Here is a 56,454-nt window from a genome sequence, read left to right as displayed (position 1 = left end):
CGCCATCAGGTTGAGCTTGGCGGCGTGGTTGCGAACACCGTCCCAGGGCGTGCCCTTGGCACCGGCCGCGACCTGCTGGTCCCAGCTCCAGACGTCGGGTTCGGACTTGATCAGCCAATGGCGCATGGCAGGACCTCCTCTGCGATGCGTCAGACCGAGGCCGGCGGCTTCACGCCCCAGCGCCAGCGGCGGATCGAGGTGGAGGCGAACAGCCCGGCCTTGGCGTAGGGATCGTTCTGCGCAAAGGTGCGCGCCTCGGCCTCGGAGGGGAAGTCGACGATCAGGAGCGAACCGACCATCTGGTCCTGTTCGTCGAGGAAGGGGCCGGCCCCGAGGACATGGGCATCCTGGGACTTGAGATAATCCATATGCGCCGGCCGGGTCGCCATACGCAGTTCCAGGCCGTTGGGGATGTCTTCACACTGGATCACGAACTGCACGAACCTCTCCCTGAAACGATTTTGATGAAAAACGAAGCCGCAATCGGGTAGCGGGAAGCGGCCCGTTTGTCGAGAGGGCGGAGGTCGCGTTCAGCTCGATGCGGGAGACTCCGCGCACTCCCGCCTGCTTGCTACTGGAGCCGGATGCCGAGCGAGTCCCGCACGGCTGCGACGAGCTCCGGCGGGCTCGGGAACTTGCCGATCCCCTCATAACCGTCTGCGATGCATTCGATATGGGTCCAGCGCACGACGCCGTCCCGGTCGATCAGGAACTGCCCTTTGAGCTGCGGCCACTGCTGCTGGACATCGCTGCGATCCCTGTCCGTTTCCACATATCCGTCGCGCTTCGACATCGCCTCCGCGGCCTGCATGACCGGCATCGGCTCGGGAAACTCGCCGAAGGGATCGATGCGCACCGATGCAAGCGCCCCCATGAGTTCCGGCGTCGCTTCCGGCTTGGGCACGCCATAGGCGCGGTGGGTGAAAAGCTCCGGGTCGGTGGCTATGCGGAGCCGACTCGGCCGGAACCTGAAATAGAGGCGGGCATTTTCAAGCTCGGTAGCGACGATGCCGAGACTCTCCACACCCAGCGCCTCCAGCTCGGCGCTGGCCGATGCCATCTGCGCGATGGCGCGCCGGCAGAACGGGCACCATAGCCCGACGAACAGGGCCAGGAACAGCGAACTCCTGCCGCGATAGTCGGCCAGGGAAGCGGTTCCGCTGCCGTCGAGGGCCGGCAGCATGAACTCCGGCGCACGTTCGCCGGGAGAAATCGGTGAAAGCAAAGGCGACATGCTCATGCGAACCCCTCCGAACTGGACAAGGTCCGAGCTGTCTTCCGGAAAGGGCCTTCGAGCCTCGGCCGAAGCTCCCAATATCGACCCGCCGCTCGCTGGAGTAAAGCACGTTTGGGTAGAAACGCCGCTTTTCTCCAGGTCTTTGTTTTTCGACGCGTCTTTGCGTTTTGCCGATTCCGTCAAAACACAAAACGCTCTAGCACAGGAACGGCAGGACCATCAGGGCATCCGGCTCCAGGCCCGCCTTCTGGCAGACCGCATCGGACTTCGCCAAGTATAGCGCCGCGAAGGCCCGGTTCCCAGCGTCGAGGTGAAGCGTGCCCAGGCCGTCGTAGCAGGGGAAAAGGAATTGCGGTTCCTCGGTCCGTTCCGCAAGGCCGAGAGCCTCCTCGTAGCAGGCCAGTGCCTCGGCCTGTTCGCCACGACATTGGTGGATCTGGCCCAGAATGATGAGCGGGGCGGCGAGATGGTCGACCAGACCCAGCCGTCGATCGAGTTCCACCGCCATCCGCGCCGCCTTGATGCCGTCGGCCTCGCAGCGATCGGTCAGGGCGCAGTAGGAGACCGCGAGATTGGCATAGAGGTGCGACTGGAAGCCGAGATCTCCCACCTTGCGGGCCGTCTCGAGCCCGCGCAGGCAGGTACCGATGCTGAGTTGCGGGTTCAGCGAACTGTAGAGCACGCCGAGATTGGTGTATCCCCGGCAGGCCACGTGGAGCAGATCGTGTTTCTCGGCCAGCCTGACGCTTTCCTCGATGTGGCCGACCGCTTCGCCTGGCCTTCCCGCGCGGGCAAGGGCGACGCCGATGGTGTTGTAGGCATGCGCCCGCGTCGCCGCGAGTTCGCGAAGGCGCTCGGGATCCGCTTCCGCGTCCTTTTCCCGATCCGCCTCGACCAGTGCCCGCTGGGCCCACGCGATCGCCACCGCATTGTCGCCACCGCGAAAGGCGAGCCTGCCGGTCTCCTGCAGAAGCTGGGCGCGCTCGAGCGAATAGCCCTCATCCCCGAGAAGAAGCAGTCCGCGTCCGAGGCAGGCTCTCGCCTGTTCACGTTCGCCCGACTCCCAGTAGAGCCCGCCCCGCTTGCGATGGAGGCGGGCGGCGCCTGCAAGGTCCCCGCCGGCCTCGAATTCCTCGCGGACGGCATCGTAATGCGCCGCCGCCTCGGTGCGCCGTTCGGTCAGTGCCAGGAGATCGGCAAGCCGCTCGCGCGCAGCCCGGACCGCGGCCTCGCTGCCGGGACAGCCTTCGAGGGTGCGCAACGCCCGCTCGTAGTGCCGGATGGCGTCGTCGTTGGCGTAGACGGCGCGTGCCCAATCCCCGGCTGCCACCAGGTAGCTTGCGCCCCTCGCCTTGTCGGCGCTCAGGCTCCAGTGGCGCCCCAACGCCTCCAGGTCTGCCAGCCTCTCGGGCCTCGTCCCCACGGCGCTCTCGAGCGCGCGGCCGGCTCTTTCATGCAGCTCGGTCCGGCGAGCGAGAAGAAGATTCTGATAGACGGCCTCCTGCACGAGCGCATGGACGAAGCGGATGGAGTCGCCCGTTTCGTCGCGGCAGAGAAGATCGGCTGCAACCAGCCGCTGGATCACGGCATCGATCCCGCGTGCCTCCGTGGCGACGGCTGCCAGGAGTGCTTGCGGAACGATCATGCCGAGCACCGCCGCCTCCTGGAGCAGGCGCCGGGCCTCGACAGGCAGCCTGTCCACGCGGGATAGCAGGAGGCCCTGGAGGGTGGAGGGTATTTCCGTCGCATCGAGCGGGGCAGCCCGCGCCCAGCGCTGCCCATGGCGCACCAGAACCCCGCGGCTCACCAGGCTGCGCACGATTTCCTCGACGAAGAGGGGGTTGCCGCCCGAGCGTGCGGCGACGAAGCTCCGGATGCTGTCGTCCCGATCACCCTCCACCGCGCCGAACAGGCCGGCCACCAGGGCTCCCGTGTCATCCTGCGAGAGCGATGCAAGGCGGATCGCCGAAGACGAGACACCGGGGTGCGGCGGCACCGACACATCGGGCCGGTGCGTGAGAACGAGCAGGAGCCGGCGGTCGGAGAGTTTGCCGGCGACATCGCACAGGAGCGTCAGGGAGGCCGCGTCCGCCCAGTGGAGATCCTCGACGACGATGATGAGATGGCCCTGGTCGAGGCGCTGCTCGATCAGGAGGCGAGCCGCCAGCGTAATCTGGCGCTTCAGCTGTTCCGGCGCCAGCTGGCTCGCCTCGTCGGTCTCCATTCCCAGGATGAAGCCCAGCATCGGCGCTATGGCTTCCGCCATGCCCGACTCCGCCCCCAGCGTCGCCAACCCGCCCATGAGCTTGCCGCGTGCCGAGGCGAGCGTATCGTCGGCCCGAAGCCGATAGCCTTCCCGGAACAGGGCGCCAAACACGCCATAGGTCGGCTCGCCGCGGGACGAGCAGGCGATGTGGCGCACAGCCCCGCCGGCCAGCTTGCCCTTCGCTTCCAGCGCGCCGAGGAACTCGGCGACAAGGCGGGACTTGCCCGCGCCCGGTTCGCCGCACAGATCGACGATCTCGCAATGCCCTGCCTGCACGCGTTCGAAGGCAGCGAGCAATTGCGCCAGTTCACCGTCACGGCCGACCATCGGGCTGGCGAGGCCGTAGGCGGCCAGCCCACGGCCGCTGTCCGGCGCCGCAAGCAGGCCGACCAGGCGATAGGTCAGCACCGGCATGGCCTTCCCGCGCAGCGCTAGTTCAAGCCCCTGCTCGAAGGCGAAGCGGTGATGCGTCAACGCATGGGTCGCCTCCGATACCAGGATGGCACCCGAAGCCGCGGCCAGCAGGCGCGCCGTGGTGTTGACGGTGTCGCCCGTCACCGCATAGGCGGCATCGGGGGACCGGCCGAGATGGCCGGCGACGACGGGTCCGGTATGGACGCCGATATGAAGGCTGACCGGCTGGCCGAGCCGCCCGACCCATCCTTCGTTCGACCGCGCCAGCGCCTCCACCATGTCCAACGCCGCGTGGAGAGCCCGCTCCGGGTCGTCCTCATGCGCCACGGGTGCGCCGAAGACCGCCAGCACGGCATCGCCCACGAATTTCTCGAGAAAGCCGTCATGGCGGGCGATGACCGCGGCCAGTACATCGAGCAGTTCGTCCTGGAAGGCCCTGACCTCCTCGGGATCGAGGCGCTCCGCCATCGTGGTGAAGCCGGTGACGTCGGCAAAGAGGACGGTCACCTGCCGCCGATCAACCTCGGGCGCAAGGCGCGGCGGCGCGGGCACGGCCTCGGCAGCCGAAACGCCCTTTCCGCAACGCGGACAGAAGGCGAAGCCCGGACTGAGTTCAAAACCGCAACCCGCGCACACCATGGGACGATCCGCCGCTGCGATGCGGACGCGATTCTACCGGGCTGGACGGGGGGCGGCAAGCGTTGCGACGGGTCCACCGGCCCGCAGCGCGGGCCGAAGACGATCCCGGCTCCGCGAAGCGTCACTACCTGCCGCCTCGCGCCCCGGATTGCCTCATTTCACCCGCGCTTCGGCGGCCACCACCGTATTGTGCAGCAGGCAAGCCACCGTCATCTTGCCGACGCCACCGGGCACGGGCGTGATGTAGGAGGCCTTGCCCAACGCTTCCTTGGTGGCGACGTCGCCGACGATGCGGCCCTTGCCGTCCTCGGTCGGCACCCGATTGATGCCGACATCGATGACCACGGCGCCGTCCTTGATCCAGTCTCCCCTGACCATCTCGGCCCGGCCCACGGCGGCGACCAGGATGTCCGCCTCGCGGCAGACGGCGGGCAGGTCCCTGGTGCGCGAATGGGCGATGGTCACCGTGCAGTCATTGGCGAGCAGGAGCTGGGCCATGGGCTTGCCGACGATGTTGGAGCGCCCGACCACCACGGCGTTCTTGCCGGAGAGGCCGGCCTTGCCCACGGTGTCGAGCAGCATCATCAGCGACCCCAGCGGCGTGCAGGGGATCAACATCTGCTCCGGGTCGATCTTCGCGGCGGTGAAGAGCTTGCCGACGTTCATCGGGTGGAAACCGTCCACATCCTTGGCGGGATGGATGGCGTCGATCATCATCTGGCCATCGAGATGGCCCGGAAGGGGCAGCTGCACCAGGATGCCGTCGATGCCGGGATCGGCGTTGAGGTCGGCGATGACCTTGAGCAGTTCTTCCTTGCCGATGGTCTCCGGCAGCTCGATCAGGTGCCCGTCGATCGCCGTCTCATGCGCCATCTTGGTCTTGGTGTTGACGTAGGCCCGGCTGGCGGGATGGTTACCGACGATCACCACGTCGAGGCGCGGCTTGCGGCCATGGGCGGCGGCAAAGGCCTCCGCGCGAACCTTGGTGCGGGCGCGGACATTCGCAGCGTGGACATTGCCGTCGATCAGTTCGGTCATGGCGCAACTCTCATTCTCACGAAACAGCGCGCGTCTTATAGCGTGCCGGCCGGCAAATGCAGCCATCTTGTGCCGCCATGTTCTGTCCTGATTTGTACGGCGCCTCGACCCCGCGCACGCGAGGGAACTTCATGGGTCCTCCGCGACTTTTCTTCCCATCATCGCCGGGAGACAGACATGCGCCTGATCGCGTTCGCCGCCAGCCTCGTCCTGCTGCCGCTTGCCGGCCCCGCCCTCGCCGCCGGGCTGGACATGGGCGGCATCAACGCCGCGACCTTCTCGGCCGTCGAGAGCCACGGCAAAGCCCGCGGCGCCTCGGCCCTTCTGGTCAAGGCCCAGATCCTGCTCGACCGCGCGGGCTATTCGCCGGGGGAAATCGATGGCCGCCATGGCGACAACTTCGTCAAGGCCCTCGCCGCCTACCAGGCGGACCACGGCCTGCCGTCGACCGGCGAACTCGACCAGCCAAGCTGGGACAGTCTGGCGGCGACCTCGTCCGAACCGGTGGTGACGGAATACGAGATCAGCCGCGGTGACCTCCGCGGCCCGTTCACCAGGCGTATTCCGGCGAAATTCGAGGCCATGGCCCGGCTGCGGCGCCTCAATTACCACAATGCCCACGAGGAACTCGCCGAACGCTTTCACATCAGTCCGGAGCTTCTCAGGGCAATGAATCCACGCGAGCGCTTCAGGAAGCCGGGCGATACCATCGCCGTGGCGGCCGTATCGCAGCCCGACCTCGCACTGGTCAAGGCCAATCGGGCGGCGCCGCAGCCGGGCTCCGCCGTCCGGCTGGAAGTGGACAAGGACAAGCTCACGCTCAGGGCCTTCGACGCCACCGGCAGGCTGATCCGCTTCTTCCCGGCCTCCGTCGGCAGCGAGGACAAGCCCGCCCCCTCGGGGACGCTCGAGATCGAGCGGGTGAATCTGCGGCCCGACTATACCTACAATCCGAAATATGCCTTCAAGGGCGTGAAGGCCAGGCACCCCTTCACCATCGCCCCCGGCCCCAACAATCCGGTCGGGCTGGTGTGGATCGACCTCAACGAGGAGGGCTACGGCATCCATGGCACGCCCGATCCGGGTCGCATCTCCAAGCGCTATTCCCACGGCTGCATCCGCCTGACCAACTGGGACGCGCTGGCCCTCGCGACGCTCGTGCGCCAGGGGGTCTCCGTGACCTTCGTCGGCAACGGGCCGTAGCGGGGATCGCCGCTCCGTGGGATGCGCACCCTCATCCGGCGCGGCGGCCAGCGCTTTCCCACGATGCCAATTGACAGCAAGGCGATTTCCGAACGGAGTGTGCGCCGAACGGGGCATGACCATGCCGGCGCGATTCGAAGGTGCCGGCGCGAAGGAGGAAGCCATGGCCGACGGCGCCAAGCGTCAATTCAGCATCCCGCGCGAAGCGGACATCGGGCTGCGGTCGATAGGCAACGCTGCAGGTCTGACCGTCAGCTTTTCCGCCAACGGCACCGTCTTTGCCATCGAGCACCGCGATCCCAAGGCGTCGGTGACCATCAACCAGGTGCTCGGCTCGCCCATCCACGGCGGCATCGGCCGGATCTATCTGCGCGCAGGCGGCCGGAAGCCTTTCGTCACCGAGTTGGTCGGGCCGGGAGCCAGGACGGATTTCGCCATCGGAAGCAGCAGCGCGAGCTGGACGGGCCAGGCCGGCGGCATCGATTTCCGCGTGGCGCTTTGCCTGCATCCCAGCGAGCTGGCCTGGTTCTGGGACATCACCCTGGCGGGCCATGGAGACGCGCCCTGCGACGTGGTGTTCGTGCAGGACATCGGCCTCGGCCCACGTGGCTTCCTGATGAACAGCGAGGCCTATGTCTCGCAATATCTCGACCATCACATCGGTGATCACCCGCAATTCGGCCCTGTTATAATGAGCCGGCAAAACTTGTCGCAGGCCGGTCAATTCCCCTGGGTGGCCCATGGCTGCCTGCAGGGAGCCCGGAGCTTTGCCACCGATGCCCTGCAGATTTTCGGCCCCGGCTTCCGCTTTTCCGGGCAGCTCCTCCAGGAATTCGGCACGGACCTGCCGAATGTCCGCCAGCAGCATGAGGTCGGCTGTGCCGCCATTCAATCACTGCCGGTGACGCTGTCGGGGTCCGGCAGCGCCGAGCTCATCTTCTTCGGCCGGTTCGAACCGAACCATCCGGACGCATCGAGCGGTGCCGACCTAAGCCGGCTAAGCAATATCGCCTCACTACGGCAGGATATCGGCCCTGTCGCCCAGTCGGCCGCTGCGGCGCCGCCGCGCAGCCTCCTGCAGGACGCCACGCCGCTTCCGGTACAGGCCCTCGACACGGCCATTCTCGATCGCCTCTATCCGGACCGCAGGGCCGAGGAATGGCAGGACGGCGCGCTGCTGTCCTTCTTCGTGCCCGAGGGCCAGCAGAATCGCCATATCGTGCTCGCCGCCAAGGAACGGCAGGTGCCGCGCCGCCACGGCGCCCTGCTGCGCAGCGGTCAGAGCATGAAGCTCGACGATTCCACGCTCTGCTCGACGGCCTGGATGCACGGCGTCTTCGCCGCACAGCTCACCATCGGCAATACCTCCTTCCACAAGCTGTTCTCGGTTTCGCGCGATCCCTACAATCTCACCCAGGGCAGCGGGCTTCGTATCCTGGCGGACCTCGGGGAGGGCTGGCGACTCCTCACCGTGCCTTCCGCCTTCGACATCGGCCTCAGCGATGCGCGGTGGATCTATCGTCTCGGCGATCGCACCATCACGGTCCATGCCATCGCGGCGGGCGACGCGCCGGCCATGCAGTGGCGCGTGAGCGTCGAAGGTCCGGCCTGCCGCTTCCTCGTCATCGGCCATGTCGTGATGGGCGAGCGCGACTATGAGCAGACAGGCACGATTGACGTTGACGTAAACGAGAGACGCATTTCGCTGCGCCCCGGCGCGGACTGGCTCTGGGGGCAGACCTATCCCGAGGCCGCCTACCATCTCGTCACAGCCACGCCGGGCTCGGTGGAAGCCATCGGCGGCGACGAGCTCATCTATCAGGACGGCGAGGGCCGCGGGGGCGCTTATGTGGCCCTCCGCTCGACGCCGACCGCCGAACTCGTCTTCGCCGTCGCCGGCTCCATGACCAGCGCGGCGGAAGGCGAGACCCTTGCACGCCGTTTCTCTTCCGGCGCCGACACCGAAGGCCTTCTCGCCCCGGCGCGCAGCTTCTGGAGCCACGTTACCCGCGACCTGCGGCTGCAAGGCTCCGGCAGCGACGTCGAGGCGCAGGACCTCATGATCCCATGGCTTGCCCATGACGCCCTGATGCACCTCACCGTGCCGCACGGGCTGGAGCAATATACCGGCGCGGCCTGGGGTACGCGCGACGTCTGCCAGGGTCCGATCGAGCTGATGCTGGCGCTGGAACACGATGCCGAGGTCAGGGATATCCTGCTCACCCTGTTCGGCGAACAGTCACGGGCCAGGGGCGACTGGCCACAATGGTTCATGCTCGAGCCCTACCCGTACATCCGCGCCGGCGACAGCCATGGCGACGTCATCGTCTGGCCGCTCAAGGCCCTCTGCGACTATGTCGAAGCGACGGGCGACCTCACCATCCTGGATGAGAAGACCCCCTGGCGCGACGAGAAGAATGCGCACACTGCCGATACGGCAACTCTCGCCGAGCATATCGAGAAGCTGCTCGCCACCGTGCAGGCGAGCTTCATTCCCGATACGAGCCTGGTGCGCTACGGCGAGGGCGACTGGAACGACTCCCTGCAGCCCGCCGATCCTCACCTGCGCGACTGGATGGTCTCGAGCTGGACTGTTGCCCTGCTCTACGAACAGATCGTCCGCTATTCAGCCATCCTCAAGCGCCGGGGCGAGACGGGGCACGGCGCCGAACTCTCCGACCTCGCCGGCAAGATGCGCGGCGACTTCAACCGCCACCTCATCCGTGACGGCGTGGTCGCGGGTTACGGCCTGTTCGATCCGGCGCATGACGGCGTCGAGCTGCTGCTGCATCCGTCCGACACCCGCACGGGCCTCTCCTATTCGCTGATCCCGATGACGCAGGCGATCATCGGCGGTCTCTTTACCCACGAGCAGGCCCGCGACCACCTCTCGGTGATCCGCGAGCACCTGCTGCTGCCGGACGGCGCCCATCTGATGGACCGGCCGGTGGCCTACAATGGCGGCCCCGAGAGGCTGTTCCGCCGCGCGGAGTCCGCTTCCTATTTCGGCCGCGAGATCGGCCTGATGTATGTGCATGCGCATCTGCGCTACTGCGAAGCGCTGGCCAAGCACGCAGACGCGCCGGGGGTCTGGGAGCAGCTTGCCCTGGTCAATCCGATTGCCGTGACGGGGCACCTCGCCAATGCCTCGCTGCGTCAGCGCAACACCTATTTCTCGTCCTCGGACGCCGCCTTCCTCGATCGCTACGCCGCAAGCGCGGAGTGGGGCCGGGTACGCGCGAAGACGATCGCCGTGGAAGGGGGCTGGCGCATCTATTCCAGCGGCCCGGGGCTCTTCACGCGCGCCATCGTCGAGCTGGTACTCGGCAGGCGCCGCCAGTTCGGACAGAGGGTGAGCCAGCCGCTGATAGCGGAGGCGCTGACGGGAAGCACCTCGAGCCTGGGGTGACCCGCTGGTACGCCAGCATCCGAGGGGAGGCTCCGGCCTGGGCTATTCCTCTTCCTTCTTGATCTGGCGCTTCTTGTCCCGGCGCCGCTGCTTGCGCAGCTCCGTGCTTTCATGGACGCCGTAGGTCGAAGGCGGCTTCCTCTTCCGGGAGGCTGCCTTCTTCTCGGCCCGCGCCCTGTCCTTCAGGAGGGCATCCGCCGCCGCGAGCTGCTCCTCGGTGAAATAGAGGTCTCGTCCAACCGCCGTGAAGAAGCCGTGCTGGCGGGCGACATTACCGAGATGCCGGGCTTCGACGTCGAGGCGCCGCGCAGCCTGGGCGAGGGAGATCAAGGGGGGAGCGGGAGCTTCAGGCACGGTCTCTTCCATATACGGCAGCTTTTCAATAATGCGGCGGGGGCGGCTCGGGCAAGCCGGCAAGATCGGCGCGCTGCTCGCCGACGGCCACGCGGTCCTCGAGCCGGGAGAGCTGGCGCGTCAGCGCATCGATCTGCTTCCATTGCGCGACGACGGCCTTGTTGAGATCCTCGATGGTCTGGTCCTGGAAGGTCAGGCGCATCTCCAGTGCGTCGATGCGGGCGCTCAGGCTCTCGATGTCGGTCATGGCGGGCTCCCAGCTTCTGCCTGCACCTCTTGGCAACAATTTCAGACTAAAACCAGCCCATGCTTCGGGGATTCGGCATATTTCGCCCATCGACATGGGCCAGCCTGACGAAATACGCGATCGTGTTCATCGTCGCGATGAATCTCGCACGTCTGGAGCGCCTCACCAGCCGGGCCGCCGCCATTGCCGCCGTCGCCCTGGCACTGGTGATCCTGCTGACCTGGCTCGGCATCCTGCCGCTTGGCGGCGACCGGCCCGAATGGCGCCGCCTCCTCCGCCGCCACAGCACGGCCCTCACCAGGCGCTATCGCCAGCTCGTGCGCGTCAACGCCTACGGCGCCGAGGAATTCGACAAATGGCATGACGAGCTGGCACGCTTCCGCGAAGCCGTGAAGCTCAGCCTGGAGGAGAAGGCTATACTGCGCTTCGATGCCCTCGCCACCCGCATGGTGCGGGCCTGGGCCGCCGCGGAACCCGACGCTCGCATTCCCGAGGCGATGGAGGAGATCACGCCCGAGGACTACGAGCATCTGTGCGCCGACCTCCTGCGCAAGGCCGGCTGGGAGGCCGACGTCACCGGGCAGTCGGGCGACCAGGGCGTCGACATCCTGGCGCGGCAGGGCGAACTGGTGGTCGCGCTGCAATGCAAGCTTTATTTCGGCAATCCGGTCGGCAACAAGGCCGTGCAGGAAGCCCACGCCGCTGCGGGCTACAGCGACGCCGACTATGCCGTGGTTGTCTCCAACCGCGATTTCACCAATGCCGCCGAGCAGCTCGCCAGGAAACTCGGCGTACTGCTGCTGCACCACAGCGAGTTGGCGGATCTGGCGGAGATACTGGAGCGGTAACGCGATTGCGGCGGAACCGTCGCCAATCGAAAAATACTCGCAATTTCAGTATATTAAGGTAGGCTAGCGGTTCGATCCGACCGCATTTTGCTCAAGACCGCCCCTCACCGCACCCGGCGATTGTCCCGTCACCCGCTTGAAGGCGCGGCTGAAGGCGGCCTGCGAGCCATAGCCCAGGCGTTCGGCGGCGATCTCGATCGACACGCGCTCCCGGCCGATCCATTCGGCGGCGAGGCGCATGCGCAGTTCGGTGACGTAGCGAAGTGGCGTCTGGCCTGTCACGGCCAGGAAGCGCTCGGCGAAGGCGGAGCGGGAGCTGCCGGTCTCGCTCGCAAGTTCCTCCACCGTCCAGTTGCGGCCCGGGTCGCGATGCAGCGCGCCGATGGCCCGGCTGAGGCGGGGATCGCGCAGCGCTTCGAGCCATCCGCTGACGTCCCCGCAGCCGCATTCCACCCAACCGCGTACGATGGAGGCGGAAACGACATCGGCAAGCCGCGCCAGGATGCCGGCCGAGCCCGCGCGCTCGGTGCGCACCTCACGCTCCATGGCCTGGAGCATCGGTACGATTTCAGGCTGGCGGTCGAGGAGCGTGCCCACCAGCATCACCTCCGGCATCAGCCCGACGAGCGGGTGCATGCCGCCGAGGTCGAACTCCATGCAGCCGCTGAAAACCAGCGCATCCCTGGTGGGGCAGCTCGCCTCCGGGCAGGCCGAGATGGCGCAGACGCACTGGCACAGCTCCGTGGTCTCGAAGCTGCCGACATCGCGGCTCGGCAGGTCGGCCGCCGAAACGAGATCATGCTCGCCGCCACGCGGCAGCAGCACCGCATCCCCCGCCTCGAGCCGATGCACGACCTCGCCGGGGCCGCGCAGGAAGACGGTGCCGGCAGCGATGAAATGAAACTGTGCCCGCCCCGGCACCGTACCGAAGCGCACGCCGAAGGGAGGCGCCAGCTCCATGCGGCGATACTGGACGCCTGTGAGGCGCATCCCGAGCAGAAGTTCGCTCACCAGATCCGATGAGGCTGGCCGGCCACGCAGGTTCACGACGGATTTGGACGAATGATCAAGCATTCTGGATTTGATGACATAGATCGTCCGGCCCGTCCATCCTATTTCTTGCTGCAACGCGAAACGATTTCGAGTGCATGACATGAACGATGCCACCACCGGTGCCCAGGCGGCGCCGACACTGCACACGGCCGCCTGGGGCGCCGTAATATCGATGATGCTCGGCGTCTTTGGCCTGGTGACGGCGGAATTTCTGCCGGCGAGCCTGCTGACGCCGGTGGCCCGCGACCTTGGCGTGACCGAGGGACTCGCCGGGCAGGCCGTGACCGCGACGGCCACGGTGGCCCTGGTCACCAGCCTGCTGGTAGCGAGCGTCACGCGGCGGCTCGACCGGCGATACCTCCTGCTCGCCTTCTCCGTGCTGCTGATCGTCTCCAATCTCCTGGTCGCGGGCGCGACGAGCCTGACGGCGCTGGTGCTCGGACGCGTCGTGCTCGGCATCGGTCTCGGCGGCTTCTGGACGATGTCCGCCGCCACCGCGATGCGCCTCGTTCCGGAGGCACAGGTGCCGCGCGCCCTGTCGATCATCTTCACCGGGGTCTCGGCCGCCACCATATTCGCCGCCCCCTTCGGCAGCTATATCGGCGAGCTCTATGGCTGGCGCACCGTCTTCCTGCTGGCGGCAGGCCTCGGCGTACTCGCCCTTGCCGTGCAGTTCGCGACGCTTCCCAGCATGGCGCCACAGGGCCATCCACGCCTGCGCACCCTCGTCGACGTCCTGGCCCGGCCCCGCATCGGGCTCGGCATGCTGGCCGTAACCCTGGTGTTCACGGGCCATTTCGCCCTCTTCACCTATATCCGGCCCTTTCTCGAGACGGTGACAGGGGTCGGCATAGGCAGCATGTCCGTGATCCTGCTCGGTTTCGGCGTCGCCAATTTTCTCGGGACGCTGCTCGGCGGCTTCCTGCTGGAGCGCGACCTGCGCCTCACGCTGATGGCGATGCCGCTGGTCATGGGCGTTCTCGGCCTTGTGCTGGCGGGCCTGGGCAGCGCGCCGCTGGCCGATACGGTGATGATCGCCCTCTGGGGCCTTGCCTTCGGCGCCGTCCCGGTGGCCTGGTCCACTTGGATCACCCGCGCCGTGCCGGATGAGGCCGAAAGCGCGGGCGGGCTGATCGTCGCGGCGGTGCAACTCGCGATCTCGATCGGCGCCTCCGCGGGCGGCGTCTTCTTCGATGCCAGCGGAGCAAGAGGCGTCTATGCGGCGGCGGGCATCGTGCTGCTGGTGGCGACGCTCATCATCCTGGCGGGAATCAGGAAGCAGGCGGTGCCCGCAGCAGCGTGAGGGTCGCGTTCGGCGTGCCTCCAGCAAGACGATATCGGGCGCTCCTCATGCCGCCTGGTCCGGTCGCGGCCCGACATAGCGGGACTGCGGGCGGATCAGGCGCCCGTAGAGCGCCTGCTCGCGGGAGTGGCCGATCCAGCCGGCGACCCTGCCCATGGCAAAGACACCGGTGAAGCTCTCGCGCGGGAACCCCAGGGCCTCCAGCAGCAGGGCGGTGTAGAACTCGACATTGATCTGCAGCGGCCGATCCGGCTTGCGGCGGGCGAGGATGCGGGTGGCGGCGGCCTCAACGCTCTCCGCGAGGACCAGGCGCCCCGCCGTCTGCTGCCCGCCAGCCGCCAGCGCCCTCACGGAACCTTTGAGCGCTTCGGCGCGCGGGTCCCGCACGCGGTAGATGCGGTGGCCGAAGCCCATCAGCCGCTCGCCCTTGTCCAGGGTCGCTTCCAGCCAGGCTTCGGCCTCTCCGGGCGCGCCGATGCCATCGAGCATGTCGAGCACCGGCCCCGGCGCGCCGCCGTGGAGCGGCCCCTTCAAGGCGCCGAGCGCAGCCAGGATCGAAGAGACCAGTCCGGCATGGGTGGAGGCGACAACCCGCGCCGTGAAGGTTGAGGCATTGAGGCCGTGGTCACTCACCGTGACGAGATAGGTATCGAGCGCCTTCGTCGCTTCGGGCGCCGCCGACGCGCCGTGCAGCATCCGCAGGATATCGGCGGCATGACCGTCCGCCGGGCGGGGAGCCACCGCCGGCTCACCCTGGCGCAGGCGGATGAAGGCGGGAACCAGCACCGCCGGGGCGGCAATGAGGCGAAGCGCCGTCGCCAGATCCTCCCCGTCGGCGAGCGGCGCCATGGCAGCGCGCAGGGCATCCGTCACGGGCAGGCGATGCAGAGCGGCCGCGAACGGCACCAGGGTCTCGAAGATCTCGGCCCGCGCGACACCGAGACGCGCGGCAAGCTCCCGCTCCGGCGGCAGGTCCTCGAAGAAGCCCGCAAGCAGCAGTCCGATCACCTCCTCGTAGCTTCGGCGCCCGGCGAGATCGTCAAGCGAATACCCCCTTATGATCAGGCGCCCGGCAAGGCCGTCCACGTCGGACATCACGGTTTCGGCGGCAACGACATCGTCCAGCCCATTGTTCATCGCAATCACTCCCATGCGTGGTTGCGGGCAGGATTCTCCCAGGATACATTGACGTCAATCTTGATTGAAATCATCAATGTAAGGCCATGAGCTGGATCACTTCCGAAGAGGCCCTCGCCATCCTGAAAGTCCAGCCGCAGACGCTCTATGCCAATGTCAGCCGCGGCAGGATCCGCACCCGCCCGAACCCCGACGATACGCGCCGGAGCCTCTACAGCGGCGATGACGTGCAGGCTCTCGCCCGCCGAAATGCCGGGCGGCGCAGCGTGGCCGCCGTGGCGACCCATACGATCTCCTTCGGCGAGCCCGTGCTCTCCTCCGGCATCTCGACCATCGCCGACGGTCGGCTCTGGTATCGCGGCGAGGACGCCGTGGCGCTCGCAGGGCATGCATCCCTCGAAACAGTCGCAGCCCTGCTCTGGCAGGCCGAGCGGGTCGCCTTCGAGGCCCCGCCCCCGGCCCATGGAACGCCCGCCCCAGCAAACCCCCTCGAAGCCGCGTTGCTCGCGCTGTCCCGCCGTGCGAGCCACGACTTTCCGACAGGCGGGCGTTCCCCCACCATGCTCTGCCGGGAGGCGGCCGGGCTGGTCAGCACCCTCGCGACGGCGATTCTCGGCGGCACCGGCACGGGCGTATTGCCGTTGCATGAGCGCGCCGCGCAGGCCTGGAAGGCGCCGGCGGCGGAAGATCTGATCCGGCGGGTGCTGGTGCTGCTGGCGGACCACGAACTCAACGCCTCGACCTTCGCCGCCCGCACGGCCGTCTCCACCGGCGCTCCGCTCGCCGCGGGCCTCCTCGCCGGCCTCGCCACCCTGGCCGGCCCGCTCCATGGCGGGGCGGCCCTGGGCATGCAGTCCCTTGCCGATACCGCCCGGCGCATCGGGGCGCGCCGTGCCGTGCATGACTGGCTCTCGCGTGGCCACCGCCTGCCCGCCTTCGGCCATCCGCTCTATCCGGAAGGAGATGCACGGGCCCGCGCGCTGCTGGCCCGCTTCGAACTGCCGGCGGTGTTCGCCGAGCTGCGGGAGGCCGTCGCCGGCCTGAGCGACGAGGAGCCCAATGTCGACTTCGCCCTCGCCGCCCTGGCCGATCACTGCGGCCTTCCGGCGAGTGCACCCTTCGCCCTCTTCGCCACCGCCCGCTCGGTCGGCTGGATCGCCCATATGCTGGAGCAGACGCGGCGCGGCGGCCTCATTCGCCCGAGGGCGCAGTATGACGGGCCCGCGCTGAGGACGGCAGCCATCGGATAGCCAGCGGCAGCGGCCTGCGTCCGGCCAACGAAATCACGTTTTGTTCTCATTTCCTCTTGGCGTTACGTCATGTCCCCGCTATCCTGGCGCGGGCAGGGGGAAGGCAGATGGTTTCGCGCGTCTCTACGGTAGCGTTCGAGGGCGTGGAGGCCCGCAAGGTCGACGTGCAGGTGCAGATCATGCCCGGCTCCGTCGCCTTCACCATCGTCGGTCTGCCCGACAAGGCGGTATCGGAAGCGCGCGAACGCGTGCGCTCGGCGCTGGTCGCCACGGGGCTGGCGCTTCCCGGCAAGCGCATCACCGTCAATCTCGCGCCAGCGGACCTTCCCAAGGAAGGCGCCCATTTCGACCTGCCCATCGCCCTCGGCGTGATGGCGGCGATCGGCGCCATTCCCCACGATGCGCTCGAGGGCTATTGCGTACTCGGCGAACTCGCCCTCGACGGCACCATCAGCGCCGTCAACGGCGTGCTGCCGGCCGCCGTCGCCGCCAACGGCCGGGGCCTCGGCCTCATCTGCCCCGCCGCCTGCGGCCCCGAAGCCGCCTGGGCCGCAGCCGACATGGACATCCTGGCGCCGCGCTCGCTGATCCAGCTCGTCAACCACTTCAAGGGCACGCAGATCCTGTCGCGGCCGCAGCCGCGCATTGCCGCCGCCGCACAGCCTATGCCCGACCTCCGGGACATCAAGGGCCAGGAGACGGCGAAGCGGGCGCTGGAAGTGGCGGCGGCGGGAGGCCACAATCTCCTGATGATCGGCCCGGCCGGGTCCGGCAAGTCCATGCTTGCTTCGCGCCTGCCCTCGATCCTGCCACCTCTGGCGGCAAGCGAGCTTCTCGAAGTCTCGATCATCCATTCGGTGGCCGGCCAGCTCGCAGGCGGCGAACTGACGAGCCGCCGCCCGTTCCGCGCTCCGCATCATTCGGCCTCGATGCCCGCCCTGATCGGCGGCGGCAGCAATGCCCGGCCGGGCGAGGTCTCGCTTGCCCATAACGGCGTGCTGTTCCTCGACGAGATGCCGGAATTCACCCCCTCGACGCTAGACGCCCTGCGCCAGCCGCTGGAATCGGGTGAGGCGGTGATCGCCCGTGCCAACGCCCGCGTCACCTATCCGGCCCGCATCCAGCTCGTCGCCGCCATGAACCCCTGCCGCTGCGGCAAGGCCAACGATCCAGGGTTCACCTGCCGGCGCGGTCCCGTGGAGCGCTGCGCGGCCGACTACCAGGCCCGCATCTCGGGCCCGCTGCTCGACCGGATCGACATCGTGATCGAGGTGCCGGCCGTCTCCGCGGCCGACCTGATCCTGCCGCCGCCGAGCGAAGGTTCGGCCGATGTCGCGGCCCGCGTCGCCGAGGCGCGCCGGCGCGCGGCGGAGCGCTATCATCGCCTCGGCCTGTCCGAAGCCTCCACCAATGCCGGCGTGCCGGTTTCGATCGTGGAGCAGGTCGCCAGGCCGGACGAGGCCGCCATGCGGCTCCTGCGCGATGCCTCGGAAGCCATGCGCCTCTCCGCACGCGGCTTCCACCGCGTCCTCAGGGTGTCGCGCACCCTCGCCGATCTCGACGGCGAGGCGGATGTCGGACGGATCCACATCGCGGAGGCGCTGAGCTACCGCGCGAGGACGGATCGTGCCACGGTACTCGCATAGAGGCCGGGCGCCTGATCTCGACGGCGGCCTGCAATGGCAATCGCGCTGCAAAGAGGCTATCCCTGGCCGCGTTGTTTCATGACTCGTTCGAGATCCTTCATGCGCCTCCTTCTTTCATCCCTGACACTTCTCGCCAGCGTTTCAGCCAGTCTTGCCGCACCTGCCCATCATTGTGCCGCCGATGCCGTCAAACAGGGCGAGGCGCTTCTCAAGTTCCATTCCGGCAATGACGAACGCGCGAAGGTGGACCCCGACAGCGTCAAGCAGATCGGCACCGTGAAGGCATTGGTCGGCAATGGGCGCTTCGACGTGCTGGAGGTCGAGGGCTGGATCTACAAGGGGGATTACCGCATGCGCTTGATCTATGCCCAGATGCCGGGCGAATGCGCACTCATGGGCCAGGAGATCTTCGAGAGAAGCAATCCCTATTGAGGGATCTGCCGGGGACGGAATGGGATGGCGTCGCGATCGAGACTGGCCGTGGCATTGCATGAACAGGCAAACCGGCCGGGCGCGGCCCTGATCGCCGTCGTCGCCTGGTTCAGCGTCGCGCTGCGGGCATGGATCGTGGTCGGCGCCGTCACCGCCGAGGGCGGCTCGGTTCTGGACGGCTTCGTCACCGTGTTCAGCTATTTCACGATCCAGACGAACACGATCCTTGCCGTCGTGGCCACGGCCTGCGCCCTGTCCAGCCGCCATGACGGCTTCCTCACCCGGCCGCGGACGCTCGGCGCCATCACCGTCTACGTCGTCATCGTCGGCGTGATCTACGCCGTCCTGCTGGCCGGACTGAGGCAGCTAAGCGGCCTTGCCGTCATCGTCGACATCGGCCTCCACCGGGTCCTGCCGGTGCTGTTCACGCTCTACTGGCTGGCCTTCGTGCCCAAGGGGCGGCTTTCCTGGCGCGATCCTCTGTGGTGGCTGGTCTTTCCGGCCCTCTATGTCGTCTATTCCCTGATCTACGGCGCGCTGACGGACCGCTATCTCTATCCCTTTTCCAACGTCCCGCTTCTCGGCTATCCCCGGGCTCTCGGCAATGCCGGACTGATCCTGCTCGCCTTTTACGGCCTGGGTCTCGCCCTCGTGACACTTGATCGCATTCTGGCTCCAAAGGCCCGTTCCAACGTCTAGAAGCGCCTGATTATGCTAGGCTCGGCATGTCACAAATGTTTCTGCATTCTGTGATGAAGAAGGGATTGTGAAGGGGATTCGGGCAGGGGCCGCAAATGCCGACGACGACGCCGAAAGGCTTTCTAGCAAAGATCGATCCGCGCGGCTGGGGCAGCCGGCTGCCGGGCGGCATAGTGCCGCTGGCTCCGCGCCGGCTGAAGCCGGCCTTGCGCCAGCGCCGCGCCGAGAATATCGGTCTGCCCATGACACTTGGACGCCTCGGTTCCCTCGAAGTGCGGCTCGCCCAAACCGCCAAGGACGTGAAGAAAGCGCAGAAGCTGCGCTATCAGGTCTTCTACGAGGAGATGGCCGCCATCCCCAATACGCTGTCCCTGGTCTCCCGGCGCGACCGCGACGACTACGATACGCTTTGCGACCACCTCCTGGTGATTGACCACGCCGCCGCTCCGGGGTTTTCCGGCAAGCCCGGCGGCCAGGTCGTGGGAACCTACCGTCTGCTGCGCCAGGAGATCGCCCAGCGCCATGGCGGCTTCTACTCAGCGTCCGAATACGCCATCGAGCCGCTGATCGCCGCCCACCCCGGCAAGAACTTCCTCGAGCTGGGCCGTTCCTGCGTCCTGCCTGCCTATCGCAACAAGCGCACGGTGGAACTGCTCTGGCACGGCATCTGGACCTATGTGCTGCACCACAAGATCGACGTGATGCTGGGCTGCGCGAGCCTGGAAGGCACGGAGCCGAGCCGCATCGCCTTGCCGCTGGCCTTCCTGCACCATCACGCCGCGGCCGAGGGCGAGTGGCGGGTGAAGGCGGTGCCGGAGCGCTACATCTCGATGAACCGCATCGCCAAGGAAGGCATCGACGTCAAACGCGCGCTGCATGCCCTGCCGCCGCTGATCAAGGGCTATCTGCGCCTCGGCGCCAGCTTCGGCGACGGCGCGGTGGTCGACCACCAGTTCGGCACGACAGACGTGCTGGTTGTGCTGCCGGTGGACAAGATCAACACCCGCTATGTCGACCATTTCGGCGCGGGAGCGGAACGGCACGCGGCATAAGCCGGCTGCGCAGGCGTTTCGTCCGCCCACGCAAGCGCTGCGTCTGGTGCCGGCCCGAAGGTCGGCACCTCTTCCATCACTCAAGCGCGGGCAGGATGCCCCCGCTTCGCTACGCCGCCAGGCCGCGCTTCCTCAGCAGCGCTTCCGGCTTCGGATCGTGTCCCCGGAAGTCCTTGTAGGCCTTCGCCGCATCCTGCCTGTTGCCGGCCGCATAGACGAATTCCTTCAGCTTCCGGGCCGTCGCGGGATCGAAGATGTTCCCCGCCTCGACGAAAGCATCGAAGCCGTCGGCATCCAGCACTTCCGACCACAGATAGGAATAGTAGGCCGAGGAGTAGCCCTCGCCCGAGAAGACATGCTGGAAATGGGGCGGACGGTGGCGCATCACCATCGCCTTGGGCATGTCGATCTCCGCCAGGACCTGCTTCTCGAAGGCGCCGGCGTCGAAGCCCTCGGCGTTGTCGAGCAGATGCATCTCCAGATCGACCAGCGCCGATGAGACGTACTCCACCGTGGCGAAGCCCTGGTTGAAGGTCCGGCTGGCGAGGAGGCGATCGAGCAGCGCCCTCGGCATCGGCTCGCCCGTCTTGTAGTGCACGGCGTAACGCTCCAGCACCTCCGGCTGCTCGAGCCAGTGCTCGTAGAGCTGCGAGGGGAATTCGACGAAGTCGCGCACGACGCTGGTGCCGGAGAGCAACGGGTAGGTGACATCGGACAACAGCCCGTGCAGGCCGTGGCCAAGCTCGTGGAACAGCGTGCGGGCATCGTCGAAGGAAAGCAGCGTCGGTTCGCCGGCCGCGCCGCGCGCGAAGTTCATCACGTTGACGATGATCGGCTTGACGTCGCCGTTGAGCTTCTCCTGGCTGCGGAAGGCGCTCATCCAGGCGCCGCTTCGCTTCGAGGGGCGGGCGAAATAATCGCCGTAGAACAAGCCGACCGTCCGGCCGTGCCCGTCCGTCACCTCGAAGGCGCGCACGTCGGGATGGTAGACCGGCACGTCCTTGCGCTCGGTGAAGGTGATGCCGAACAGGCGGCTTGCCGTATCGAAGGCCGCCTCGATGATCTTGTCGAGCTGGAGGTAGGGCTTCAGCTCGGCCTCGTCGAGATCGTATTGCTGCTTACGCTTCTTCTCCGCGTAGTAGCGCCAGTCCCAGGCCGAGAGCTCGATATTTTCGCCCTGCTCGGCGGCAAGATGCTGCAGGCCCTCGCGTTCGATCAACGCCTGCCTGCGGGCGGGCTTCCACACCGAATGCAGCAGATCCATCGCGGCCGCGGGCGTTCCGGCCATGGAATCGTCAAGGCGGTAATGCGCGAAGGTCTCATAGCCGAGAAGCCTGGCGCGCTCGGCACGCAGGGCGACCATCTCCGAGATGATGGCACGGTTATCGGTGGCCCCGCCGCCCTCGCCGCGCGCGAGCCAAGCCCTGAAGGCGGTCTCGCGCAGGTCGCGCCGGGCCGAGAATTGCAGGAAGGGCTCGATGAGGGAACGCGAGAGCGTGACGATATGCCCGCTCTCGCCACGGTCCGCCGCCGCGCCCGCACTGGCGGCGCGCAGGAAATCCGGCAGGCCGGCGAGATCGGCCTCGCCGTCGAGCCTCATCATCCAGGCCTTCTCGTCGTTGAGGACGTTCTGGCCGAACTGCGTGCCCAAGCTGGCGAGGCGCTCGGAGATGGCGGCCAGGCGCTGCTTCACCTCCTCGGACCTGCCGGCACCGGCACGGCGGAAGGCCATGTGGTAGCGCTCGAGCACGCGACGCTGCTCCGGCGTCAGGCCGAGTTCGTCGCGCCTGGCATGGAGGGCGTCGATGCGGCGGAACAGCTTGTCGTCGAGATAGATCGCCGTGTGATGGCGCGAGAGGATCGGCGCCATGTCGCGCTCGATCGCCTGGATCTCCTCGTTGGTGTTGGAACCGGCAAGGTTGAAGAATACGGAGGCGACCTGGTCCAGTGCCTGGCCGGCCCGCTCGAAGGCGCCGAGCGTATTGTCGAAGGTGGGCTCCTCGCCGCTCTGCGCGATCGCCGCGATTTCGCCCCTGTTCGCCTCCAGTGCCGCGTCGAAGGCGGGCCGGTAATGCTCGTTGCGGATCTCGGCGAAGGGCGGTGCGGCGAAAGGCGTGGCCCAGTGGGCGAGGAGGGGATTGCTGGATGCGGACATGAGGGCTCTCGATTCGAATCCGGCTTTTATAGCAGCCGAACTTTCACTGACCGAAATATGCATTATCTTCGGGTTTGTGGAGGGTGCCATGGCCGACGACAAGGATCCCGCGACACCGGCGGACTCGAAGCTGACCCGTACCAAGCAGCTTTGGGCGCAGGCGGGCAAGTTTCTCACCGGCAGGACCTCACGCCCGGACAGCGAACGCCTGCCGCCGGGCCAGCACCTCGTGAGGGACTGGCCCGTGCTCGATCTCGGCCTGCATCCGCAGGTGACGCGACAGACCTGGCAGCTCGACGTCTTCGGCGCGGTGGAGAACCCGATCGTCTGGGATTTCGCCGCCTACTCGGCCCAGCCGCAGAGCACGGAGGTGTGCGATATCCACTGCGTCACCACTTGGTCGCGCTACGACAACCGCTTCGAAGGCCTGTACACGCAGGCGCTGGCCGAGATCGTGCGGCCCAGGCCGGAGGCCAGCCACGTCGTGCTGCATTCGTCCGACGGCTACACCACCAACCTCTCCCTGCAGGACTTCCTCGGCGACGACGTCCTGATCGCCCATGCCTGGAACGATGCCCCGCTCAGCCGCGAACATGGCGGCCCCGTCCGCCTCGTGGTGCCGCGCCTCTATTTCTGGAAGAGCGCCAAATGGCTCAGCCGGATCGAGTTCGCGACCCGCGACAAGCCCGGGTTCTGGGAAGTGCGCGGCTATCACAACCGAGGCGATCCCTGGCGGGAGGAACGCTACGCGGATTGATGCCTGGGACCGCTGGAAGAGCACGCGAAACATCCCTGGGACCGCCAGCATCCTGCTGGCCCTTGAACCACCGGCCCTCAAGGAAGGTGCAAAGCTGCTCATGACATTCCAAACAGAATGGCGCTCACGCGGCTATCTTCCGCATTGGAAAGCGGGCGAAGTACCGCAATCGATCTGCTTTCGGCTGACCGACTCGCCTCCCGATTTTGTGTTTCGCCAAGGCCTGGCTGAGCTGAATGATCTTCCTGAGCAGGAAGCGGCGATCAAGCAGCGTAAGAACCTGGAAGCCCAGCTCGATAGGGGTCATGGCGATAATCTTCTCAGGCAGCCGCAGACGGCTGGCATCGTTCAGGCCGCTCTGCTTCATTTTGACGGCGACAGGTGCCGAATTCATGCTTGGTGCATGATGCCAAACCACGTGCAGTTGCTGATGAAGCCATTGGGCGAGCATACCATGCCGCGCTGCTCAACACCCGGAAGTCGTTCACGGCCCTCCATATCAACCGCTCGCCGGGGAGGGAGGGTCAGGTCTGGTACAGAGAATATTTCGATCGGAAGATCCGCAATGAGGGTCATTTCGAAGTCGCCCGGCACTACACCGAGCAGAATCCGGTGAAGGCGCGGCTGTGTTGCAGGGCAGAAGATCGGGCGTTTTCCAGCGCCGCCCATTGGGCAGGAAGAAGCGCCGAGATCTGAAAGGCCGATGTTCCAGAATGCCAGCAGGATGCTGGTGGTCCCAGGGGGATGCCCCCCTCTCCGGGCTACCCGGCCGCCTTCATCGCTATGATGACCGCTTCTCCTGGCGCCGATATCCGGAAATCGAGACCTGCCCTTCCCGGTGCCGCCATGGCGAGCGCTTCGGCCAAGAGGCGTGGCGGTGCGTCCATCGCATCGTCGGCGAGAGGGAACGAGCCGTGATGAATGGCGAGGCTCACCTGCGATTCGAGCGTCAGGCTGGCCGAGACTGCCTCGGTCGGATCCATATGTACCGGCTTCATGAACCACCGCGGCTCATAGGCGCCGATCGGGAGGAGGGAAAGCGTCATCGGCCCGAAGTGCCGGCGTATCGCGGCGAAGTGTGCGCCATCGCCGGTGTCGCCCGCGAAGTAGATCGTGCCGCGCGAGGTCTCCAGCACGAAGCCGCCCCAGAGCGCGGCGTTGCGATCGAAAGGACCGCGCGCCGAGAAGTGTTCGGCTGGCACATAGGTCACACGCATCCTGAAGGCCTTGTGCGCCTGCCCCCAGTCGAGCTCCGCCACCCTGTCCGAAGGCACTGATCGGCCGACGCCCAGACCGGTGAGGATCAGGGGATCGTCGCGGCTCGCCAGCATCTTCAAGGTCGGGCGGTCGAGATGGTCGTAGTGGTTATGGCTGAGCAGAACGAGGTCGATCGGCGGCAACCCGGCCAAAGCGAAGGCTGGATCGCGCACCCGCTTGACGCCGAGCCACGGCAGAGGCCCGGCCGTTCGGGACAGCATTGGATCGGTGAGGATGTTGATCCCGGCCATTTGCAGCAGCACGGTCGAATGCCCGATCAGGGTGGCGCGAATGGTGCCGTCGATCACGCGCGCGGCCGGCGGGGCGACCTTCGGCGAGGCGAGATTTTTCGGCCAGGCGGCGCGGCGGCGTGTCAGCATCCATTTCAGGGCCGAAGCAAAACCATGGGCCTCGGGGCCCGAGAGATTGGCGAAGCGCCGGCCGTCGAAGGGCGCGGGGCCCAGGCCGGAGGCCACGGGAACGAGCCGTCCCCTAGCCATGCGCCGGCACTTCGATCGCCAGGATCTCGATCTCCTGGCCGGCAAGCTCGACCACATCGCCGGTGCGCTTGCCCGTCAGCGCCCTCGCCATCGGCGAAACATAGGAAACCGTACCCTGCCTTGGATCCGCCTCGTCCTCTCCGACGATGGTAAAGGCCTGCCGGCGGCCATCACCGCGCTCGAAGGCCACCCGTGTGCCGAAGCCGACCTCGCCCGCCTCGCGCGGCTCGACCAGTTGCGCCGTTCTGACCCGTTCGGTGAAATAGACGAGGTCGCGCAGTGCCGGTGCGGCTTCGCGCCGGCGCTCATTGGCATCTTCGATCGCCTGGGCCTTGTCATAGGTTGTGCGCGCCGTGTCCATCGCGGCCTGCAGCAGGGCCAATCCCCGGGCCGTCACCAGATTGGGGTGCGGCGAGACGGGACGGCCCGGCAGCTCGACCTCCGAAGCCGTCGCGGCGCTGTCTTCCCGTGCGAATGCAACGCTCATGACGAACCTCCTGGGAACGCCGGCTTCCAGCCAGCTCTTTTGAGCCGTCACCCGTGTTGGATGTAGGCCGTGGCGACGTATTTGGGGAGAGGTCCCAAGCCATCTGGAAGCCAGCCGTTGCAAGGGCCCGGCTGGAAGCCGGCGCTCCCGAGCGGCCTAGCCGTCCACCTTAAGCGCGGCGATGAAGGCTTCCTGCGGAATGTCGACCTTGCCGAACTGCCGCATCTTCTTCTTGCCTTCCTTCTGCTTCTCCAGAAGCTTGCGCTTGCGAGTGATGTCACCGCCGTAGCACTTGGCGGTGACGTCCTTGCGCAACGCGCGGATGGTCTCGCGGGCGATGATCTTGGCGCCGATGGCGGCCTGGATCGGGATGACGAACATGTGCTGCGGGATCAGGTCCTTCAGCTTTTCGCACATGGCGCGGCCGCGGCTCTCGGCCCTGTCGCGATGCACCAGCATGGAGAGCGCGTCGACCGGCTCGGCATTGACGAGGATCTGCATCTTGACGAGATCGCCCTCGCGGTAATCCGTGAGGTGGTAGTCGAAGGAGGCATAGCCCTTGGAGACCGACTTCAGGCGGTCGTAGAAGTCGAACACCACCTCGTTGAGCGGCAGGTCGTACTGCACCATGGCGCGCTTGCCGACATAGTTCAGGTCGACCTGGATGCCTCGGCGCTCCTGGCAGAGCTTGAGGATCGAGCCGAGATAGTCGTCCGGCGTCAGGATGGTGGCGCGGATCCAGGGCTCCTCGATCGAGGCGATCTTCACCACGTCCGGCATGTCGACCGGGTTGTGAAGCTCGATCTGCGAGCCGTCCGTCATGTTGATCTTGTAGATCACCGACGGCGCGGTGGCGATCAGGTCGAGGTTGAACTCGCGCTCCAGGCGCTCCTGGATGATTTCCAGATGCAGCAGGCCGAGGAAGCCGCAGCGGAAACCGAAGCCGAGGGCGGCGGAGGATTCCATCTCGAAGGAGAACGAGGCGTCGTTGAGGCGCAGCTTGCCCATCGCCGCACGCAAATCCTCGAAATTGGCGGCATCGACAGGGAAGAGGCCGCAGAAAACCACGGGCTGCGCCGGCTTGAAGCCCGGCAGCGGCTCGACATTGTTCTTGCGGTCGTCGGTGATGGTGTCGCCGACGCGGGTATCCGCGACTTCCTTGATCGAGGCTGTGATGAAGCCGATCTCGCCGGGGCCGAGCTCGGCGATGTTCTGCATCTTGGGCCGGAACACGCCGAGACGGTCGATCTCGTAATGCGCGTCGGTACCGATCATCTTGACGCGCTGGCCCTTCTTCAGGGTGCCGTCGAAGATGCGCACCAGCACGACCACGCCGAGATAGGCATCGTACCAGCTGTCGACCAGCAGCGCCTTGAGCGGGGCGTTGCGGTCGCCCTTGGGCGGGGGCAGCCGGGTGACGATGGCTTCCAGCACCTGGTCGATGTTGAGGCCTGTCTTGGCCGAGATCGGCACGGCTTCGGAGGCATCGATGCCGATCACGTCCTCGATCTGCTGCTTGATGCGGTCAGGCTCGGCCGCCGGCAGGTCGATCTTGTTGAGCACCGGCACCAGCTCGTGATTGGCGTCGATGGCGTGGTAGACATTGGCGAGCGTCTGGGCTTCCACGCCCTGGGAGGCGTCGACGACGAGGAGCGAACCCTCGCAGGCCGCCAGCGAGCGCGAGACCTCGTAGGCAAAGTCGACGTGGCCGGGCGTGTCCATCAGGTTCAGGATGTAGTCCTTGCCATCCTGCGCCCGATAGTTCAGGCGCACCGTCTGCGCCTTGATGGTGATGCCGCGTTCGCGTTCGATATCCATGGAATCGAGCACCTGCTCGACCATCTCGCGATCGGTCAGCGTGCCGGTGGCCTGGATCAGACGATCGGCAAGCGTGGACTTGCCGTGGTCGATATGGGCCACGATGGAGAAATTCCGGATATTTTCGATGGGTTCTGCGCTCATCCGCGCGCAATAGCAGAGAGGGATGGGCGCGCCAAGGGCCTACGACCCGATGCCGGCCTCCGAAACGGTGAAAGCGCGTCCTCGACGGCAATCCTTAACCAACTCTTAACGAGGCATGCCATTTTCCGCCACAGTGCTGTATCTGTATTGGAAGCGTCTGCCGAAGTCGGGACCGTGCCCTTGAGATCGACCGCCATCCTTGCCGCTGTCGCAGCAATGTTCACGGTTGCTGCTAGCGCCGCCGATCTGGGCGTCCCCGCGGCCGAGCCGGCGGCGCCCCTCCCCGCCTATGCCCAGTACAACTGGACCAGCGCCTATGTCGGAGCACAGGCCGGCTACGGCTGGGGACGCTCGACCGGAGGTTCTCCTCTCCTCGGCCTGCGCAAGCTCGATCCCAAGGGTGCGTTCGGCGGCATGCATGCCGGCTACAACTACCAGTTCCCCGCCGGCCCCGTGCTCGGCGTGGAAGGGGAAGCCAATTTCACCGGCATCAGGGGCGACGGAGGACCGTTGTCCAGCGGCGGGACGGCGCTGCTGGGGACCCATGGCGGCTCCAGGATGGACTGGAACGCCGCGGTCCGCGCCCGCGCCGGCTATGGTCTCGGCCGATGGCTCCCCTACATCACGGGCGGTGTCGCCTTCGGCAACTATAAGTTCGATCCCGTCTACGGCGCGGCCGGTCCGCACCCCTTTTCCGACACGCTCACGGGTTGGACCATCGGCGCCGGAATCGAATATGGATTCACGGACAACATCACCGGCCGTGTCGAATACCGCTATACCGACTATGGCGACATGAAGAAGGCCATCGGCAGTACGCTGCCTCCGACAGAATCGCGCACGGACCTCAAGACCAACGACGTACGCGTCGGCGTGAGCTACAAGTTCTGACACGACGAAAACGCGGGGCCGGCGCCGGACCCGATGCCCCTTTCGAATCGTTCCTTCCGGGTCTCAACTCCCTCCCCCGGTTGAAGCGAAAGGAAAAGCCATGCTGCTGAAGGGATCCTGCCACTGCCGCGCCGTGGAATTCAGCGTGGACGCCATGAGCCCGGTACCGTTCATGCATTGCCACTGCTCGATCTGCCGCAAGACCGCCGGTTCCGGTGGGTATGCCATCAATCTGGGCGCCCATGCCGACAGCCTGAAGGTCACGGGCCGCTCGCATATCCGGATCTACCACGCCGTCATGCGCGAGGAAGGCGAGCCGGACGCACGCTCGCCCGCCGAACGCAATTTCTGCGGTGAATGCGGCAGCGCCCTCTGGCTTTGGGATCCACGCTGGCCGGAGCTGATCCATCCCCACGCCTCCGCCATCGACACACCCCTGCCCAAGCCTCCCGAGGTGGTGGAGGCGGCCCTAGCCTATGCCCCCGACTGGATCGAGGTGCCCAAGGGCAAGCGCCATATCCACTGCGAAACCTGGCCGCCGGAATCGCTGGAGGACTGGCACAGGCGCCACGGCCTGTGGAGCGGGAGATAGGCCCCAGGGCCGAATTGAATGTCTCTTCCGGGGCGAACGGAGAATTCGCGCGACCGGAAGATTTTTCCATACCGCGTGTCGGATCGCTTCATTCCCGTTCGTTGAAACAATAGCGAGACATTCGGGGGCATCGACGCCTCGCTCGCCCGAAGGAGGAACCCGCACCATGCGCTTCATGTTCATCGTCAAGACCGACCACCAGGGACCACCCTCGCCCACATTGATGGAAGCGATGGGCAAGCTCGTCGACCGTGAGATCAAGGCCGGGCGCCTGATCGATTCGGGCGGGCTCATGCCGATGGCCACGGGCGCACAGCTTCGCCTGAAGGCGGGGCGGCTGGATTTCATCGACGGCCCCTTCGTCGAGGCGAAGGAGGTGGTCGGCGGCTATGCCGTCTTCGAGCTGCCGGGCAGGGAGGAGGCCATCGCTTCCATGCAGGAGTTCATGCAGCTCCACAAGGACCTGATGCCTGAGTGGGACGGAGTCTGCGAGATGCGTGCCTTCATGCCGACCGGTCAGGAATGCGGTTGAACCGCCGCAGGCCACCGGGGTGGCCGCCGTGACGGCCCCCGAGATCCATCGCGCCATCCTCGCCGCCTGGCGCATCGAGCAGCCGCGCCTGATCACCAGCCTGGCGCGGATGCTGCGCGACGTGCCGCTCGCCGAAGATCTGGCGCAGGAGATCCTCGTCGCCGCCCTCGAACACTGGCCGCGGACGGGCGTGCCCGAGAGGCCGGGCGCGTGGCTGATGGCGGCCGCCCGGAACCGAGCGCGCGACCATCTGCGCCGCCGGCCGATGCTCGACCGCAGCCACGCCATGCTCGCCCGGGACCTGGAGGAGGAGCAGCAAGCCATGCCCGACTTCGACTCCCGCCTCGACGACGACATCGGCGACGAGATGCTGCGGCTGATCTTCACCGCCTGCCACCCCCTGCTGCCCCACGAGGCGCGCGCCGCACTCGCGTTGCGCATGGTGTGCGGCCTCACCACCGAGGAAATCGCCCGGGCCTTCCTGATGCCGCCGGCGACGATCTCCCAACGCATCCTGCGCGCCAAGAACACCCTCGCGGCCTCGGGCCTGTCCTACGAGACCCCGCGTGGCGAGGAACTCGCGGCACGCCTCGCCTCGGTCCTCGAGGTCGTCTACCTGATCTTCAACGAGGGCTATACCGCCGCGCGCGGGGAAGATTGGCTGCGGCCGCAGCTTTGCAACGAGGCACTGCGCCTTGCCCGCGTGCTTGCCGCCCTGGCTCCCGGCGAACCGGAGGTGCACGGCCTGCAGGCGCTGATGGAACTCAATGCCTCCCGCACGGCAGCGCGCACCGGCGGCGATGGAGAACCCATCCTCCTGCTCGATCAGGACCGGGGATTGTGGGACCGGCTGCAGATCAGCCGCGGCCTGCAAGCTCTTGCCAGGGCGCGCAGTCTCGCAGGCTGCTCCGGCTTCTACGTCCTGCAGGCCGAGATCATCGCCTGCCACGCCATGGCGGAGCGAGCCGAGGATACCGACTGGCCTCGCATCGCCGGCTTCTATGCCACGCTGGCCGCGCTCACCCGCTCCCCAGTGGTCGAACTGAACCGCGCGGTCGCGGTGGGCATGGCCGAAGGCCCGGCGGCCGGTCTGGCGATCGTCGAGCGCCTGGCGGACGAACCAGCGCTAAGGACATATCACCTGCTGCCGAGCGTGCGAGGCGACCTTCTGCTCAAGCTCGGGCGGCGCCAGGAGGCGAGGATTGCCTTCGAGGCCGCCGCCGCCCTGACTGGAAACGCACGCGAAAGCGCCTTTCTGCGGCGGCGGGCCGAAGACGCCCGGTAGGACGAGGCGAGCTCATCTCAGTTCGCCGGAAAACTTGAGTCACCGCCGGGACAAATAAAGGCGACCCAGCGGATGAGGGTATAGATCAGCTTCCGGCGGCCTCTGGCGCATATCCCGGCCGAGGATTCAGTATATCCCTTGACAATACATGAAACTGAAATGGAATATTGCTGTGATGGCTCAATCTTCATTGGAAAGAGAGCCAAAAGGGGATTGGACTCATGCGTTTCTCGCCGATTTTTGCCGGTATGGCGGTATTTCTGGCGGCCTCGGCAGCCTCCGCCCAGTCCCTCAAATCCAACGAAATCCTGAGTACGGTCACCGTCCAGCCGGTCAGCGAACCGAACCCGGTCGCCGGCGCTGACGGGCGGGTCCATCTTGCCTACGAGTTGCTGGTGGACAATCCGACCAGCCTTTTCGTACGCCTCGACAAGGTCGAGGCGGTGGACGAGGCCGGCAGGAGCCTCTTCTCCCTCGAGGCAGACCGCCTCGCGAAGATGATGCAGCTTTATGGCGGCAGCGATCGCATGATGTCGCCGGGGGGCACCGCCATCGTGTTCATGGATGTCAGTCTTTCCGGTTCCGACAAGCTCCCGGGCAAGGTTTCGGCCCGTATCACCGCCTTCCGCCAGCATGCCGGACCGGACGGCAAGCCGGCGCCGCTGCCGGCGGACGCGCCAATGCCCGCAAACTACACCTTCACGGGCGGCGCCACCGCCATCGGCAGGCCGGCCGTGGTGGTCGAGCCGCCCCTGCGCGGAAAGGGCTGGATCGCGGCCAATGGCTGCTGCGACGCCATCACCTCCCACCGCGGCGCCACCATGGCGGTCAACGGCCTCCTGCGCGTGCCCGAACGCTTCGCCATCGACTGGCTCAAGCTCGACGCGGACGGCCACGTCTTCACCGGCGACGGCACCCGGCTCGAAAGCTACGCCTATTACGGAGCCGAGATCTACGCGGCCGCCGACGGCACCGTGGTGAACCTCTATGACGATTCCGACGAACAGGTTCCGAGCCAGCCGGCGCGGGGGATCACCACCGAGAACATCGGCGGCAACATGCTGGTCACCGACATCGGCAACGGCGCCTTCGCCTTCTACGCCCATCTGCAGCGGGGGAGCCTGAAGGTGAAGCTGGGCGATCACGTCAAGGCCGGCCAGGTCATCGGCCTGCTCGGCAACACCGGCAACTCCACCGCGCCGCATCTCCACTTCCACGTGATGGACGGTCCCTCGCCCCTGGATGCCAACGGCCTGCCCTATGTGTTCACGCGCTTCTCCAGCCAGGGCGTCTTGGCACCAGGAAACGAAGATGCGCTTGAGCAGGGAGGAGAGGCCAGGATCGAGCCGAGGCTCAAGGGGGAGCATGTGAATCAGTTGCCCCTGAACGACGAGGTGGTGGACTTCGAATAACCGGTGAGCCCGGCCTCCCCATGAGCGTTCGAAGCGATTTGATGAGCGAAACGCCACGCATCTGAGCGATCCAAGCCAGCCTTTTTGCCGAAAACCGGAATCTCGGCACAATTTGGCGTTGCAGAGATGGAGTCGTATTGACTAGCTTTGTCGAAGCGCGCAACAAAATAGAAGTCCGCGCCGGTTGAGGCATATCGCTCTCTGAAATCAAGAATAATTCAAGAGATCGGTCGTTCGCGGGCAAGGACAGGCGCGGCATGCTGCGCCCCCCGCAGCAGTCCGGCTGGGCTGCCACGAAAAACAGGGTCAACCCGTGGTTGCGCGGGGCACAAGACTTTCACAACGCTAGGGAGACGAGAATGTACAGGAAGATAGGGGCTGGGCTGGCCGCTGCGACCTTGAGCTTGATGCTCGCCACGACATCCGCCTTTGCGGATTTCTGGTCCGACGCCAGCAAGGATCTGAAGGGCGTCACCATCCACGGCATTTCGGAGAGCACGCCGCCCTCCAACTACGTGAAGAACGTGCTCGGCCCGGCCTTCACCAAGGCCACCGGCATCAACGTCGAGTTCGAGGCCACGTCCTGGGACCAGATGTACGACAAGGCGATCAAGGACATGGAGGCCAAGACCGGCATCTATGACTTCGTCTACATCGAGCAGGACATCATCTATTCCTATCTGGCGCGCAACTTCCTGGTGGACATCACCAAGACGCTGGCCGACAAGCCGGCGCTGAAGTCGCCGGACTACGATCCTTCCAAATTCACCAGCTTCGCCAACTACTTCAAGGGCGACAACGGCGATCTCTTCGGCGTTCCGATGGAGGCCTTCATCAAGGTCTACCTCTATCGCAAGGACCTCTTCGACGATCCGGCGATCAAGGAAGCCTTCAAGAAGAAGACCGGCAAGGATCTCGCCCCGGCCAAGACCCACGAGGAATACAAGGCCATCGCCGACTTCTTCACCGACTACGGCAAGGAGAAGGGCGAGGAGCTGTGGGGCTCGACGGTTCAGGCCAATACCGGCCATCCCGCCTCCTGGTACGAGTTCTTCGAGAGCGTCGCGCCGACCTTCGGCGTCTACAACTGGGGCATCGACGCCTCCAAGAACTATGCCGCGACCGTGGCGAACGGCGGCACGATGAACAGCCCCGAGGCCAAGAAGGCCCTCGAATACTGGCTGAGCCTCCTGCAGGATGCCCCGCCTGAATCGACCGCCAGCACCTGGGACGAAGTCGCCGCGACCTTCGCGGCCGGACGCGCCGCACAGGGCCTCGTCTATGGCGAGAACGCCGCCTGGATCGCCACCGATGCCTCGAAGTCCAAGGTCGTGGGCAAGGTCGGCGTCGCCCTGCCGCCGCTCGAACCCGGCGTGCTGCAGGCAGCCGAATCCGGCAAGGGCTACATCGGCTACTATGACGGCGGCGCCTTCGGCGTCTCCTATGCATCCAAGCAGCAGGATGCCGCCCTGCTCTTCCTGCAATATGTCGCGCAGGAATCGGTGCAGGCCGACTGGGCCGTGGCCGGCGCCCGCATCACCCACACCGCCACCTATGACGATCCCAAGGTGAAGGCGCAGGACGAGAAGACCAACGGCTACTACACGCTGATGAAGAACGACGGCAAGCTCTTCGCCGGCGCACCGCCCTATCCGTTCCACGCCCAGGTGCGCGAAGCCACGGCCTCGATCTTCTACAAGGCCATCACCGGCGACCTGAGCGCCTCGGACGCTCTCGACCAGATGGCCGAAACGACGGAAGCCGAACTCAAGAAGCTCGGCTACCGCAAGTAGACGCGGACAAGCGGGCCGCCGCGCGCCTTGAGCGGCGGCTCTTCTCAGAGGACCAACTCGCCTAGGGCGGTGCTGCCCCTCGCCTCCATCCTCATCCCGCCCTTGCGGGGGGAGGATGGAGGCGAGGGGCAGCGCAACGTTGGGAGCCGGGCGCCTCATGCTTCTCTCCCGCCGCCTACAAAGGAAACCTCATGCGTTCGTCGACAACCGGCTGGCTCCTGCTCGCGCCGACCCTTCTGATCCTCGTCCTCTTCGGTGTCGTGCCGTTCATCTATGTGCTGGTGGTCTCCTTCAGCCAATGGAACAGCTTCGCCGCCGATCCGGCCATGCACTTCAACGGGCTGGATAATTTCCGCGCCCTGGTGTTCGACACCGATTTCCTGCGCTCGATCCGCTCGACGCTGCTGTTCGGCGTGTTCGCCGTGGTGAGCGAGATCATCCTCGGCTATCTCCTGGCGCAGCTCTTCACGCGCGACTTTCCGGGCAAGGGCTTCTTCCGCACCATCCATACGCTGCCGCTCGTCATCGCCCCGATCGCCGTGGGCGCGATCTGGCGCCTGCTGCTGACGCCCGGCCTCGGACCCGTGCCGACCTACCTGCGCAACTGGTTCGGCATCGACCTCAACATCAGCCGTTTCTCCGACCAGGCTTTCACCGCCGTCGTGCTGATGGATATCTGGCACTGGACGCCGCTCGTCACCCTGACGCTGCTGGCGGCGCTGTCCTCCCTGCCGAAGGATCCCTTCGAGCAGGCTCAGATCGACGGCGCCAATCGCTTCCAGGTGTTCTGGTACGTCACGCTGCCCATGCTGAAGCCGGCCATCCTCGCCACCGTCTTCATCCGCCTGATGGACGCGCTGCGCACCTTCGACGAGATCTTCATGCTCACCAGCGGCGGCCCCGGCGACGCCACCCGCTTCGTCGGCCTCTACATCTTCCGCGTGGTGTTTCCCAAGAAGGACTACGGCTATGGCGGGGCCATGTCCGTCATCGTGCTCTACCTGACCATCGTCATGTGCTGGCTGCTCTACTCGGCCCTTGTGGCCCGGCGCGATTTGCGGAGGCCCGAATAATGCGCAAGCAAAATGCTCTCGTCAGCATCGTCCTGTGGATCGTGCTGAGCATCGTCACCCTCGCGCCGATCTACTGGCTGTTCGTGGTCTCGGCCAAGAGCCGCGTAGACCTCTTCGGCTCGCCGAGCTTCCTGCTCAAGTCCTTCTATCCGGACAACTACGCCAATGCGCTGACCGACCCCGGGTTCCAGAAATACATGCTGAACTCGATCATCATCGCGACCTCGAACGCGGCGCTGGTCACCCTGCTCGGCTTCCTCGCCACCTATGCCCTGTCGCGCTACAAGCTAGTGGGCAAGGAGAACGTTTTCTTCTGGACCATCACCAACCGCATGGCCCCGCCGGCCGTGTTCCTGCTGCCGCTGTTCCTGATCTACACGCAGGTCGTCACCTTCGGCGACTGGAAGCTCTTCGACACGCGCATCGGGCTAATCCTGCTCTATTGCGTGTTCAACCTGCCCTTCGCGGTCTGGACGCTGCGTTCCATCATCGATGCCATTCCGGTCGAGCTCGACGAGGCCGCGACCATCGACGGCGCCTCGACCTTCCAGCTTCTCACCAAGGTGATCTTCCCGCTCGCCCGTCCAGGCCTGGCGGTGACGATGATCCTCACCTGGATCTTCGCCTGGAACGAATATCTGCTGGCAGCCACGCTGACGAGCGTGCAGGCGCGCACCATCACCACGCTGCTGGCCGAATATGTCTCGGTCACCGGCACCAATTGGGGCCAGCTCGCGGCCACCGCCATGCTCACGATCGTGCCGGCGCTGATCATCCTCGGCGTGGTGCAGCGCCATATCGTGGCGGGCCTCACCTTCGGCGCCGTGAAGGGGTAGAGCCATGAACGATTTCGCCAATCTCGACGAGCAGGACGAGGAAGCCACGAAGGTCGTGGCGGAAAAGACCGGCTTCCTGCCCATCCATACCAACGGCTTCGATCGCGGTTTCATCGCCCTGGTCTGCCTGATCGCCATCCATCTGTTCTGGATGCGCTTTCTGGAAGCCCATCTGTCGATCTACGTCGCCACGGCGATCTCGGTCGTGCTCGGCTTCTTCATCATCAAGAAGGGCTGAGGCGGCGGAGCCGAAGCCGGATTTTCATCTATGCAGGGCCTCGGAAACGCCAGGAGGCCCCAGGAGAGCGGGACTTTCGAATGGCCAATGTCAAGATCAGGGACGTCGTCAAGAACTACGGCAACGTCAAGGTCATCCACGGCGTGTCGGTCGACATCGAGGACGGCGAGTTCGTGGTGCTGGTCGGGCCCTCGGGCTGCGGCAAGTCGACCCTGCTGCGCATGGTGGCGGGCCTCGAGGAGATTTCCGGCGGCGAGGTGATGATCGGCGACAAGGTGGTGAACACCAAGCCGCCCAAGGAGCGCGACATCGCCATGGTGTTCCAGAATTACGCGCTCTATCCGCATATGAACGTGGCCGACAATATGAGCTTTTCGCTCCGTCTCAAGGGCACGCCCAAGGCGGAGATCCAGCAGAAGGTGAAGCGCGCCGCCGAGATCCTCGACCTCGGCAAGCTGCTCAACCGCTTCCCCCGGCAGCTCTCGGGCGGCCAGCGCCAACGCGTCGCCATGGGCCGCGCCATCGTGCGCGATCCCCAGGTGTTCCTCTTCGACGAACCGCTCTCCAATCTCGACGCCAAGCTGCGCGTGGCGATGCGCGTCGAGATCAAGGAACTGCACCAGCGCCTGAAGACGACGACGATCTACGTCACCCACGACCAGATCGAGGCCATGACCATGGCCGACAAGATCGTGGTGATGAAGGATGGGCGCGTGGAGCAGATCGGCAATCCGCTCGATCTCTACGACAAGCCCGCCAACACCTTCGTGGCCGGCTTCATCGGCTCGCCCTCGATGAATTTCATCGAGGGGCGGCTCGAGCAGCGGGACGGAACCACCGTTTTTGTCAGCAAGACCGGCACGGTGCTTCCCGTTCCGGCCGCGGATGCGGCGCCGGGCCAGGAAGTCATCTACGGCATCCGGCCCGAACATATCGACCACGCCCCCGGTGGCAGCGCAGCCACGATCTCGGTGCTGGAACCGACCGGCTCGGAGACCCAGATCTTCGCCCATGTCGGGCAGGATCCGATCGTGGCCGTCGTGAAGGACCGCATTCCCGAGAGGCCGGGCGAGACCATCCAGCTCAGGATCGACGTGAAACGCGCGCACCTGTTCGACAAGGAAACCCGGAAGAGGCTCTGATCCCCGGCAGGGGACCAGGACGGCTCGCCGTCGATCGCACCGTCATTCCGGGCGTGCCCTCACGCCACCCGCAGGATCCGGCCGGGAAAATCGGTGAAGACGCCGGCGACACCGAGATCGAAGAGTTCCCTGGCCCGCTCTGCCGTGTTGACCGTATAGGAGAGGAGCGGGCGTCCGGTCGTGGCATAGGCGGCGATCGTCTGCGGCGTCTCCCTGCTGTGGTCGAAATTGATGGCGGCGGCGCCGACTTCGTCGGCGATGGCGGCCCAGTCGTCCGGGCGGTCGTAGATCAGGTAGCCCAAAGGCAGATCCGGTGCCAGCGCGTGCGCCGCCCTCAGGCTCTCGATCGAAAAACTCGAGACCAGCAGCGGGCCCTCCAGCGGACCGAAGGCCTCCAGAGTGGAAAGGGCAATCTCGGCCGTTCGCACATCCGTGCCGGGATAAGGCTTGATTTCGACGTTCAGTCCCAGCCTCAGCTCGCGGCAAAGAACCAGCACGTCCTGCAGGGTGGGGACGTGCTCCCCGGCAAAGGCCCGTCCGAAGGGGGCGCCGGCATCGAGCTCGCGGATTTCCTTCCAGCTCCTCTCGAAGACCGGGCCCGTGCCCGTGGTCGTGCGGTCCAGCGTATCGTCGTGAATGATGACGGGCACTTCGTCGCGCGTGAGCTGGACATCCACTTCCACCATCCTTGCCCCGAAGGCCGCGGCGCAGCGGATGGATTCGAGCGTGTTCTCCGGCGCATGCGCCGCCGCGCCACGATGCCCGATGACGCGCGGGATGGAACCCAGCATGGCAGTTTCTCTCCAGGGAAGAATCGGTGCCCCGATATGGCTGAGAAGTCGGTAGGAAGGGAAGGGGTCTTCCTCTTCATCGAGCGTAAGAAGTCGCTTCCTCAAAAATACTTTGCGAGGTTCTTCCTGATCCGCGGCAGCGGCTCCTCGTCATCGGCGGGCGGCACGAAGGCCTGGCCGGTGATCGTCTCGAAGGCGCGGACATAGACCTGCGAGGTCTCCTCGATCAGGTCGGCCGGGATCTCGGGTATCGGCTCCCTGTAGGGATCGCAGCGAGCGGCTACCCAGTTGCGCACGAAGTCTTTGTCGAAACTCTCGGGCTTCTCGCCTCGTGCGAAGCGCTCGTCATAGCTCCCCGCGAACCAGTAACGGCTCGAATCAGGGGTGTGGATCTCGTCGGCCAGCAGGATGCGCCCATCCGTGTCGATGCCGAATTCATATTTGGTATCGGCGAGGATGAGGCCGCACCGGAGCGCCGTCTCCTGCCCCTGGGCAAACAGGGCGAGAGCATAGGCGGAGACTTCGTCCCACTGCTTCTGGTTGAGCAATCCCGTTCGCACGATTTCCCCGGCCGACAGGGGCTCGTCATGGCCGCCGTCGAAGGCCTTGCTGGTCGGCGTGATGATGGCCTGCGGCAGGGCTTGGTTGTCGCGCAGCCCATCGGGAAAGCGGACGCCGTACATCTCCCGCTTGCCCTGCTTGTACATGGTCAGCACGGACGTACCCGTCGTGCCCGCAAGATAGCCGCGCACCACCATCTCGACCGGCAGGATTTCGAGCCTGCGGCCCACAACGACATTGGGATCGGGATAGTCGAGCACATGGTTGGGGCAGATGTCCCCCGTCTGCTCGAACCAGAAGCGGGCGGTCTGCGTCAACACCTGCCCCTTGAAGGGGATGCAGGCGATGGCGCGATCGAAGGCGCTCAGGCGATCGGTGGCGATGATGATGCGCCGCCCGTCCGGCAAGTCGTAGTTCTCGCGAACCTTGCCCCGGTAGTAGTTCGGCAGCTCGGGAATGACGGCTTCGCGCAGGGGCTGGGGCATGGAGATCCGCTTCATGAGACCAAGGGGTGGCTAGATCTACGCAGGCGCACGGCATTTGTCATCCTTGCCGGGCAATGGAGACGATAACCCGCCGCTCATACCCCGCTCGCGCCGGGCGATTGCCTGTTTGTGATCGCCTTGCCTCTTGCCCCGGCACGTCCAGCCTCTATTGTCTTACCATTCACCGACCGAAGCGCCCGAAGAAGGCGCGGGACGAGGTCTCAGCAAACAAATCGCGGAGCAGGAAATGCCCAAACGTATCATGTTCACCGGCGGCAGCGGCAAGGCCGGCCGGCATGTCGTGCAGTATCTCGTCGACCACGGCTATGAGGTGCTCAACATCGACACGAAGCCGCTCGACAATCCCAAGGTGCGCACGCTCATTGCCGACATCACCGACTCGGGCCAGGTCTTCAACGCCCTGTCGAGCTATATGGGGCTCCACGAGTTCGATCCCTCGCTCCGCCCGCAGAAGGTCGATGCCGTCGTGCATTTCGCCGCCATACCGCGCATCATGATCGTGCCGGACAACGAGGTCTTCCGCATCAACGCGATGGGAACCTACAACGTCATCGAGGCGGCGACGAAACTCGGGATTCCCAAGATCGTCATTGCCTCGAGCGAGACGACCTATGGCGTCGTCTTCGCGAACGAGCCGCGCGAGCCTACCTATTTTCCGCTCGACGAGGATTATGACGTCGACCCGATGGACAGCTACGCTCTGTCCAAGATCGTCAACGAAAAGACGGCTCGCGCCTTCGCCCAGCGTGACGGCACCGACATCTATGCGCTGCGCATCGGCAATGTGATCGTGCCGGAGGACTACACGGAGAATTTCCCGAAATGGTTCGCCGATCCCGGCTTCCGCAAGAAAATCGCCTGGAGCTATATCGACGCGCGCGACCTCGGCCAGATCACCAGCCTCGCCATCGAGAAGGACGGACTCGGCTTTCAGGTCTTCAACGCGGTCAATGACCACACGTCCTCGAACCTGCCGACCGCGGAGCTGCTGAAGCGCTTCTATCCCAACGTGCCGGTGCGCGGCGAACTCGGCGAATACGAGACGCTGCTGTCCAACCGCAAGATCCGTGACGTGCTGGGCTTCAAGGAACAGCACAACTGGCGCAACTACGTGAAGGGCTGAGGGAACGGCGAACAACAGCCGACTCCCTGCAACCCTCGGCTTGAAGATGAATGGACGGCGGTCGTGGCCCGCCATCCATTCAGGCCGCGCCGGCGGGAGCCGCCAGCAGCAGGTCGCGAAGGGCCTTGCCCACACCGGCTGCCGATTGGGGGTTCTGGCCGGTCACAAGGCGTCCGTCGACCATGACGTTGGCCGTCCATTCCGGTGCCGGCTGGTGCAGCGCGCCGCGCGAAACCAGGGTGCTCGCCAGCAGGAAGGGCACCACCTTTTCCAGCTTGACGGCATGTTCCTCGGCGTCTGTGAAGGCGGCGATGCGCTTGCCGGCCACGAGATAGGAACCATCACCGAGAGTGGCGTTCACCAATGCCGCCGGACCGTGGCATACGGCCGCGACGATGCCGCCACGCTCATAGATGGAACGGATCGATGCGGCGACGGCGGCGCTGGCGGGGAAATCCCACATCGCGCCGTGGCCGCCCGCAAAGAAGATCGCGCCATAGCGCGCCAGGTCGGCATCGGCGAGCCTGGGTGTATGGCTCACATTGCGGCGGAACGCAGGGTCGTTCCAGTAGCGGGCATTGACCACGTCCTCGAGGTCGAGGCCGTCGATCGGCGGCTCGCCACCCTCGATTGAAGCGAACTCGACCGGGATGCCGGCCGCCTCGAGTTCGGCCAGCGGATGGGTGACCTCGCCAAGATAATAGCCCGTCGGTTCACCGGTGGCGCCTTTGGTGCCATGGCTGGTCAATACGAAGAGCACCGGCTTCACGATGGGGGAAATCGTCTGCGTCATGTCTCGATCCTTCAAGGGAAAAGCAACTGGACCGGAATCTATCTCTTGCTTGAATGACGATAAATAATCACGCTGGCAAAGCATTTGTTCTTTGGAGGCAAGAATGAGCCGCCGATTCGATCATCTTGCCGATGTCGAGGCCTTCATTGCCGTCGTGGAGCAAGGCTCGCTGACGGCTGCCGCCGTAACGCTTTCCACCACGCCCTCGGTCATCAGCCGCGCCGTCACCCGGCTCGAGACCCGGCTTGGGGCACAGCTCCTGCGCCGCACGACCCGCAGCCTCGGCCTCACCGATGCAGGACGCCTCTATCTGGAGCAGTCCCGCAATGCCTTTGATCTGATCGACGACGCCGAGCGGGCGATCCAGGGCCAAGGCGGAGCGCTGAGCGGTCGCGTGCGCCTCAGCGTTCCCACCACATATGGCCATTATCGCCTTCCGCCGCTGCTGCGAGCCTATACCCGGCGCCATCCGATGGTGGATGTGGAGGTGAACATCGCCAACCGCAATGTCGACCTGGTGGCCGAGGGTTTCGATCTGGCCGTACGCCTCGGACAGCTTCCCGACAGTGGTCTGGTTGCACGCAAGCTGGAGGATGCGGCCCTCTGCCTGGTGGCCTCTCCCGACTATCTCGACCGCTCAGGTATTCCCGACCATCTGGAGGCGCTTGAGCAGCATGTCTGCCTGCCCTTCCTGATGCCGAGCACAGGACGCCTCGCACCCTGGTTGTTCCGCGACGAGGAGCGGGACATCGACTGGCAGCCCCGATCGCGCCTGCAGGTCTCCGATGACGTGCTCGGCGTCGTGCATCTGGCCGAGGAGGGTATCGGCATCTGCCAGAGCTACGATTTCATCGTCCGAGACCGGCTGCAGCGTGGCCGTCTCGTCGAGGTGCTGCCCCTTTTGCGCGGCCGCGCACGGCCTTTCTCGGTGATCCACGCCCCGCATCGCAGGCTTTCGGCGGCGACAAGGGCGATGATCGACACACTCGCCGGGCACGCCGACAGCCGAACATGAAAGAGGCTTGCCGCCTTTCGCCTCCCCGGCTATCGTTCCTGTCGGCGATGCGAGACGCCTCCGGACCCGCGGAAAGGGTTTAACCCCTCGGTCTTGACGATATCGAACTACCTGCCCCTGTGCAGCCGACTGCGGGTCTTCGGCCATGAGCACATGGAGGCATGATGAAGACCCTTCCCCCATCCCCCGATCTGTCGCATCTGAAGAAGCAGGCCAAGGCCCTGCTCCGCGCCGCCCGCAATGGAGAGGCCGCGGCCCTGCGGCATTTTGCCGAGCAACTCCCTGCTGCCCGCGGCCTCGCCCCGCACCTGATGGCCGGGCACGACCTGCGCCTCCACGACGCCCAGTCGGTCATCGCGCGGGACTATGGTTTCAGGAGCTGGGGGGAGCTCAAGCGGGCGGTTGCCTGGCTTCGCGGTTCCCGGGCGGAGCAGCTCGCGACGTGGTTGCGCTGGTGTCTCGAAGGCAATGCGAGGGAGCGCCGCCTGGCGGTTCGGGCGCTCGCGGATCAACCGGATCTTCTCGGCGACGACCCGTGGTTCGCCTGCATCGTCGGCAATGAATCCATCCTGCGCGATCGAATCGCACAGGATACGGACTGGGTTGGCCGTGCCTCGGGCCCGCGCACCATGGCGCCGCTGGTTGCCGTCGCCCATTCGCGCCTCATCCTGGAGGAAGCCTTCGAAAAGCCCTTGCTCGCTTCCGCGCAGCTTCTTCTCGCGGCCGGGGCAGACGCCAACGCCACCTGGACCGACCCCGATTACCCGGAATGGCCCCTCTCGGCGCTCTACGGAGCGGCAGGCGTCACCCACCACCCGGGCATGACCAAGCTCCTGCTCGCGGCCGGCGCCACCCCGGATGACAACGAATCGCTCTATCACTCGGTCGAGGCGCGCGCACCGGACTGCACGCTCCTCCTGCTGGAGGCCGGCGCGCGCGTCCGCGGCACCAACACGATCGGTCGGGTGCTGGACTACGACAAGCCAGCATTGTTGCGGGAGATCCTCGCCCATGGCGGCGATGCGCGCGAGCGACCCTGGGCGCATCACGCCATCCTGCGTGGGCGCTCGGTCGAGCATATCCACATCCTGCTGGAGGCTGGTGCCGATCCTGGAGCGGTCGACCAGGACGGCATCACTCTCTGTCGCTGGGCCGGACTCCACGGGCGGACCGATGTCGTCGAACTCCTGCGCAGCCTCGGGGTGGAGGAGAAGCTGAGCGACGAGGAGGCCTTCATCGCCGCCTGCACGAGCGGCGATGCGGCGTCTGCCAGCCGGATGCGGAAACGCATGCCCGACATCGTCGCCCGCCTCGATTCCCGGCAGTTGCAGATACTGCCGCAACTTGCGGCGGTCGGCGCGCTGGAGGCGGTCCGTACCATGCTCGCATCGGGCTGGCCCCGCGAGATCAGGACAGGGTGGGATGCCACCGCCCTCAACCTCGCCGTTTTCCAGGGCGATGCCGCCATGACCCGCCTGCTGCTGGCAGAGGGCGCCGACTGGCGCACGCGGCACGGCTATGGCGACAACGTCATCGGCACCCTCTCCTGGGCTTCGCGAGCCGACGAGATCGAGGATCCCGCACCGCGCGACTATGTCGCCTGTGCCCGTGCGCTCATCGAGCACGGCGTCCCCGTTTCCGCCATGGAGGGCTACAGTTTCTCCGACGAAGTGGGAGCCTATTTCGCTGGGCTGGATTAGGCCCCCCCGCCGTCTGCTGTGGCGGGGATGGGAATGCGACGCGAGGGGTGGCTTGCGCCCTTGACTCCACTATAGTGGAAATGCATTCTTATATCATGGATATGCCTGATCCCATCGATGCGGAGCTCGGCGCACGCATCAAGGCGCTGCGCGGCGAGATGCACCTGACCATCGACCAGCTCGCCGCTGCCAGCGGCGTCAGCCGGGCGATGATCTCGCGCATCGAGCGAGGGGAATCCAGCGCCACCGCCCAGTTGCTCAACCGGCTCTGCAACGGCCTCGGCGTAAGCTTGTCCGCGCTGTTCGCGCCAGCCCAATCCGCCGCCTCTCCACTCGCCCGCAGGGCCGAGCAGCCGCTCTGGCGCGATCCGGGTTCGGGCTACCTGCGCCGCGCGGTGTCGCCGGCCACGGCGTCCGGCATCGTGGATCTCGTGGAAGTGGAACTGCCGGCGGGTGCGCTGGTACCTTTTGCCCCGCAGGATTCGACGCCCTTCGACCAACTCGTCTGGCTGCAGCAGGGCAGGCTGACCATGACCGTCGGGGGCCAGGTCTTCCCGCTGGACCCGGGCGACTGCCTGCACATGCAGCTCGACGAGCCGCTGATGTTCCACAATCCCGGCGGCGAACCGGCGCTCTACTTCGTCATCCTCGTCCCGTCCCGGCAGATTCCCCGATGAGCACGATCGCGATCTCAATAGCCACAGCCGCGGAGGCGCGGGCCATGGTGCCCGCTCTCGCCGATATCCTGATCGACTGCGTCGAGGGTGGCGCGTCCGTTTCCTTCCTGCTGCCGATCTCGCGCGAGACCGCGGAGGGCTTCTATGCCAGGACGGCTCTCCGCGTCGCCGAGGGCAGCGCCGTCCTCTTCGTCGCCGCCGTCGAGGGTGACGTGGTCGGCACCGTGCAGCTCTGCCCGGTGATGATCCAGAATCAACCTCACCGCGCCGATGTCGCCAAGCTGCTCGTGCATCGCCGCGGCCGCCGCCGCGGTGTCGCCGAGGCCTTGATGGCGGCGCTGGAGGCCAAGGCGCGGGCCGAAGGGCGCACCCTGCTCAGTCTCGACACCACCACGGGCTCACCGGCCGAACGGCTCTACGAGAAGCTCGGCTGGCAGCGCCTCGGCGTCATGCCGAATCACGCGCTGATGGCCAATGGCGATCCGTCCGACACCACCTTCTTCTGGAAAGCACTGCCGACATGAACATCCGTCCAGCCGTCGCCGCCGACCTGCCGGCGATCCTCGCCATCTACAACGACGCCGTGCTCAACACGACGGCGATCTGGAACTGGGATACGGTCGATCTCGCCAACCGCCGGGCGTGGTTCGATGCGCGCGCGAGCCAAGGCTATCCGATCCTGGTAGCCGGCGGTCCCGGAGAGGTGCTCGGCTATGCCAGCTACGGCGACTGGCGGCCCTTCGACGGCTATCGCTACACGGTGGAGCACTCGATCTATGTGGCGGCGGCTGCCCGAGGACGGGGCATCGGGGCCAGCCTGCTCGACGCGCTGATCGGCGAAGCCCGGAAAGGCGGCAAGCACGTCATGCTGGGCGGTATCGAGGCCGGCAACACGGCCTCCCTCGCCCTGCATCGGCGCTTCGGCTTCGTGGAGACGGGCCGGATGCCGGAGGTCGGCCAGAAATTCGGCAAATGGCTCGACCTCGTCTTCATGCAGCTTCGCCTGGCCGAGTAAGGCGGCCCCGGGACCGCAGGCGACTCGCCGCAACCGCCAAACTTGCGGGCCGAGGCGCACGAAACACGAAGTGGCGATCGGAGATCGCCCCTCTGGTATCCGAAACGATCCGATGCAATCATGCGGCCGTCTCACACCAACGCATGGTCCTCGTGTCGCAATTCGCGGAACTGATCCTGGCCACGTTCTTCGCCGTCCTGGCCACGGCGAACTGGTGGATTACCTGGCGGCCGGTCTGGCTGCGCGCCAGCATCGCCGGCGGGCTCTACCTTGTCTTCACGCTGCTGCTGCTGCGCACCAGCGGCATGCCCGCCGCGCCGACCTTCGACAGCGATATCCGCATCGCGTTCTGGCAGCAGGGGCTCATCAGCCTGTGGTGGCTTGTGGGCGCGCGGCTCGTGGTGGGGATCCTCCACCTCACGCTCTGGAGCAAGCGCGAATCGAGCCAGGCCAAGCTCGCCTCGGACCTGATAGCCGGCCTCATCTACATCACGGCGGTGCTGGCCATCGTCAACTTCGTCTTCAACCTGCCGGTGCGGGCGCTGCTGGCCACCTCCGGCATCATCGCCATCGTGCTGGCCCTGGCGCTGCAGAACACGCTCGCGGACGTGTTCGCCGGAATCGCGGTGGGCATCGAGCACCCCTACACGGTCGGAGACCGGATCTGGGTGGATGGGTCGATCGAGGGCGTGATCGTTCAGGTGAACTGGCGCTCGATCCGGGTGCGGACCGACGCCAACGACATCGCCACCATCCCCAACAGCCTCATTGCCAAGTCGCGCGTCATCAATCGCAGCAAGCCCAGCACGCGGCGGGACGACTCCGTCCAGGTTTCATGTGAATCATCCGCCCGGCCCGATCTCGTGATGGAATTGCTCAGGCAGGCCGCGATGCTCACGCCGAAGATCCTCACCGAGCCGGCCGCCTCCTCGGCCCTGGTGCGCATAGGGGTGCGCTCCAACTCCTACGACATCTATTTCTCGGTGGCCCATACAGATCATCTCGGCTCGGCCAAGAGCACCTTGCTGAAGGAAGTGCTGCGCCAGTTCCACTACCATTCGATCCGCCCCTCGAGCGCCGGCATGATCTCGACGCCGATCGGGCCGATGACGGCTTCCACCGGCCTGATGGAGACCCTTCCGCCGGATATGCTGCTCAGCGACGTATCCCTGTTCCAGGATCTTTCGCCCAAGCAGCGCGCCGAGCTTGCCAAGCGCATGACCCGGCGCCGGCTGGAGCCGACCACCACCCTCGTCTCCCAGGGCGGCGTGCAGGCGATCCTTTTCATCGTCGCCTCGGGCGTCCTGGAAGGCAGCCGCTCCATCAACGGACGCTCCCACGTGGTCGGGCGTCTCGGCCCCGGCGATTATTTCGGCGAAATCGGGCTGCTGACGGGAGCACCCAATGCCGGCACCATCATGGCCCTGACGCGCTGCATCGTCTTCGAGCTGCACAAGGAGGATCTGGAGCCCCTGATGACGGCCGAGCCCAGCCTAGCCCAGGCCTTCGAGGCGTCCGTGCGCCGCAACCAGGCCTTCCTGGCGCGCGATGCTGCAGCCGCCGTCAGCGCGCCGCCCGGGCCGCCCGCTCAGTTCCTTGCGCAGATCCGGGCCTTCTTCAAGGCGTAACCTCCACCGAGTTGCAATGACCAAAGCCTCTCCCGAACTTTCCGCCCGACTCGACAAGCTTGCCGCCGCCCGCCTGCCGCTCGATCCCGGCATGGCCGAATTCCGCGACAAACTCACGGCCGAGACACCGCCCGAAGCCGTCCATTGGCCGCTGGAGCGCCAGCGTTCGGCCTGGGACGCCGTGTGCAAGGCATGGCAGGCACCCCGCCCACCGGGCCTGTCCGTCTATGATCTCATCCTCCGCGACAGGCACGCGCCCCTGAAGCTGCGCGTCTATCGGCCGGAGGGAGCGGACCATCGTCCGGGGCTGCTGTACTTCCATGGCGGCGGCTGGGTGCTCGGCAGCCTCGAAACCCATGACGACATGTGCGCGGAGATCGCCGCAGGCGCCGGCGTCGTGGTGGCCGCCCTCGACTATCGTCTCGCGCCCGAAAACCCCTTTCCGGCGCAATGCGAGGATGCCCTCGCATTTTTCGACTGGGTCATGGCGGAGGGAGCGGCACATGGCATCGACACCGCCCGCCTCGTTGCCGGCGGCGACAGCGCCGGCGGGCAGATGACCGCTTCGCTCGCCATCGCGCTTCGCGACCGGGGTGTGAAGGCGCTGCGCGGCCAGGTTCTCGTCTATCCGGTGCTCGACGCCGACATGCAGACGGATTCCTATCGCCGCAACGGCCTCTCGTCGGCGCTCTCACGCGAGGAGATGCGCTATTATCTCGACGCCTTTCTCGGTCCCCCGGACAGCCCGGCGCACGGGAACAAGCTCGCGCTTCCCCTGCTCGAGACCGACTATGCGGGCCTGCCACCGGCCTTCATCACGGCCGCGGCACACGACACGCTGCAGGACGAAGCCTTCATCTTCGCCGAACGGCTGGAAGCGGCCGGCGTGCCGGTGAAGCTGCGCGCGGAGCCGGCGCTCGACCACTCCTACATGCGTGCGCGCCACCACAGCGAGCCGGCCTACAAGAGCTTCAGGGCAATCGTCGGGGCCGTGAAGGCCCTGGGATATCATGGCGTTCCGCCAGAAGACTGAAGGTGCCGGCCCGACAGTCCCGACAACCACGGCTTGAAATGAAGGAGATGGCCTCCCAGGCTGGTCTCCACGGGAGGATTCCCATGCGTTATGACGTCCTGGTGCTGGGTGGCGGTATCGTCGGCACCTCGGTCGCGGTCCATCTCCAGGAGCGCGGCAGGGCCGTCGCGCTGATCGACCGGCGGGGACCGGGCGAGGAAACATCCCACGGCAATGCCGGCCTGGTCGAGCGCACGTCCCTCCTGCCGATCGCCTTTCCCCGCAGCCTGCCGGCACTCGCCGAAATTGTCCTGAAACGCTATCCGGGGGCCAATTATCACTGGTCGGCGCTTCCCCGCCTCGCTCCCTGGCTCCTTGCCTATTGGCGCAATTCCGCGCCGGACCGGCTCGATGCCACCGCCCGCCTCATGTATCCCATCCTGAGCACAACCGTGGCCGAGCATCGCGCCCTGGCGAGCAAGGCCGACGCGGAAAGCTTCTTCCGCGATACCGGCTGGCTCAAGATCCACCGCACGGAGGAAGACTGCCGCGCCGAAGAGAAGTCGCTCGCCCTCGCGGCCGAATTCGGCCATCAGGTCAGGCACCTCGATCGCGAGGAGACCCTCGCATTGGAGCCGTCCCTGCGGCCGGACTTCATCGCAGGCACGCACTGGACCGATCCGCACAGCGTGTCGAGCCCCGGCGGCGTCACCAAGGCTTATGCGTCCTACCTGGCGAAGATCGGCGGCGTCGTGCTCAGGGGTGACGCCGGGAGCCTGAGGCAGGGAGGAGCCGGCTGGACGATCGGCGCCGGCGCGTCGCAGATCGAGGCACGCGAGGTGGTGGTGTGCCTGGGCCCCTGGTCGATGGACGTGCTCGCACCGCTCGGTTACCGTCTGCCCCTTGCCGTCAAGCGCGGCTACCACATGCACTACAGGGCGGCCGACGGCGCCACGCTCGGCCGCCCCGTGATCGATGAGGCAGGCGGCTACGTCCTGACGCCGATGGTAGGGGGCATCCGCCTTACGACCGGCGTCGAATTCGCCCGACGCGACGCTCCGAAAACGCCGGTGCAGGTTGACCGGTCCGAGAAGCTGGCGCGCGACCTCTTCCCGCTCGGCACCCGCGCCGAGCCTGAACCCTGGATGGGCGCGCGCCCGATGTTTCCGGATTCGCGCCCGGTCATCGACAGGGCTCCGCGCCATGGGAACCTCTGGCTCGCCTTCGGCCACCAGCATCTCGGCTTCACGCTGGGCCCGGCCACGGGACGGCTGCTGGCGGAAATGATGACGGGCGAGCCGACCCATGTGGATCCAAGCCCGTTCTCGGCGGAGCGATTCGGCTAGGGTGCCCACACTCCTCGGGCACCGAAACGCCTTTCGGAACGATGCATCCTAAGCCGAGAGTCTTTGCATGCATGCCCATTGAGGGGTACAGGGATGCAAGGAATTCGACGGAGCGCCGCATGAACCCCTCTTTTGCAGCCGACCTGATGGAACGTGCCCGGGAAAAGGGGCCGATCACCATCGGGCTGGTGGGCGCCGGTCAGATGGGGACCGACCTCATCGTGCAGATCGCCCTGATGCAGGGCATCAGGGTGGGTGCGGTCGCCGTGCGCTCGCGGCCGCAGAATGCCATTTCCGCTGCGCTCAGCGCCGGACACCGGCTGGACGAACTGGTCGAGGTCGCCAACAGCTCGGCCATCGACCGCGCCATCGAGACGGGGCGCATCGCCATTACCACCGACCTCGAGGCGCTCGCCGGCGCCGGACGGATCGAGGTGATCATCGATGCCACCGGGCATCCGGAATCCGGGGCGATCGTGGCCGAAGCGGCCATCCGGCACGGCAAGCACATCGTCATGCTGAATGTCGAGGCCGACATCACGATCGGCCGGCACTTCAAGGCCGAGGCCGGCAAGGCCGGCGTGATTTATACCGGCGCGGCGGGCGACGAGCCGGCCGCGGCCGTGGAGCTCGTGACCTTCGCCCGGGCGCTCGGCATGACGGTGGTCGCCGCGGGCAAGGGCAAGAACAACGCCCTCAATTTCGATGCCGTACCGGACGATTACATTGCCGAGGCCACGGCGCGCGACATGAATCCGCGCGTGCTGGTCGAATTCGTCGACGGCTCCAAGACCATGGTCGAGATGGTCGCCCTCGCCAACGCGACCGGCCTCGAGCCGGACAAGCCCGGCCTGCACGGCCCGCGCGCCAGCAAGGAAGAACTCGCCGAGGTGCTGATTCCCACGAGCCATGGCGGCGTGCTTTCCCGCCGGGGCTGCGTCGACTACACCATCGGCAAGGGGGTGGCGCCCGGCGTGTTCTGCGTGGTCGAGCCCAATCATCCCCGCGTGCTGGAACGCATGACGGACCTTCACGTGGGGAAGGGTCCCTTCTTCACGCTGCATCGGCCCTACCACCTCACCAGCCTTGAGACGCCGCTCACGGCAATTCGCGCCGTCCTCTACGGCACGGCGGACCTGCAGCCCCTCGACCACCCCGTCGCCGAGACGGCCGCCGTCGCCAAGCGTGACCTGGCTCCCGGCATGGTGCTGGGCCGCATCGGGGAATATGATTACCGCGGCTGGTCGATGCGGTGGGCCGATGCGCGCAAGGACCGCCTGCTTCCCCTGGGTCTCGCCGAACGCGCCCGCGTCACCAGGCCGATCAGGAAGGGCGAACTCCTCAGCCACGACAATTGCGCCGTGGACGAAAGCCTCACCATCGTGAAGCTGCGGCGCCAGCTCGACCTGGCGGATCAGCGTTTCCTCAACGCCAATGCGGCATGAAATCTGAGGCGGCGTGTCGTTGCCGCCTGCTCCGCCGGTCCGAGGGATCGGTTGCGACGAGGCGTCATGGTCCCGCGGCCATCGGCCAGCCTTTCTCGTCCCTAACCCACCCCTGCAAATCGCAACCCTTCCTTAGCCTTAACGTAGCATGACCATGGTATGCCGCTGGACAGCCCGGCATATATGCCGAAGCCGGTCCAAGGGCTGGCGTTCTTACTCCCCCATAGGCCTTGCATGTTCTATTACGCCGCCAAGATCGTCAGCTTCCTGATCCTGCCCGCCAATGCAGCCCTGATGCTCGGGCTCGTCGGCCTCGCCGCCAGTTTCACCCGCCGCTTCCAGCGCTTCGGCCGTTTCCTGATGGGCTTCTCGATCCTCGCTTTCGCGGTGATGGGCCTGTCGCCGCTCGGTAGCATCATCATCGAGCCGCTCGAGGATCGTTTTCCGCCGCCCGCCTTCGCGGCCTCGGACGATCTCAGCCCGACCAATCCTGCCCTACCCAAGATCGCCGGCGTCATCGTCCTGGGCGGCGCCGTCGACACGCACATTTCCACCGCGCGCCACGACACCGCCCTCACCGATTCCGCCGAGCGTATGACGGCTGTGGCTGGCCTGTCGCGGCAATTTCCGGAGGCGAAGATCGTCTTCACCGGCGGCGTCGGATCCCTGGCCGGCCAGTTCTGGGGCGACGCCGCGGAAGCGGACGCATCCCGCCAGCTCTTCCGCAGCTTCGGCATCCCCGATGACCGCATGGTCTTCGAGAACCGCTCGCGCGACACCTACGAGAATGCCGAGTTCACCTACCAGATGCTGAAGCCGCAGCCGGGCCAGCGCTATCTCCTCGTCACTTCCGGCTACCACATGCCGCGCTCGATGGCCTTGTTTCGCAAGGCGGGTTTTGATGTGATCGCCTATCCCGTCAACTATCGCACCGCGGGACCGGGAGACGCCATGCGGCCCTTCTATTCGATGAGCGACGGCCTGCGCCAATGCACCCTCGCCGCGCGCGAATGGATCGGCCTGCTGGCCTACTGGCTGAGCGGACGCATCGACGACATCCTTCCCCAACCCTGAAAGCACAACATGTCCGAGCTTCTGGTCACCGCCGACGAAAGGGCCGTTCCGGTCTGGTTCGTCACCAAGGAAAATTTCGTGCAGGTGCTCGACGCCCTGCCGGAAACCCAGCGGAACTGGATCGCCGCCAACGGCTTCGAAGCCAAGGCCGGGCAGCATCTCGCCCTCCCCGGAACAGGTGTCGCGCTCGGCGGCGTGATCTTCGGCCTGGAGGCGGCGGGAGCCCGTCACCGGGATGTCTTCCTCCCCGCGAAGCTCGTCACGGTCCTGCCGGCCGGTACCTACCGCTTCGCGAATGCCAGCCATGACGACAGGCTGGCAACTCTCGGCTGGCTGCTCGGGCTCTACAAGTTCAATCGCTATCGTACTAGCGATATCAAGGCCTTGCGCCTTGTCGTGCCCGATGAAATCGATCGCGATGAAATTGCCGCCATTGTCGAATCCGTGACCTTCGCGCGTGATCTCGTCAACACGCCCGCCAATGATCTCGGTCCCGAGGAACTGGCGCTCGCGGCTCGCCGGCTCGCCGAGAAGCACAAGGCGACCTACAGGGTGATCGTGGGCGACGACCTCCTGAAGGAGAACTTCCCGATGATCCACGCCGTGGGCCGGGCTTCCTCCCGCGCGCCGCGTCTGATCGACTTCAGCTGGGGCGATCCCGCCCACCCGAAGATCACGCTGGTCGGCAAGGGCGTGATCTTCGACACCGGAGGCCTCGACATCAAGCCCAGCTCCAACATGATCCTGATGAAGAAGGACATGGGCGGCGCCGCTTCGGTGCTCGCCTGTGCCAGCATGATCATGGCTGCGGGCCTCAAGGTTCGCCTGCGCGTGCTGATTCCCGCCGTGGAGAATGCCATCTCCGGCTCGGCCTTCCGCCCCAGCGACATCCTCGCCTCGCGCAAGGGCCTGAGCGTCGAGATCGGCAATACGGACGCCGAGGGCCGCCTGGTGCTCGCCGATGCTCTGACCCTCGCGGATGAGGAGGCGCCGGACCTTATCGTCGACATGGCGACGCTCACCGGCGCCGCCCGCGTGGCCCTGGGGCCTGACCTGCCCCCGCTGTTCAGCCGCAACGACGAGGTCGCCGAGGCCTTGCTGGCGCATGCGGCGCAGGAGGGCGATCCGCTCTGGCGCCTGCCGCTCTGGCCTCCTTATGATGCGATGCTGGATTCCAAAGTGGCCGACCTCAACAACGCCCCCGGCGGCGGCTTTGCCGGCTCGATCACCGCGGCCCTGTTCCTCGACCGCTTCGTCGAGAAGGCTTCGGCCTATGTCCATCTCGACATCTATGCCTGGAACCCCGCAACCAAGCCGGGGCGCCCGGAAGGCGCCGAGGTGATGGGCGCACGGGCACTCTACGCCTACCTCAAGAAGAAATACGGCTGAGAGCCCAGGGAGGCTGCCATGGCAGAGAGCGACGAACTGATCCGCCTGACCGCCTGCGCCGTGGTCGATCTCCTGCGCCGGCGAGAGGTGACGCCCCTCCAATTGGTGGACGCTTCCCTCGCCCGCATCGAAGCGGTGGACGGTGCCGTCAACGCCATGGTGACGCTCTGCGCCGATCGCGCGCGCGACCAGGCGCGGCGCATCATGGCCGAGCCCGCGCCCACGGACGACTTCCGCTGGCTCGGCGGCCTCCCGTTGGCGGTCAAGGATCTCAACGATCTCGCGGACGTGCGCACCACCTACGGTTCGCCGATCTTCGCCGACCACGTGCCCGAGCGTTCCGACATCATGGTCGAACGGCTCGAGGGCCATGGCGGCATCCCCATCGGCAAGAGCAACACGCCGGAATTCGGGGCAGGCGCCAACACTTTCAACGAGGTATTCGGCGACACGCTCAATCCCTGGAACACGGCCCTCAATGCCGGCGGCTCCTCGGGCGGCTCGGCCGTGGCGCTCGCCACCGGCCAGGTCTGGCTCGCCACCGGTTCGGACCTCGGCGGCTCGCTGCGCACCCCCGCCAGCTTCTGCTCGGTCGTGGGACTGAGGCCTTCGCCGGGAAGGGTTGCCAGCGGTCCCGATGGCGTCAAGTTCGACACCCTCGCCGTCAATGGGCCGATGGCCCGCACGGTCGAGGATATCGGCCTGATGCTCGATGCCATGGCTGGCTGGGACAACGGCGACCCGCTCTCCCTGGAGGCACCCGCGACCGGCTTCCGCGAGAGCGCCCGGCGCCGGCAGCCGCCCCGCCGCGTGGCTTTTTCGCCGGACCTCGGCGTGACGCCGGTGAATCGCGAGACGCGCGCCCTGTGTGAAGCCGCCGCCCGGCGCTTCGAGGCGGCGGGCTGCATCGTCGAGGAAGCCTGCCCCGATTTCTCCGGCGTGCCCGAGGCCTTCCAGACGCTTCGGGCCCTCGGCTACGTCGCCGGCATGCGCGAGCTCTATGAAACGAAGCGCACGCTGCTCAAGCCCGACGTGATCTGGAACATCGAGCGCGGGCGCGCGCTCGATGCCGAGACGATCGCTGCCGCCCTGCTGCGCCGCAGCAGCCTCTACGACGAGGTGGCCGCCTTCTTCTCGCGCTATGACCTCCTGTTGGCTCCGGCTGCCTGTACCCCGCCCCTCGACGTCAGGGAACGCTGGGTGCGCGAGGTGGAAGGGCATGTCTTCGAGAACTATGTCGAATGGCTGCGCCTCGCCAGCGTCGTAACCATGACATCCTGCCCCTCGCTCGCCATCCCGGCCGGCTTCACCACGGACGGGCGGCCCGTAGGCCTGCAGCTGGTTGGCAAGCCGCGCGGCGAAGCAGCCCTGCTCTCGGCCGGCGCCGTGCTGGAGGAACTGCTCGGCCTGTCGAGCCTGGTGCCGATCGACCCGCGGGAGCAAGGACATCCTGTCCGCTCCTGAAGGGATAACGGTATCGGTGTGGCGCCATGGCCGCGGGAGCAGAGGAGATGTCCGCGCTTCCGGTATTAACGAATTTTGCGTCTTTCGGCCGCTATTCTACCCGGATGAGCGGCGATCAGCCTCCGCGATCGCCTCGAGGACAGGATTTGCCCTCATGGCGGTTGAGATCCGGGCGGCACAGGCCCTGCGGCTCTGGCATGACGTAACGCTGACGCTGGTCCGCGACGCACAGCCGGATCTATCCGGCCGCCAGCTCGCCATCCTGCTCACCGTCTACCTGGAGCCACCGCCCCATACCGTGCGGGGCCTCGCCGCCAAGCTCCACGTCACCAAGCCGGTCATTACCCGGGCCCTCGACAGCCTGGCCAAGCTCAAGCTCACCGCCCGGCGGCGGGACGAGTTCGACCGGCGCAACGTCATCATCCAGCGTACCGTCGACGGAGCCCTTTACGTGGAGCGCCTGGGGGATATTCTCGTCGCCCTTGCCAAGGACCTGCCGCGCTGATGGATACCGCCTTGCCCGCTTTCGACCGCCGCACCACCCCCGCCCGCCCGGACCTCGCCGCCGCTTCGCTGCAAGGCATCGTGCCGGCGCCGCGCTACGTCCAGGGCGAGAAGCGCCGCGTGGTCGAGAATGTGGTCACGCTGCGCAGGGACCCCGATTTCTCCGCTTCCATCGACACCGAGCTTCTGTTCGGCGAGATCTTCACCGTCTATGACGAGATGGAAGGCTGGGCCTGGGGCCAGGCCGCGAACGACGGCTATGTCGGCTGGCTCTCCGCCAACGCGCTGGGCACGGCGCAGGTACCAACCCATCGCGTGAGCGCCCTGCGCACCTTCATCTACCCAGTCCCGTCGATCAAGTCGCCGCAGATGATGGCGCTGAGCTATGGCAGCGCACTGGCGGTTTCCCGCACGGAGGGGCAGTTCCTCGCCCTGGAGGGCTGGGGCTTCGTCTTCTCCGCCCATGCCAGAGCTATCGATAGCCATGAGAGCGATCCCGTATCCGTCGCCGAAACCTTCCTGCGAGTACCCTATCTGTGGGGCGGCAAGTCGAGCCTCGGCCTGGACTGCTCGGCCCTCGTACAGACCTCGCTCACGGCCTGCGGCATTGCCTGCCCGCGCGACAGCGACATGCAGGAGAAGGCGCTCGGCCATGTGCTCGATCCGGACACGCCCCTTGCGGATCTTCGGCGAGGGGATCTCCTGTTCTGGAAAGGCCATGTCGCCATGGTCCGCGACGCGGAAACGATGATCCATGCCACCGGCCATGTGATGACGGTCGTCGTCGAGGGGCTGGCGGCGGGAATCCAGCGCATCGCTGCCGCGGGGAGCCCGTTGCGGACGATCAAGCGGTTGTAAATCCCAAGTGCGCGGACAGGCTGTCCGCGCACCCGAGGCTATCTAGGCGCCGAACCGTTGAAGGTCAGCACCTCGCCCGCGAGATAGAGCGACCCCGTCAGCACCACGCGGGGCGCGACCGGAAAGGCTTCGCTGGCGATGGCGCGGAGCGCTTCTTCCAGGCTCGCATGCGGACGAGCCGCCAGTCCCGCATGGCGGGCGGCAACCGCGACTTCCTCGGGCGAGCGCGCCGCGCTGCTGTGTTCGATCGGCACGGTATGCACCTCCCGGGCCAACCCCGAGAAATTATGCAGGAATCCGTCCGAATCCTTGGTGGTCAGCATGCCCGTGACCAGCACCAGGGGTCGCGGGTGCCTCTCCTCGAGTTCGGCCAGGGCTTCCGCGAGCACGCGGCCCCCATCGACATTGTGCCCG

The 56,454-nt window shown here is 66.3% G+C and carries 54 protein-coding genes (2 of these 54 running past the window's edge); 36 read left to right on the top strand and 18 right to left on the bottom strand.

The genetic code is table 11. The annotated features are described in order from the left end of the window. The 5 genes from AC6H34_RS10405 to AC6H34_RS10385 form a co-directional block, all read right to left on the bottom strand. On the bottom strand, window positions 1–126 hold the start of the coding sequence (locus AC6H34_RS10405) for an EVE domain-containing protein (protein ID WP_448150087.1). It extends 294 nt beyond the left edge of the window; 126 of the gene's 420 nt are visible here — the first part of the coding sequence; the start codon lies at window positions 124–126; its stop codon lies beyond the left edge, outside the window. A 23-nt stretch (window positions 127–149) separates the two neighbouring features. Then, complete coding sequence (locus AC6H34_RS10400; protein WP_448150088.1) at window positions 150–440, bottom strand: YciI family protein; 291 nt, start codon at window positions 438–440, stop codon at window positions 150–152. A gap of 131 nt (window positions 441–571) precedes the next feature. After that, window positions 572–1,240: a redoxin domain-containing protein gene (locus tag AC6H34_RS10395; protein ID WP_448150089.1), complete on the bottom strand. Its 669-nt coding sequence runs from the start codon at window positions 1,238–1,240 to the stop codon at window positions 572–574. Window positions 1,241–1,433: 193 nt separating this feature from the next. Further along, on the bottom strand, window positions 1,434–4,556 hold the full coding sequence (locus AC6H34_RS10390) for an ATP-binding protein (RefSeq protein ID WP_497538753.1): 3,123 nt from the start codon (window positions 4,554–4,556) through the stop codon (window positions 1,434–1,436). Window positions 4,557–4,709: 153 nt separating this feature from the next. Beyond that, the gene (locus tag AC6H34_RS10385; protein WP_448150091.1) at window positions 4,710–5,594 is read right to left on the bottom strand and encodes a bifunctional 5,10-methylenetetrahydrofolate dehydrogenase/5,10-methenyltetrahydrofolate cyclohydrolase; all 885 of its coding nucleotides are present in this window, start codon (window positions 5,592–5,594) and stop codon (window positions 4,710–4,712) included. Between the two features lie 177 nt (window positions 5,595–5,771). Here AC6H34_RS10385 and AC6H34_RS10380 point away from each other — a divergent pair, with 177 nt between their 5' ends. Both AC6H34_RS10380 and AC6H34_RS10375 read left to right on the top strand, forming a co-directional pair. Continuing rightward, window positions 5,772–6,797, top strand: a complete 1,026-nt coding sequence (locus AC6H34_RS10380; RefSeq protein WP_497538752.1) for a L,D-transpeptidase family protein — start codon at window positions 5,772–5,774, stop codon at window positions 6,795–6,797. A 163-nt stretch (window positions 6,798–6,960) separates the two neighbouring features. Then, complete coding sequence (locus tag AC6H34_RS10375) at window positions 6,961–10,206, top strand: GH36-type glycosyl hydrolase domain-containing protein (RefSeq protein ID WP_497539872.1); 3,246 nt, start codon at window positions 6,961–6,963, stop codon at window positions 10,204–10,206. A gap of 42 nt (window positions 10,207–10,248) precedes the next feature. Here the strand turns inward: AC6H34_RS10375 and AC6H34_RS10370 are convergent, their stop codons facing one another. Further along, window positions 10,249–10,560 (bottom strand): hypothetical protein, encoded by a 312-nt coding sequence (locus tag AC6H34_RS10370; RefSeq protein ID WP_448150093.1) that lies wholly within the window; start codon window positions 10,558–10,560, stop codon window positions 10,249–10,251. 25 nt (window positions 10,561–10,585) lie between these two features. After that, window positions 10,586–10,807 carry a SlyX family protein gene (locus AC6H34_RS10365; protein ID WP_448150094.1) on the bottom strand — a complete coding sequence of 74 codons (222 nt, stop codon included), beginning with the start codon at window positions 10,805–10,807 and terminating at the stop codon, window positions 10,586–10,588. 59 nt (window positions 10,808–10,866) lie between these two features. Between AC6H34_RS10365 and AC6H34_RS10360 the strand changes: the two genes are divergently transcribed. After that, window positions 10,867–11,655, top strand: a complete 789-nt coding sequence (locus tag AC6H34_RS10360) for a restriction endonuclease (protein ID WP_497538751.1) — start codon at window positions 10,867–10,869, stop codon at window positions 11,653–11,655. 63 nt (window positions 11,656–11,718) lie between these two features. Here the strand turns inward: AC6H34_RS10360 and AC6H34_RS10355 are convergent, their stop codons facing one another. After that, a complete protein-coding gene (locus tag AC6H34_RS10355) occupies window positions 11,719–12,729 on the bottom strand; it encodes an AraC family transcriptional regulator (RefSeq protein ID WP_448150096.1) in 1,011 nt (336 codons plus the stop codon). A gap of 79 nt (window positions 12,730–12,808) precedes the next feature. Between AC6H34_RS10355 and AC6H34_RS10350 the strand changes: the two genes are divergently transcribed. Beyond that, window positions 12,809–14,011: an MFS transporter gene (locus AC6H34_RS10350; RefSeq protein ID WP_497538750.1), complete on the top strand. Its 1,203-nt coding sequence runs from the start codon at window positions 12,809–12,811 to the stop codon at window positions 14,009–14,011. Window positions 14,012–14,056: 45 nt separating this feature from the next. Here AC6H34_RS10350 and AC6H34_RS10345 read toward each other — a convergent pair whose 3' ends face one another. Then, window positions 14,057–15,148 carry a citrate synthase/methylcitrate synthase gene (locus AC6H34_RS10345; protein WP_497538749.1) on the bottom strand — a complete coding sequence of 364 codons (1,092 nt, stop codon included), beginning with the start codon at window positions 15,146–15,148 and terminating at the stop codon, window positions 14,057–14,059. Between the two features lie 86 nt (window positions 15,149–15,234). Between AC6H34_RS10345 and AC6H34_RS10340 the strand changes: the two genes are divergently transcribed. From AC6H34_RS10340 to olsB, 5 genes are all read left to right on the top strand, one after another. Further along, complete coding sequence (locus AC6H34_RS10340; RefSeq protein ID WP_497538748.1) at window positions 15,235–16,398, top strand: citrate synthase; 1,164 nt, start codon at window positions 15,235–15,237, stop codon at window positions 16,396–16,398. A gap of 107 nt (window positions 16,399–16,505) precedes the next feature. After that, entirely contained in the window at window positions 16,506–18,044 is a 1,539-nt protein-coding gene (locus tag AC6H34_RS10335) for a YifB family Mg chelatase-like AAA ATPase (protein ID WP_497538747.1), read from the top strand. A gap of 99 nt (window positions 18,045–18,143) precedes the next feature. Beyond that, window positions 18,144–18,476: a hypothetical protein gene (locus tag AC6H34_RS10330; RefSeq protein WP_497538746.1), complete on the top strand. Its 333-nt coding sequence runs from the start codon at window positions 18,144–18,146 to the stop codon at window positions 18,474–18,476. A gap of 48 nt (window positions 18,477–18,524) precedes the next feature. Continuing rightward, complete coding sequence (locus AC6H34_RS10325) at window positions 18,525–19,175, top strand: Pr6Pr family membrane protein (RefSeq protein ID WP_497538745.1); 651 nt, start codon at window positions 18,525–18,527, stop codon at window positions 19,173–19,175. A gap of 95 nt (window positions 19,176–19,270) precedes the next feature. Continuing rightward, complete coding sequence (gene olsB, locus AC6H34_RS10320) at window positions 19,271–20,227, top strand: l-ornithine N(alpha)-acyltransferase (protein WP_497538744.1); 957 nt, start codon at window positions 19,271–19,273, stop codon at window positions 20,225–20,227. Window positions 20,228–20,336: 109 nt separating this feature from the next. On the opposite strand, the gene AC6H34_RS10315 is transcribed toward olsB, so the two are convergent. Beyond that, complete coding sequence (locus tag AC6H34_RS10315) at window positions 20,337–22,382, bottom strand: M3 family metallopeptidase (RefSeq protein ID WP_448150121.1); 2,046 nt, start codon at window positions 22,380–22,382, stop codon at window positions 20,337–20,339. Between the two features lie 88 nt (window positions 22,383–22,470). Here AC6H34_RS10315 and AC6H34_RS10310 point away from each other — a divergent pair, with 88 nt between their 5' ends. Then, window positions 22,471–23,139: a sulfite oxidase-like oxidoreductase gene (locus tag AC6H34_RS10310; protein WP_497538743.1), complete on the top strand. Its 669-nt coding sequence runs from the start codon at window positions 22,471–22,473 to the stop codon at window positions 23,137–23,139. 124 nt (window positions 23,140–23,263) lie between these two features. Here the strand turns inward: AC6H34_RS10310 and AC6H34_RS10305 are convergent, their stop codons facing one another. Continuing rightward, the gene (locus AC6H34_RS10305) at window positions 23,264–23,533 is read right to left on the bottom strand and encodes a hypothetical protein (RefSeq protein ID WP_448150123.1); all 270 of its coding nucleotides are present in this window, start codon (window positions 23,531–23,533) and stop codon (window positions 23,264–23,266) included. A 2-nt stretch (window positions 23,534–23,535) separates the two neighbouring features. On the opposite strand from AC6H34_RS10305, the gene AC6H34_RS10300 reads away from it, so the two are divergent. Beyond that, window positions 23,536–23,835 (top strand): transposase, encoded by a 300-nt coding sequence (locus tag AC6H34_RS10300; RefSeq protein ID WP_497538742.1) that lies wholly within the window; start codon window positions 23,536–23,538, stop codon window positions 23,833–23,835. 65 nt (window positions 23,836–23,900) lie between these two features. On the opposite strand, the gene AC6H34_RS10295 is transcribed toward AC6H34_RS10300, so the two are convergent. From AC6H34_RS10295 to lepA, 3 genes are all read right to left on the bottom strand, one after another. Next, the gene (locus AC6H34_RS10295; RefSeq protein ID WP_497538741.1) at window positions 23,901–24,896 is read right to left on the bottom strand and encodes an MBL fold metallo-hydrolase; all 996 of its coding nucleotides are present in this window, start codon (window positions 24,894–24,896) and stop codon (window positions 23,901–23,903) included. Continuing rightward, window positions 24,889–25,383 carry a transcription elongation factor GreA gene (gene greA / locus AC6H34_RS10290; protein WP_448150126.1) on the bottom strand — a complete coding sequence of 165 codons (495 nt, stop codon included), beginning with the start codon at window positions 25,381–25,383 and terminating at the stop codon, window positions 24,889–24,891. The genes AC6H34_RS10295 and greA overlap by 8 nt, the downstream gene beginning before the upstream one ends. A gap of 156 nt (window positions 25,384–25,539) precedes the next feature. Next, complete coding sequence (lepA, locus tag AC6H34_RS10285; protein WP_448150127.1) at window positions 25,540–27,345, bottom strand: translation elongation factor 4; 1,806 nt, start codon at window positions 27,343–27,345, stop codon at window positions 25,540–25,542. A gap of 180 nt (window positions 27,346–27,525) precedes the next feature. On the opposite strand from lepA, the gene AC6H34_RS10280 reads away from it, so the two are divergent. From AC6H34_RS10280 to AC6H34_RS10235, 10 genes are all read left to right on the top strand, one after another. After that, a complete protein-coding gene (locus AC6H34_RS10280) occupies window positions 27,526–28,236 on the top strand; it encodes an outer membrane protein (protein ID WP_497538740.1) in 711 nt (236 codons plus the stop codon). Window positions 28,237–28,336: 100 nt separating this feature from the next. Beyond that, window positions 28,337–28,828 (top strand): GFA family protein, encoded by a 492-nt coding sequence (locus AC6H34_RS10275; RefSeq protein ID WP_497538739.1) that lies wholly within the window; start codon window positions 28,337–28,339, stop codon window positions 28,826–28,828. Between the two features lie 166 nt (window positions 28,829–28,994). Then, a complete protein-coding gene (locus AC6H34_RS10270; protein WP_448150130.1) occupies window positions 28,995–29,360 on the top strand; it encodes a YciI family protein in 366 nt (121 codons plus the stop codon). 28 nt (window positions 29,361–29,388) lie between these two features. Further along, on the top strand, window positions 29,389–30,645 hold the full coding sequence (locus AC6H34_RS10265; protein ID WP_497538738.1) for an RNA polymerase sigma factor: 1,257 nt from the start codon (window positions 29,389–29,391) through the stop codon (window positions 30,643–30,645). A 221-nt stretch (window positions 30,646–30,866) separates the two neighbouring features. Next, on the top strand, window positions 30,867–32,057 hold the full coding sequence (locus tag AC6H34_RS10260; protein ID WP_497538737.1) for a M23 family metallopeptidase: 1,191 nt from the start codon (window positions 30,867–30,869) through the stop codon (window positions 32,055–32,057). A 359-nt stretch (window positions 32,058–32,416) separates the two neighbouring features. Next, window positions 32,417–33,850: an extracellular solute-binding protein gene (locus tag AC6H34_RS10255; protein WP_448150133.1), complete on the top strand. Its 1,434-nt coding sequence runs from the start codon at window positions 32,417–32,419 to the stop codon at window positions 33,848–33,850. Window positions 33,851–34,041: 191 nt separating this feature from the next. Continuing rightward, window positions 34,042–34,923, top strand: a complete 882-nt coding sequence (locus AC6H34_RS10250) for a carbohydrate ABC transporter permease (RefSeq protein ID WP_497538736.1) — start codon at window positions 34,042–34,044, stop codon at window positions 34,921–34,923. Next, window positions 34,923–35,759, top strand: a complete 837-nt coding sequence (locus AC6H34_RS10245) for a carbohydrate ABC transporter permease (RefSeq protein ID WP_448150135.1) — start codon at window positions 34,923–34,925, stop codon at window positions 35,757–35,759. Before AC6H34_RS10250 ends, AC6H34_RS10245 begins: the two co-directional genes overlap by 1 nt. 4 nt (window positions 35,760–35,763) lie before the next feature. Beyond that, on the top strand, window positions 35,764–35,997 hold the full coding sequence (locus tag AC6H34_RS10240) for a DUF2160 family membrane protein (protein WP_497538735.1): 234 nt from the start codon (window positions 35,764–35,766) through the stop codon (window positions 35,995–35,997). Between the two features lie 80 nt (window positions 35,998–36,077). Further along, window positions 36,078–37,139, top strand: coding sequence for an ABC transporter ATP-binding protein (locus AC6H34_RS10235; protein ID WP_497538734.1), 1,062 nt, complete (start codon window positions 36,078–36,080; stop codon window positions 37,137–37,139). 59 nt (window positions 37,140–37,198) lie between these two features. On the opposite strand, the gene AC6H34_RS10230 is transcribed toward AC6H34_RS10235, so the two are convergent. Continuing rightward, window positions 37,199–37,930 (bottom strand): glycerophosphoryl diester phosphodiesterase, encoded by a 732-nt coding sequence (locus AC6H34_RS10230; protein ID WP_497538733.1) that lies wholly within the window; start codon window positions 37,928–37,930, stop codon window positions 37,199–37,201. Between the two features lie 101 nt (window positions 37,931–38,031). After that, on the bottom strand, window positions 38,032–38,976 hold the full coding sequence (locus tag AC6H34_RS10225; RefSeq protein ID WP_497538732.1) for a phosphoribosylaminoimidazolesuccinocarboxamide synthase: 945 nt from the start codon (window positions 38,974–38,976) through the stop codon (window positions 38,032–38,034). A 247-nt stretch (window positions 38,977–39,223) separates the two neighbouring features. Between AC6H34_RS10225 and AC6H34_RS10220 the strand changes: the two genes are divergently transcribed. Beyond that, window positions 39,224–40,120: an NAD-dependent epimerase/dehydratase family protein gene (locus AC6H34_RS10220; RefSeq protein WP_448150140.1), complete on the top strand. Its 897-nt coding sequence runs from the start codon at window positions 39,224–39,226 to the stop codon at window positions 40,118–40,120. 79 nt (window positions 40,121–40,199) lie between these two features. Here AC6H34_RS10220 and AC6H34_RS10215 read toward each other — a convergent pair whose 3' ends face one another. Beyond that, window positions 40,200–40,913, bottom strand: a complete 714-nt coding sequence (locus AC6H34_RS10215) for a type 1 glutamine amidotransferase domain-containing protein (protein WP_448150141.1) — start codon at window positions 40,911–40,913, stop codon at window positions 40,200–40,202. A gap of 103 nt (window positions 40,914–41,016) precedes the next feature. Here AC6H34_RS10215 and AC6H34_RS10210 point away from each other — a divergent pair, with 103 nt between their 5' ends. The 14 genes from AC6H34_RS10210 to AC6H34_RS10145 all read left to right on the top strand — a co-directional run bounded on the left by AC6H34_RS10210 (window position 41,017) and on the right by AC6H34_RS10145 (window position 56,040). Next, complete coding sequence (locus AC6H34_RS10210) at window positions 41,017–41,928, top strand: LysR family transcriptional regulator (RefSeq protein WP_448150142.1); 912 nt, start codon at window positions 41,017–41,019, stop codon at window positions 41,926–41,928. Window positions 41,929–42,089: 161 nt separating this feature from the next. Further along, window positions 42,090–43,628, top strand: a complete 1,539-nt coding sequence (locus AC6H34_RS10205) for an ankyrin repeat domain-containing protein (protein ID WP_497538731.1) — start codon at window positions 42,090–42,092, stop codon at window positions 43,626–43,628. A 101-nt stretch (window positions 43,629–43,729) separates the two neighbouring features. Further along, complete coding sequence (locus AC6H34_RS10200; RefSeq protein WP_448151382.1) at window positions 43,730–44,305, top strand: helix-turn-helix domain-containing protein; 576 nt, start codon at window positions 43,730–43,732, stop codon at window positions 44,303–44,305. Next, on the top strand, window positions 44,302–44,829 hold the full coding sequence (locus tag AC6H34_RS10195; RefSeq protein ID WP_448150144.1) for a GNAT family N-acetyltransferase: 528 nt from the start codon (window positions 44,302–44,304) through the stop codon (window positions 44,827–44,829). Before AC6H34_RS10200 ends, AC6H34_RS10195 begins: the two co-directional genes overlap by 4 nt. After that, complete coding sequence (locus AC6H34_RS10190; RefSeq protein ID WP_448150145.1) at window positions 44,826–45,320, top strand: GNAT family N-acetyltransferase; 495 nt, start codon at window positions 44,826–44,828, stop codon at window positions 45,318–45,320. Before AC6H34_RS10195 ends, AC6H34_RS10190 begins: the two co-directional genes overlap by 4 nt. Window positions 45,321–45,472: 152 nt before the next feature. After that, on the top strand, window positions 45,473–46,948 hold the full coding sequence (locus AC6H34_RS10185) for a mechanosensitive ion channel family protein (RefSeq protein WP_448150146.1): 1,476 nt from the start codon (window positions 45,473–45,475) through the stop codon (window positions 46,946–46,948). A gap of 16 nt (window positions 46,949–46,964) precedes the next feature. After that, window positions 46,965–47,981: an alpha/beta hydrolase gene (locus AC6H34_RS10180; protein WP_497538730.1), complete on the top strand. Its 1,017-nt coding sequence runs from the start codon at window positions 46,965–46,967 to the stop codon at window positions 47,979–47,981. An 83-nt stretch (window positions 47,982–48,064) separates the two neighbouring features. After that, window positions 48,065–49,306, top strand: a complete 1,242-nt coding sequence (locus AC6H34_RS10175) for an NAD(P)/FAD-dependent oxidoreductase (RefSeq protein WP_497538729.1) — start codon at window positions 48,065–48,067, stop codon at window positions 49,304–49,306. 119 nt (window positions 49,307–49,425) lie between these two features. Further along, the gene (locus AC6H34_RS10170; protein ID WP_497538728.1) at window positions 49,426–50,751 is read left to right on the top strand and encodes an NAD(P)H-dependent oxidoreductase; all 1,326 of its coding nucleotides are present in this window, start codon (window positions 49,426–49,428) and stop codon (window positions 50,749–50,751) included. Window positions 50,752–50,985: 234 nt separating this feature from the next. Further along, window positions 50,986–51,825 carry a YdcF family protein gene (locus tag AC6H34_RS10165; RefSeq protein WP_448150150.1) on the top strand — a complete coding sequence of 280 codons (840 nt, stop codon included), beginning with the start codon at window positions 50,986–50,988 and terminating at the stop codon, window positions 51,823–51,825. Between the two features lie 9 nt (window positions 51,826–51,834). After that, a complete protein-coding gene (locus AC6H34_RS10160; protein WP_497538727.1) occupies window positions 51,835–53,214 on the top strand; it encodes a leucyl aminopeptidase family protein in 1,380 nt (459 codons plus the stop codon). Between the two features lie 18 nt (window positions 53,215–53,232). Then, window positions 53,233–54,678, top strand: a complete 1,446-nt coding sequence (locus tag AC6H34_RS10155; RefSeq protein WP_497538726.1) for an amidase — start codon at window positions 53,233–53,235, stop codon at window positions 54,676–54,678. A 154-nt stretch (window positions 54,679–54,832) separates the two neighbouring features. Then, complete coding sequence (locus AC6H34_RS10150) at window positions 54,833–55,183, top strand: MarR family transcriptional regulator (protein ID WP_448150153.1); 351 nt, start codon at window positions 54,833–54,835, stop codon at window positions 55,181–55,183. An 11-nt stretch (window positions 55,184–55,194) separates the two neighbouring features. Further along, window positions 55,195–56,040 (top strand): C40 family peptidase, encoded by an 846-nt coding sequence (locus AC6H34_RS10145; RefSeq protein ID WP_497538725.1) that lies wholly within the window; start codon window positions 55,195–55,197, stop codon window positions 56,038–56,040. A gap of 38 nt (window positions 56,041–56,078) precedes the next feature. On the opposite strand, the gene AC6H34_RS10140 is transcribed toward AC6H34_RS10145, so the two are convergent. Beyond that, a protein-coding gene (locus AC6H34_RS10140; protein WP_497539871.1) for a bifunctional folylpolyglutamate synthase/dihydrofolate synthase crosses the window boundary here: on the bottom strand, window positions 56,079–56,454 show its 3' portion. It continues 944 nt past the right edge of the window; 376 of the gene's 1,320 nt are visible here — the last part of the coding sequence; its start codon lies off the right edge, out of view; its stop codon occupies window positions 56,079–56,081.

The organism is Labrys sp. ALF-8 (assembly GCF_059699065.1).
Note: the sequence above shows the minus strand (reverse complement) of the source record. Positions and strands in the feature narration are given on the sequence as shown.

Bases quoted from the DNA above. Each gene is read 5' to 3' on its own strand.
- AC6H34_RS10380 (WP_497538752.1), top strand. From the start codon at position 5,772: ATGCGCCTGATCGCGTTCGCCGCCAGCCTCGTCCTGCTGCCGCTTGCC.
- AC6H34_RS10205 (WP_497538731.1), top strand. From the start codon at position 42,090: ATGATGAAGACCCTTCCCCCATCCCCCGATCTGTCGCATCTGAAGAAG.
- AC6H34_RS10275 (WP_497538739.1), top strand. From the start codon at position 28,337: ATGCTGCTGAAGGGATCCTGCCACTGCCGCGCCGTGGAATTCAGCGTG.
- AC6H34_RS10190 (WP_448150145.1), top strand. From the start codon at position 44,826: ATGAACATCCGTCCAGCCGTCGCCGCCGACCTGCCGGCGATCCTCGCC.
- AC6H34_RS10390 (WP_497538753.1), bottom strand. From the start codon at position 4,556: ATGGTGTGCGCGGGTTGCGGTTTTGAACTCAGTCCGGGCTTCGCCTTC.
- olsB (WP_497538744.1), top strand. From the start codon at position 19,271: ATGCCGACGACGACGCCGAAAGGCTTTCTAGCAAAGATCGATCCGCGC.
- AC6H34_RS10310 (WP_497538743.1), top strand. From the start codon at position 22,471: ATGGCCGACGACAAGGATCCCGCGACACCGGCGGACTCGAAGCTGACC.
- AC6H34_RS10255 (WP_448150133.1), top strand. From the start codon at position 32,417: ATGTACAGGAAGATAGGGGCTGGGCTGGCCGCTGCGACCTTGAGCTTG.
- AC6H34_RS10395 (WP_448150089.1), bottom strand. From the start codon at position 1,240: ATGAGCATGTCGCCTTTGCTTTCACCGATTTCTCCCGGCGAACGTGCG.
- AC6H34_RS10165 (WP_448150150.1), top strand. From the start codon at position 50,986: ATGTTCTATTACGCCGCCAAGATCGTCAGCTTCCTGATCCTGCCCGCC.
- AC6H34_RS10180 (WP_497538730.1), top strand. From the start codon at position 46,965: ATGACCAAAGCCTCTCCCGAACTTTCCGCCCGACTCGACAAGCTTGCC.
- AC6H34_RS10335 (WP_497538747.1), top strand. From the start codon at position 16,506: ATGGTTTCGCGCGTCTCTACGGTAGCGTTCGAGGGCGTGGAGGCCCGC.
- AC6H34_RS10295 (WP_497538741.1), bottom strand. From the start codon at position 24,896: ATGGCTAGGGGACGGCTCGTTCCCGTGGCCTCCGGCCTGGGCCCCGCG.
- AC6H34_RS10225 (WP_497538732.1), bottom strand. From the start codon at position 38,976: ATGCCCCAGCCCCTGCGCGAAGCCGTCATTCCCGAGCTGCCGAACTAC.
- AC6H34_RS10360 (WP_497538751.1), top strand. From the start codon at position 10,867: ATGCTTCGGGGATTCGGCATATTTCGCCCATCGACATGGGCCAGCCTG.
- AC6H34_RS10155 (WP_497538726.1), top strand. From the start codon at position 53,233: ATGGCAGAGAGCGACGAACTGATCCGCCTGACCGCCTGCGCCGTGGTC.
- AC6H34_RS10365 (WP_448150094.1), bottom strand. From the start codon at position 10,807: ATGACCGACATCGAGAGCCTGAGCGCCCGCATCGACGCACTGGAGATG.
- greA (WP_448150126.1), bottom strand. From the start codon at position 25,383: ATGAGCGTTGCATTCGCACGGGAAGACAGCGCCGCGACGGCTTCGGAG.
- AC6H34_RS10245 (WP_448150135.1), top strand. From the start codon at position 34,923: ATGCGCAAGCAAAATGCTCTCGTCAGCATCGTCCTGTGGATCGTGCTG.
- AC6H34_RS10160 (WP_497538727.1), top strand. From the start codon at position 51,835: ATGTCCGAGCTTCTGGTCACCGCCGACGAAAGGGCCGTTCCGGTCTGG.
- AC6H34_RS10220 (WP_448150140.1), top strand. From the start codon at position 39,224: ATGCCCAAACGTATCATGTTCACCGGCGGCAGCGGCAAGGCCGGCCGG.
- AC6H34_RS10215 (WP_448150141.1), bottom strand. From the start codon at position 40,913: ATGACGCAGACGATTTCCCCCATCGTGAAGCCGGTGCTCTTCGTATTG.
- AC6H34_RS10200 (WP_448151382.1), top strand. From the start codon at position 43,730: ATGCCTGATCCCATCGATGCGGAGCTCGGCGCACGCATCAAGGCGCTG.
- AC6H34_RS10195 (WP_448150144.1), top strand. From the start codon at position 44,302: ATGAGCACGATCGCGATCTCAATAGCCACAGCCGCGGAGGCGCGGGCC.
- AC6H34_RS10340 (WP_497538748.1), top strand. From the start codon at position 15,235: ATGAGCTGGATCACTTCCGAAGAGGCCCTCGCCATCCTGAAAGTCCAG.
- AC6H34_RS10270 (WP_448150130.1), top strand. From the start codon at position 28,995: ATGCGCTTCATGTTCATCGTCAAGACCGACCACCAGGGACCACCCTCG.
- AC6H34_RS10150 (WP_448150153.1), top strand. From the start codon at position 54,833: ATGGCGGTTGAGATCCGGGCGGCACAGGCCCTGCGGCTCTGGCATGAC.
- AC6H34_RS10210 (WP_448150142.1), top strand. From the start codon at position 41,017: ATGAGCCGCCGATTCGATCATCTTGCCGATGTCGAGGCCTTCATTGCC.
- AC6H34_RS10330 (WP_497538746.1), top strand. From the start codon at position 18,144: ATGCGCCTCCTTCTTTCATCCCTGACACTTCTCGCCAGCGTTTCAGCC.
- AC6H34_RS10230 (WP_497538733.1), bottom strand. From the start codon at position 37,930: ATGCTGGGTTCCATCCCGCGCGTCATCGGGCATCGTGGCGCGGCGGCG.
- AC6H34_RS10175 (WP_497538729.1), top strand. From the start codon at position 48,065: ATGCGTTATGACGTCCTGGTGCTGGGTGGCGGTATCGTCGGCACCTCG.
- AC6H34_RS10250 (WP_497538736.1), top strand. From the start codon at position 34,042: ATGCGTTCGTCGACAACCGGCTGGCTCCTGCTCGCGCCGACCCTTCTG.
- AC6H34_RS10315 (WP_448150121.1), bottom strand. From the start codon at position 22,382: ATGTCCGCATCCAGCAATCCCCTCCTCGCCCACTGGGCCACGCCTTTC.
- AC6H34_RS10170 (WP_497538728.1), top strand. From the start codon at position 49,426: ATGAACCCCTCTTTTGCAGCCGACCTGATGGAACGTGCCCGGGAAAAG.
- AC6H34_RS10235 (WP_497538734.1), top strand. From the start codon at position 36,078: ATGGCCAATGTCAAGATCAGGGACGTCGTCAAGAACTACGGCAACGTC.
- AC6H34_RS10305 (WP_448150123.1), bottom strand. From the start codon at position 23,533: ATGAATTCGGCACCTGTCGCCGTCAAAATGAAGCAGAGCGGCCTGAAC.
- AC6H34_RS10385 (WP_448150091.1), bottom strand. From the start codon at position 5,594: ATGACCGAACTGATCGACGGCAATGTCCACGCTGCGAATGTCCGCGCC.
- AC6H34_RS10240 (WP_497538735.1), top strand. From the start codon at position 35,764: ATGAACGATTTCGCCAATCTCGACGAGCAGGACGAGGAAGCCACGAAG.
- AC6H34_RS10260 (WP_497538737.1), top strand. From the start codon at position 30,867: ATGCGTTTCTCGCCGATTTTTGCCGGTATGGCGGTATTTCTGGCGGCC.
- AC6H34_RS10355 (WP_448150096.1), bottom strand. From the start codon at position 12,729: ATGCTTGATCATTCGTCCAAATCCGTCGTGAACCTGCGTGGCCGGCCA.
- AC6H34_RS10375 (WP_497539872.1), top strand. From the start codon at position 6,961: ATGGCCGACGGCGCCAAGCGTCAATTCAGCATCCCGCGCGAAGCGGAC.
- lepA (WP_448150127.1), bottom strand. From the start codon at position 27,345: ATGAGCGCAGAACCCATCGAAAATATCCGGAATTTCTCCATCGTGGCC.
- AC6H34_RS10350 (WP_497538750.1), top strand. From the start codon at position 12,809: ATGAACGATGCCACCACCGGTGCCCAGGCGGCGCCGACACTGCACACG.
- AC6H34_RS10345 (WP_497538749.1), bottom strand. From the start codon at position 15,148: ATGAACAATGGGCTGGACGATGTCGTTGCCGCCGAAACCGTGATGTCC.